54 protein-coding genes (1 of these 54 running past the window's edge) are annotated in these 57,671 nt (G+C 51.1%); 46 read left to right on the top strand and 8 right to left on the bottom strand.

Annotated features, from left to right (window positions below; all coding sequences use genetic code 11):
* Window positions 1-156: 156 nt before the first annotated feature.
* A complete protein-coding gene (locus DW757_RS10835) occupies window positions 157-1,083 on the bottom strand; it encodes a DNA glycosylase (protein WP_118751711.1) in 927 nt (308 codons plus the stop codon).
* Window positions 1,084-1,399: 316 nt separating this feature from the next.
* Between DW757_RS10835 and DW757_RS10845 the strand changes: the two genes are divergently transcribed.
* The 9 genes from DW757_RS10845 (at window position 1,400) to DW757_RS10885 (ending at window position 8,555) form a co-directional block, all read left to right on the top strand.
* Complete coding sequence (locus DW757_RS10845) at window positions 1,400-1,888, top strand: zinc ribbon domain-containing protein (protein ID WP_118751713.1); 489 nt, start codon at window positions 1,400-1,402, stop codon at window positions 1,886-1,888.
* 180 nt (window positions 1,889-2,068) lie between these two features.
* Complete coding sequence (locus DW757_RS10850; RefSeq protein ID WP_008399202.1) at window positions 2,069-2,470, top strand: thioesterase family protein; 402 nt, start codon at window positions 2,069-2,071, stop codon at window positions 2,468-2,470.
* 84 nt (window positions 2,471-2,554) lie between these two features.
* On the top strand, window positions 2,555-3,346 hold the full coding sequence (locus DW757_RS10855) for an MBL fold metallo-hydrolase (RefSeq protein WP_118751714.1): 792 nt from the start codon (window positions 2,555-2,557) through the stop codon (window positions 3,344-3,346).
* Window positions 3,343-3,720, top strand: coding sequence for a VOC family protein (locus DW757_RS10860; RefSeq protein ID WP_118751715.1), 378 nt, complete (start codon window positions 3,343-3,345; stop codon window positions 3,718-3,720). The genes DW757_RS10855 and DW757_RS10860 overlap by 4 nt, the downstream gene beginning before the upstream one ends.
* 113 nt (window positions 3,721-3,833) lie before the next feature.
* Complete coding sequence (locus DW757_RS10865; protein WP_118751716.1) at window positions 3,834-5,108, top strand: dihydroorotase; 1,275 nt, start codon at window positions 3,834-3,836, stop codon at window positions 5,106-5,108.
* A complete protein-coding gene (locus DW757_RS10870) occupies window positions 5,105-5,923 on the top strand; it encodes an HAD family hydrolase (RefSeq protein WP_243033608.1) in 819 nt (272 codons plus the stop codon). Before DW757_RS10865 ends, DW757_RS10870 begins: the two co-directional genes overlap by 4 nt.
* A 117-nt stretch (window positions 5,924-6,040) precedes the next feature.
* A complete protein-coding gene (malQ, locus tag DW757_RS10875; RefSeq protein WP_118751717.1) occupies window positions 6,041-7,540 on the top strand; it encodes a 4-alpha-glucanotransferase in 1,500 nt (499 codons plus the stop codon).
* Window positions 7,541-7,661: 121 nt separating this feature from the next.
* Window positions 7,662-8,306, top strand: a complete 645-nt coding sequence (locus DW757_RS10880) for a hypothetical protein (RefSeq protein ID WP_118751718.1) — start codon at window positions 7,662-7,664, stop codon at window positions 8,304-8,306.
* Window positions 8,307-8,345: 39 nt separating this feature from the next.
* Window positions 8,346-8,555 (top strand): zinc ribbon domain-containing protein, encoded by a 210-nt coding sequence (locus DW757_RS10885; protein ID WP_008399215.1) that lies wholly within the window; start codon window positions 8,346-8,348, stop codon window positions 8,553-8,555.
* A 153-nt stretch (window positions 8,556-8,708) separates the two neighbouring features.
* Here DW757_RS10885 and DW757_RS10890 read toward each other — a convergent pair whose 3' ends face one another.
* The 3 genes from DW757_RS10890 to DW757_RS10900 form a co-directional block, all read right to left on the bottom strand.
* The gene (locus DW757_RS10890; protein ID WP_118751719.1) at window positions 8,709-9,383 is read right to left on the bottom strand and encodes a peroxiredoxin; all 675 of its coding nucleotides are present in this window, start codon (window positions 9,381-9,383) and stop codon (window positions 8,709-8,711) included.
* 257 nt (window positions 9,384-9,640) lie between these two features.
* On the bottom strand, window positions 9,641-9,841 hold the full coding sequence (locus tag DW757_RS10895; RefSeq protein ID WP_015573407.1) for a DUF378 domain-containing protein: 201 nt from the start codon (window positions 9,839-9,841) through the stop codon (window positions 9,641-9,643).
* A 162-nt stretch (window positions 9,842-10,003) separates the two neighbouring features.
* Window positions 10,004-11,290: an L-serine ammonia-lyase, iron-sulfur-dependent, subunit alpha gene (locus DW757_RS10900; RefSeq protein ID WP_118751720.1), complete on the bottom strand. Its 1,287-nt coding sequence runs from the start codon at window positions 11,288-11,290 to the stop codon at window positions 10,004-10,006.
* 128 nt (window positions 11,291-11,418) lie between these two features.
* Here DW757_RS10900 and DW757_RS10905 point away from each other — a divergent pair, with 128 nt between their 5' ends.
* Complete coding sequence (locus DW757_RS10905) at window positions 11,419-12,363, top strand: LysR family transcriptional regulator (protein ID WP_008399221.1); 945 nt, start codon at window positions 11,419-11,421, stop codon at window positions 12,361-12,363.
* Between the two features lie 169 nt (window positions 12,364-12,532).
* On the opposite strand, the gene DW757_RS10910 is transcribed toward DW757_RS10905, so the two are convergent.
* Complete coding sequence (locus tag DW757_RS10910) at window positions 12,533-13,540, bottom strand: uroporphyrinogen decarboxylase family protein (RefSeq protein WP_118751721.1); 1,008 nt, start codon at window positions 13,538-13,540, stop codon at window positions 12,533-12,535.
* A gap of 568 nt (window positions 13,541-14,108) precedes the next feature.
* On the opposite strand from DW757_RS10910, the gene DW757_RS10915 reads away from it, so the two are divergent.
* The 6 genes from DW757_RS10915 (at window position 14,109) to DW757_RS10940 (ending at window position 21,318) form a co-directional block, all read left to right on the top strand.
* Entirely contained in the window at window positions 14,109-15,065 is a 957-nt protein-coding gene (locus DW757_RS10915; protein ID WP_021965576.1) for an ABC transporter permease, read from the top strand.
* A 3-nt stretch (window positions 15,066-15,068) separates the two neighbouring features.
* Window positions 15,069-15,980 (top strand): ABC transporter permease, encoded by a 912-nt coding sequence (locus DW757_RS10920; RefSeq protein ID WP_008399226.1) that lies wholly within the window; start codon window positions 15,069-15,071, stop codon window positions 15,978-15,980.
* 13 nt (window positions 15,981-15,993) lie between these two features.
* Window positions 15,994-17,010: an ABC transporter ATP-binding protein gene (locus DW757_RS10925; RefSeq protein WP_008399227.1), complete on the top strand. Its 1,017-nt coding sequence runs from the start codon at window positions 15,994-15,996 to the stop codon at window positions 17,008-17,010.
* On the top strand, window positions 16,997-17,980 hold the full coding sequence (locus tag DW757_RS10930; RefSeq protein WP_118751722.1) for an oligopeptide/dipeptide ABC transporter ATP-binding protein: 984 nt from the start codon (window positions 16,997-16,999) through the stop codon (window positions 17,978-17,980). The genes DW757_RS10925 and DW757_RS10930 overlap by 14 nt, the downstream gene beginning before the upstream one ends.
* Window positions 17,981-18,095: 115 nt before the next feature.
* Window positions 18,096-19,724: an ABC transporter substrate-binding protein gene (locus DW757_RS10935; protein ID WP_008399230.1), complete on the top strand. Its 1,629-nt coding sequence runs from the start codon at window positions 18,096-18,098 to the stop codon at window positions 19,722-19,724.
* A gap of 124 nt (window positions 19,725-19,848) precedes the next feature.
* Complete coding sequence (locus tag DW757_RS10940) at window positions 19,849-21,318, top strand: amidohydrolase (RefSeq protein ID WP_015573411.1); 1,470 nt, start codon at window positions 19,849-19,851, stop codon at window positions 21,316-21,318.
* Between the two features lie 53 nt (window positions 21,319-21,371).
* On the opposite strand, the gene DW757_RS10945 is transcribed toward DW757_RS10940, so the two are convergent.
* Together DW757_RS10945 and DW757_RS10950 are read right to left on the bottom strand one after the other, a co-directional pair.
* A complete protein-coding gene (locus DW757_RS10945) occupies window positions 21,372-21,752 on the bottom strand; it encodes a MerR family transcriptional regulator (protein WP_008399232.1) in 381 nt (126 codons plus the stop codon).
* Window positions 21,753-21,920: 168 nt separating this feature from the next.
* Window positions 21,921-23,048, bottom strand: coding sequence for a sugar diacid recognition domain-containing protein (locus DW757_RS10950; protein WP_118751723.1), 1,128 nt, complete (start codon window positions 23,046-23,048; stop codon window positions 21,921-21,923).
* A gap of 165 nt (window positions 23,049-23,213) precedes the next feature.
* Between DW757_RS10950 and DW757_RS10955 the strand changes: the two genes are divergently transcribed.
* From DW757_RS10955 to DW757_RS11095, 27 genes are all read left to right on the top strand, one after another.
* Entirely contained in the window at window positions 23,214-24,350 is a 1,137-nt protein-coding gene (locus DW757_RS10955) for a glycerate kinase (protein WP_015573412.1), read from the top strand.
* Window positions 24,347-25,837 carry a sugar ABC transporter ATP-binding protein gene (locus tag DW757_RS10960; protein WP_118751724.1) on the top strand — a complete coding sequence of 497 codons (1,491 nt, stop codon included), beginning with the start codon at window positions 24,347-24,349 and terminating at the stop codon, window positions 25,835-25,837. The genes DW757_RS10955 and DW757_RS10960 overlap by 4 nt, the downstream gene beginning before the upstream one ends.
* A gap of 16 nt (window positions 25,838-25,853) precedes the next feature.
* Window positions 25,854-26,852, top strand: a complete 999-nt coding sequence (locus DW757_RS10965) for an ABC transporter permease (protein WP_015573414.1) — start codon at window positions 25,854-25,856, stop codon at window positions 26,850-26,852.
* 286 nt (window positions 26,853-27,138) lie between these two features.
* Window positions 27,139-27,993, top strand: a complete 855-nt coding sequence (locus DW757_RS10970) for a sugar ABC transporter substrate-binding protein (RefSeq protein WP_279221222.1) — start codon at window positions 27,139-27,141, stop codon at window positions 27,991-27,993.
* A gap of 33 nt (window positions 27,994-28,026) precedes the next feature.
* Window positions 28,027-29,238: a Tm-1-like ATP-binding domain-containing protein gene (locus DW757_RS10975; RefSeq protein ID WP_118751746.1), complete on the top strand. Its 1,212-nt coding sequence runs from the start codon at window positions 28,027-28,029 to the stop codon at window positions 29,236-29,238.
* A gap of 43 nt (window positions 29,239-29,281) precedes the next feature.
* Window positions 29,282-30,109 carry a phosphoenolpyruvate hydrolase family protein gene (locus DW757_RS10980; RefSeq protein ID WP_008399242.1) on the top strand — a complete coding sequence of 276 codons (828 nt, stop codon included), beginning with the start codon at window positions 29,282-29,284 and terminating at the stop codon, window positions 30,107-30,109.
* A 100-nt stretch (window positions 30,110-30,209) separates the two neighbouring features.
* The gene (locus tag DW757_RS10985; RefSeq protein ID WP_087382707.1) at window positions 30,210-30,572 is read left to right on the top strand and encodes a YccF domain-containing protein; all 363 of its coding nucleotides are present in this window, start codon (window positions 30,210-30,212) and stop codon (window positions 30,570-30,572) included.
* A 587-nt stretch (window positions 30,573-31,159) separates the two neighbouring features.
* Window positions 31,160-32,764, top strand: a complete 1,605-nt coding sequence (locus tag DW757_RS10990; protein ID WP_118751725.1) for an ATP-binding cassette domain-containing protein — start codon at window positions 31,160-31,162, stop codon at window positions 32,762-32,764.
* A gap of 143 nt (window positions 32,765-32,907) precedes the next feature.
* Window positions 32,908-33,357 (top strand): MarR family transcriptional regulator, encoded by a 450-nt coding sequence (locus DW757_RS10995; protein WP_021965567.1) that lies wholly within the window; start codon window positions 32,908-32,910, stop codon window positions 33,355-33,357.
* Window positions 33,354-34,721, top strand: coding sequence for an MATE family efflux transporter (locus tag DW757_RS11000; RefSeq protein ID WP_008399249.1), 1,368 nt, complete (start codon window positions 33,354-33,356; stop codon window positions 34,719-34,721). The genes DW757_RS10995 and DW757_RS11000 overlap by 4 nt, the downstream gene beginning before the upstream one ends.
* Window positions 34,722-34,784: 63 nt before the next feature.
* A complete protein-coding gene (locus DW757_RS11005; RefSeq protein WP_118751747.1) occupies window positions 34,785-35,489 on the top strand; it encodes a GTP pyrophosphokinase family protein in 705 nt (234 codons plus the stop codon).
* A gap of 322 nt (window positions 35,490-35,811) precedes the next feature.
* Window positions 35,812-38,403 (top strand): ATP-dependent chaperone ClpB, encoded by a 2,592-nt coding sequence (gene clpB / locus DW757_RS11010; RefSeq protein WP_118751726.1) that lies wholly within the window; start codon window positions 35,812-35,814, stop codon window positions 38,401-38,403.
* Between the two features lie 96 nt (window positions 38,404-38,499).
* Window positions 38,500-38,739, top strand: a complete 240-nt coding sequence (locus DW757_RS11015; RefSeq protein WP_087382661.1) for a hypothetical protein — start codon at window positions 38,500-38,502, stop codon at window positions 38,737-38,739.
* Between the two features lie 313 nt (window positions 38,740-39,052).
* Window positions 39,053-39,865, top strand: a complete 813-nt coding sequence (locus tag DW757_RS11025; protein ID WP_021965564.1) for an ABC transporter ATP-binding protein — start codon at window positions 39,053-39,055, stop codon at window positions 39,863-39,865.
* A gap of 4 nt (window positions 39,866-39,869) precedes the next feature.
* On the top strand, window positions 39,870-41,513 hold the full coding sequence (locus tag DW757_RS11030) for an ABC transporter permease subunit (protein WP_021965563.1): 1,644 nt from the start codon (window positions 39,870-39,872) through the stop codon (window positions 41,511-41,513).
* 139 nt (window positions 41,514-41,652) lie between these two features.
* Complete coding sequence (locus tag DW757_RS11035; protein ID WP_015573419.1) at window positions 41,653-42,642, top strand: extracellular solute-binding protein; 990 nt, start codon at window positions 41,653-41,655, stop codon at window positions 42,640-42,642.
* A gap of 451 nt (window positions 42,643-43,093) precedes the next feature.
* Entirely contained in the window at window positions 43,094-44,761 is a 1,668-nt protein-coding gene (gene leuA, locus DW757_RS11040) for a 2-isopropylmalate synthase (RefSeq protein WP_118751727.1), read from the top strand.
* A gap of 281 nt (window positions 44,762-45,042) precedes the next feature.
* A complete protein-coding gene (gene glf / locus DW757_RS11045) occupies window positions 45,043-46,152 on the top strand; it encodes a UDP-galactopyranose mutase (protein WP_118751728.1) in 1,110 nt (369 codons plus the stop codon).
* Window positions 46,153-46,185: 33 nt separating this feature from the next.
* The gene (locus DW757_RS11050; protein ID WP_118751729.1) at window positions 46,186-47,079 is read left to right on the top strand and encodes a LicD family protein; all 894 of its coding nucleotides are present in this window, start codon (window positions 46,186-46,188) and stop codon (window positions 47,077-47,079) included.
* On the top strand, window positions 47,076-48,374 hold the full coding sequence (locus DW757_RS11055; protein ID WP_118751730.1) for a lipopolysaccharide biosynthesis protein: 1,299 nt from the start codon (window positions 47,076-47,078) through the stop codon (window positions 48,372-48,374). The genes DW757_RS11050 and DW757_RS11055 overlap by 4 nt, the downstream gene beginning before the upstream one ends.
* Entirely contained in the window at window positions 48,367-49,458 is a 1,092-nt protein-coding gene (locus DW757_RS11060; protein WP_008399272.1) for an aminotransferase class V-fold PLP-dependent enzyme, read from the top strand. Before DW757_RS11055 ends, DW757_RS11060 begins: the two co-directional genes overlap by 8 nt.
* Window positions 49,455-50,210, top strand: a complete 756-nt coding sequence (locus tag DW757_RS11065; protein ID WP_008399274.1) for a phosphocholine cytidylyltransferase family protein — start codon at window positions 49,455-49,457, stop codon at window positions 50,208-50,210. The genes DW757_RS11060 and DW757_RS11065 overlap by 4 nt, the downstream gene beginning before the upstream one ends.
* A complete protein-coding gene (locus DW757_RS11075) occupies window positions 50,186-52,363 on the top strand; it encodes a DUF2142 domain-containing protein (RefSeq protein WP_243033617.1) in 2,178 nt (725 codons plus the stop codon). The genes DW757_RS11065 and DW757_RS11075 overlap by 25 nt, the downstream gene beginning before the upstream one ends.
* A 37-nt stretch (window positions 52,364-52,400) precedes the next feature.
* Window positions 52,401-53,240, top strand: a complete 840-nt coding sequence (locus tag DW757_RS11080; RefSeq protein WP_118751731.1) for a glycosyltransferase family A protein — start codon at window positions 52,401-52,403, stop codon at window positions 53,238-53,240.
* Window positions 53,241-53,249: 9 nt separating this feature from the next.
* Window positions 53,250-54,344 (top strand): glycosyltransferase family 2 protein, encoded by a 1,095-nt coding sequence (locus DW757_RS11085; protein ID WP_021965557.1) that lies wholly within the window; start codon window positions 53,250-53,252, stop codon window positions 54,342-54,344.
* Between the two features lie 78 nt (window positions 54,345-54,422).
* The gene (locus DW757_RS11090) at window positions 54,423-55,142 is read left to right on the top strand and encodes a glycosyltransferase family 2 protein (RefSeq protein ID WP_015573428.1); all 720 of its coding nucleotides are present in this window, start codon (window positions 54,423-54,425) and stop codon (window positions 55,140-55,142) included.
* On the top strand, window positions 55,139-55,525 hold the full coding sequence (locus DW757_RS11095; protein WP_118751732.1) for a DUF2304 domain-containing protein: 387 nt from the start codon (window positions 55,139-55,141) through the stop codon (window positions 55,523-55,525). The genes DW757_RS11090 and DW757_RS11095 overlap by 4 nt, the downstream gene beginning before the upstream one ends.
* A gap of 81 nt (window positions 55,526-55,606) precedes the next feature.
* Here DW757_RS11095 and DW757_RS17935 read toward each other — a convergent pair whose 3' ends face one another.
* On the bottom strand, window positions 55,607-55,738 hold the full coding sequence (locus DW757_RS17935) for a hypothetical protein (protein ID WP_279221221.1): 132 nt from the start codon (window positions 55,736-55,738) through the stop codon (window positions 55,607-55,609).
* 100 nt (window positions 55,739-55,838) lie between these two features.
* On the opposite strand from DW757_RS17935, the gene DW757_RS11100 reads away from it, so the two are divergent.
* The 3 genes from DW757_RS11100 to DW757_RS11110 form a co-directional block, all read left to right on the top strand.
* Complete coding sequence (locus DW757_RS11100) at window positions 55,839-56,087, top strand: helix-turn-helix domain-containing protein (protein WP_279221223.1); 249 nt, start codon at window positions 55,839-55,841, stop codon at window positions 56,085-56,087.
* A 168-nt stretch (window positions 56,088-56,255) separates the two neighbouring features.
* Window positions 56,256-56,810 (top strand): dTDP-4-dehydrorhamnose 3,5-epimerase, encoded by a 555-nt coding sequence (gene rfbC / locus DW757_RS11105; RefSeq protein WP_008399284.1) that lies wholly within the window; start codon window positions 56,256-56,258, stop codon window positions 56,808-56,810.
* 52 nt (window positions 56,811-56,862) lie between these two features.
* Window positions 56,863-57,671, top strand: partial view of an ABC transporter permease gene (locus DW757_RS11110; RefSeq protein ID WP_008399286.1) — the 5' portion only. It continues 7 nt past the right edge of the window; the window shows 809 of its 816 coding nt (coding positions 1-809); the start codon lies at window positions 56,863-56,865; the stop codon falls past the right edge of the window.

A 57,671-nucleotide genomic window follows, 5' to 3' on the forward strand; every position in this document is an offset into this window, starting at 1 on the left:
AATTCTTACCAAAAAGGAGTCATTTTCTTCCAAAGACACAAACTTTTTTACACTACCCTTTAGCTAATTCACTCATCTTCTTGCATAGAAAAGCACCCCGGCCTGCTCCCCTAGATTACAGGAGGCAGGCGGGGCGTTTTTCTGCCCTCGTATTTTCTACCTCACCTTCCCTCTCCTCACCCTCTCATAATAGAATATATACTGCTGCATAACCCCCGCATACCCCTTGTACATGCCAAAGTGATCGGCAATCATTTCCTGATACAGCTTGGACTTTGGAAGGGAGTCATATTTTTTCTTCCGTTTCCTGTAATATTCCGCCATCAGGATCTGCTCGATCCAGGTGTCCACGGGAAAGGCCTCGATATGGTGAAGGCCGAACAGGCAGATACAGTTGGCAACCTTTGTTCCGATTCCGTAAAAGCTGCCAAGATAGGTCATGGCCTCGCCGTAGCTCAGCCTCTGGAGCAGTTCCAAATCCAGTTGCCCCTCCACAGCATCCTGGCAGAGGCGAAAAATATACTTGGCCCGGTACCCCAGCTTCAGCTCCCGCAGTTCTGTCTCCGATGCCGCTGAGAGCTGCGCCGGGGTCGGGAAGCTGTACCAGACGACGGTATGCTCCCCTTCGTCATCGTTTACCACTGTTTCATGCCGCGTCCCATAATTTCTGCTTAAAGATTCCACTGCCTCCCTGATCTTTGGTATGGTTTTCTGCTGTGAGATGACAAAGGTGATAATCATCTCCCAGGGATCCTGATTCAGAATTCTTATGCCGCTTCCGGCCCGGGCTGCCTGCGACAGATAGGAGTCTCTCTTTCTGACGGAATTTATGTAAACCCCATAATCGTGTTCCAGATCAAAGTAGTGTTCCCAGAAGTGCAGCTCTTCCTCATCACAGCAAAAGGTGAAAGACCGTTCTGCTGCATGGTCCTCGCCCGGTCCCTGAACAATCTCCAGGTAATGCTCCCCGCTTATAACAGAAAAACGCCTGTCCTGCAGCTTCGCCATGCGGAAGGACTGGCCGGAATCGGCGATCTGTCTCAAATCCATATAAGAAATTTTCTTTTGTATTCTATGTACCATTGTCTGCTTCCTTTCACGTATCGGCTGTCGCTGTCAGCTCTTATCTAGTTATAACAGCGCCTCTGGCGAAATACAAGAGGTTTTGAGAGTTTAGCCACCAGCTGACCTGGAATGGCATGGAAACAGAGATGGGACAGCCTGGCAGAGAGGAAAAGAAAAAAGGCAGAGAAAGAGGGGGAGAGAAAAAAGGAGTGAGAAAAAAGGGAAGAAAAAAGGGAGAGAAAGGGGACAGAGAAAAGACCGGGGGAAAGGCAGAAGAAAGAAAAGCGCAGGCTTCTGATAAAATTATAGAGGAAAATCGGTTGCGAAACCCGGTATGATTTTGTATACTTGTATCAGATTTTTTCGGACAGGCATTCAGACGTCAGAAGGGCTGGGAATGCGGCAAAGAGGAAGGAGAAACATGATTTTTATAGGCGGGATCAGCTCGGCTGTAAAGCAGCTTAATTACCTGAAAACGGTTATCTGCAGCAGATGCGGCGGATACGGGAGATACCAGGTTTTCATGACATACACCTATTTCAGCTTCTTTTTTATTCCTGTTTTTAAATGGAACCGCCAGTTCTATGTAAAAATGTCCTGCTGCGGTTCTGTCTTTGAGCTGGATCGGGAAGTGGGAATGAAAATCCTGAGAGGGGAGAGCGTGGATATACGGGAGGAAGATCTGACGCTTATAAAAGCGGGCGGAAGGAGCTTTGAGCTCTCCGATTTTGAGGAGGAGCGCACCTGCCCCGGATGCGGAGCCTCTGTCTCTGAAGATTATTCCTACTGCCCCTACTGCGGAGAGCCCCTTGACAGAAGGTAAAAACGGAAATTCTCCAGAGAATACTCTGTTTTGCAGGCATCCAGCCGGCAGGATGAGAGCAGGGGTCAGGCCTTTTGAGCGCCACAGCGCCAACCGGAAGATTGACAGCAAGAGCTGAACCTGCTGAACATTTGGGACAGCAGGACAGATAAATAGAATCAGAAAAGCAAAGAGAGGTAAATGAACATGTTAGAAGTGGGAATTAAGGGCAGAGAAGAAGTTATGGTGACAGAGGAGAATTCAGCGGCAGCAGTTGGCAGCGGCCTTTTACCGGTCTTTGCGACGCCGGCTATGGTGGCGCTGATGGAGCAGACCTCCTGGAAGTCTGTGGCACCGTACCTCAATGAGGGAGAGGGAACCGTGGGAACCAGCTTAACGATCTCCCACAGCTCTGCGACACCTCTGGGAATGAAGGTGTGGTGTGAAAGCGAGCTTACAGAGGTAGACAGAAGACGCCTTGTGTTCCATGTAACCTGCTACGATGCTGCAGGCGTAATCGGTGAGGGAACCCATGAGAGATTTATTGTAGGCAATGAAAAATTCCTGGCAAAAGCACAGGCGAAAAAGGATGCAGAAAAATAAATGCAGAGATAACGGCGGCGGGCGAAGAGATGTCCGGCCGCCGTTTTTCGAGAATCGTTGTATTTTTTACAGGTGTCCGTTATAATGAAAACAGATGCAGGGTACAGGCTTTGGCGCAGGTTTGTGCAGGCAGATCTATCAGGAGGAGAGAAGATGAAAATTACCTATATCCACCACAGCGGCGTTTCCGTGGAGACAGAACATGCAGTGCTGCTGTTTGACTATTTTAAGGGACAGCTTCCTGCATGGGATGAAAAAAAGCCGCTGTTTGTGTTTGCCAGCCATTTCCATGAGGATCACTACAGCCCGGTTATTTTTGAGCTTTTTGAGGACAGGGAGGACGTGCATTATATTCTCTCAAAAGACATCAGGGGACGGAGGATTCCCCCCAGGGCAGAGGAAAAAATCCGGTTTGTGAAGCCAGGGGAGGTGTTTGCGTCTGCGGCAGACAGAGAAGGAATCACTCTGCGGGTTCAGACCTACAAATCCACAGATGAGGGAGTGGCCTTCTGGGTGACTGCAGACGGACAGGAGATTTACCATGCAGGAGATCTGAATAACTGGTGGTGGGAGGGGGAGGATAAAGCCTGGAACCATAATATGGCCGCCAATTACAGGCGGGAGGTGGAAAAAATCGCTGCCGATCACCCGGAAGGGGCAGATGCGGCATTTATCCCTCTGGATCCCCGGCAGGAGCAGTGGTTCTACCTGGGAATGGACGATTTCCTGCGCCGGGTAAAGGCAGAGACTGTATTTCCGATTCACTTCTGGAAAGACTATACAGTTGTAAAAAAGCTCAGAGAGCTTCCCTGTAGCGAGCCGTACCGCAGCAGGATTAAGGAGATTGAGAGAGAAGGAGAGGAGTTTGAGATATGAAATTCACATTTGCACACAACAATTTCAACGTCATGAATCTGGAGAAATCCCTGAAATTTTATGAGGAGGCCCTGGGACTTAAGGAGGTGCGCAGGAAGGAGGCAGCCGACGGCAGCTTCATTCTCGTGTATCTGGGGGACGGTGTTACCTCGCACCAGCTTGAACTGACCTGGCTCAGAGACTGGGAAAAGGACAGCTACAACCTGGGAGACAATGAATTTCATCTGGCTTTTGAGGTGGATGATATGGAGGAGGCCCATAAAAAGCATGAGGAGATGGGCTGCATCTGCTTTGAGAATCCTTCCATGGGGATCTATTTTATCGCAGATCCGGACAACTACTGGCTGGAAATTGTGCCGAGGAAGATGAAATAGCAGAGGAACCGTCTGGTCAGCAGAGAGAAAGACGAGATTAAATCACGACACAAAAATTAAAAAATAAAAATTAAAATAAAAGCAGAAAACGAAAATCAGCAGAGGAATATGGGATGATAATTAAACATGGCCGGATGATTGATCCGGGAAGCGGTTTTGACGGAATCGCAGATATTGTTATAAAAGACGGGAAAATAGAAAAAATTTACAGAGACGGCGAGAGCTGTCCGGAGCCGGAGGAGGGGGAAGAGATCGTTGACGCCTCAGGCCTGGTGGTGGCTCCGGGACTTGTGGACGTGCATGTGCATTTCAGGGACCCGGGACTCACCTATAAGGAGGACATTGAGACGGGAGCTGCAAGCGCCAAGGCAGGGGGCTTCACAACCGTCGTCATGATGGCAAACACGAAGCCTGTGATTGACAATGAGGAGACGCTCAGGTATGTGCTGGAAAAGGGCAGCCATACGGGCATCCATGTGCTCTCAGCTGCCAATATTACCCGGGGAATGAAGGGGAAGGAGCTCACGGATATGGAAGCCCTGAGGGAAGCGGGGGCAGCCGGGTTTACGGACGACGGAGTCCCGATTATGGATGTGAAGCTCCTGATGGAAGCCATGGAGAGGGCAAAAAAGCTGAATGTGCCCCTGAGCTTTCACGAGGAGGATCCGGCGTTTATTACCAATAACGGAATCAACAGAGGAGAGGTCTCCGAAAAGCTGGGGATCGGCGGTTCTCCCAGAGTGGCGGAGGACTCCCTGGTGGCAAGGGACTGCATGATTGCCCTGTATACGGGGGCCTGCGTCAATGTCCAGCATATCAGCTCCAGGAACGCAGTGGCTGCAGTGGCCATGGCGAAGACCCTCGGGGCAGATGTGTGGGCGGAGGTGACGCCTCACCACCTGACTCTGAACGAGACGGCAGTGCTGGAGCACGGGACACTGGCCAAGATGAATCCCCCTCTCAGAACTGAGGAGGACAGGCTCGCACTGATCGAGGCTCTGAAGGCCGGAACCATCGATATGATTGCCACGGATCACGCGCCCCACAGCAGAGAGGAGAAGGATAAGCCCCTTGTGGAGGCTCCCAGCGGCATTATCGGCCTGGAGACCTCCCTTCCTCTCTGTGTGACAGAGCTGGTGAAAAAAGGCCATCTCAGCTATGTTCAGCTTTTTGAAAAAATGTGCCTGAACCCGGCAAGGCTGTACCGCCTGGATGCGGGGTATCTGGCAGAGGGAGGACCGGCAGATCTGGTAATCTTTGACGACTCCCGTCTGTTTAAGGCAGGGCCTTTTGTATCTCGCTCATACAACTCCCCGTTTACGGGAAGGGAACTGTTCGGAAAGGTGAAGATGACGATCTGCAGCGGAAAGGCGGTATACAGGGATTGACAGAGAGAAACATGGGAGAAGAAAGCCAGGGGAGCGGAAAGCTCGGAAAAGCAGACAGGAGAAAAAAGCGCTACCGGGCCCTGTTCTTAGATCTTGACAATACTCTGCTGGACTTCGACGCCTCGGAGTCAGAGGCCTTTAAAAAGGTTCTTGTCCGGTTCGGAATGAAGCCGGAGGATGAATTTGTGCGGGAGTACCACCAGATTAACCGCCAGTGCTGGGAGCTCTTTGAGGAGGGAAAGCTGGAAAAGAGTACGGTTCTGATAAGAAGGTTTGAAATTTTCTTTTCCGGACACGGCAGAGGGGAGGTCAGTTCAGAGGCGGAGGCTCTCTACCGCGCCTTCCTGGGAGAAAGCGCGATTCTGATACCGGGGGCCCTGGAACTGTGCCAGGATCTGAGCCGGGAGTACCGGCTTTACGCAGCCACAAACGGGGTGGCGCAAACCCAGTATAAAAGACTTAAAAAAAGCGGACTGACGCCCTTTTTCTCCGGTGTATTTGTCTCCGAGGAGGCGGGCAGCCAGAAGCCTCAGAAGGAATTTTTCGATTACTGTTTTCGAAAAATCGAGGAGGCCTCCCTGGGAGCAGGGGAGGGCGGCGGCTGCAGCCTGGCAGGGGAGAAGGACAGACATCCGGTCAGGCCTGAGGAGGTACTTTTGATCGGTGATTCCCTCACCTCCGATATGAGAGGCGGGGAAAATGCGGGAATTGACACCTGCTGGTACAACCCGGGACGCATTGCAAACGACCGCGGAGCGGCGGTGACCATGCAGGCGGCCTCCTATGAGGAGATACGAAGCATACTCCTTCCGTGAGAGGGGTGAGGTAAAAAAATATGTTTCTTACCCGGATCGTAAGTCTGCGGGAGCCGATAGGCAAAAGTAAGCCGCGGCTGAAATGAAAACTGAATTATAACTACAGGAGAGTTACATATGACAACAATGCTGAAGCGGGGCGCGGGCATCCTTATGCCCATTTCCAGCCTTCCGGCTCCATATGGAATCGGCACCTTTGGAAAGAGCGCCTATGAATTTGCAGACAGTCTGAAACGGGCAAGACAGAGCTACTGGCAGGTGCTGCCCCTGGGACCCACCAGCTATGGGGACAGTCCGTATCAGTCTTTTTCTGCCTTTGCAGGAAATCCGTACTTCATTGATCTGGACGCGCTTCTTGAGGAAGAGCTTCTGACGAAGGAGGAGATTGACGCCTGCTACTGGTTGGACAGCGAGGAGGAGGTCAAATATGACGCGGTCTATTATTACCGCTTTCCGCTGCTGAAAAAAGCCTATGAGAGAAGCCGTCACGGGGAGACAGAGGAGTACCGGGCATTCTGTGCTAAAAACAGCCACTGGCTGGACGATTATGCCCTCTACATGGCTCTGAAAGGCCATTTCGGCAATAAAGAGTGGATGAAATGGGAGGAGCCCATCCGGCTCAGAAAACCGGAGGCTGTAAAAAGGTATGAGGAACTTCTGAGGGAGGAGATTGGCCACTGGAAGTTTCTGCAGTTTAAGTTTTATGAGCAGTGGGATCAGCTGAAGAATTATGTCAACGGGCTGGGCATCAGCATAATCGGCGACATCCCGATCTATGTGGCTCTGGACAGCGCGGATGTGTGGACCCATCCGGAGCTGTTCCAGCTGGATCCGGATACGCTGACACCCCTCAGAGTGGCGGGCGTTCCGCCGGATGCCTTTTCTGATGACGGCCAGCTCTGGGGAAACCCGCTCTACGACTGGGATAAAATCGAGGAAACCGGCTTTGCCTGGTGGAAGGACAGGATGAGGGCTTCTGCCAGACTCTACGATGTGGTGCGGATCGATCATTTCATCGGTGTGGTGCAGTATTATTCGATTCCCTACGGGGCAGAGGACGGAAAGACGGGAGAGTGGAAGCAGGGACCAGGAAAGAAGCTGACGGATGCCATCAATGAGGCGGCCGGGGACGCAAAGATCATTGCTGAAGATCTGGGAATCTTCTGCCCGGCGGTCAAGGAGCTTCTGCGGGAGACTGGATACCCAGGAATGAAAATCATCGAGTTTGCCTTCAGCGGCGACCGGTTTAACGAGCATCTGCCCCACTGTTATGAACCAAACTCCGTGGTTTACGGAGGAACTCATGACAATGAGACACTGGTGGGCTACTTTAAGCCGGAGGCAAGGCAGTGGTGGGAGCTGCAGTATATTGCGGATTATCTGGGAGCAGCACACCACGAGGAGGTGCCTGACAAGGTGTTCCGGGCAGCCTATGGCTCGGTTGCCAGTGTGGCAGTTTTCCAGATGCAGGATGTCCTCGGGCTGGGAAATGAGGCCAGAATGAATACGCCGGGAACGGTTGGAGGAAACTGGAAGTGGAGGATGAAGCCGGGAGCCTTCGGAGAGAGGGAGACAGGGTATCTGGCCTTCCTGGTAGACACATTCGGAAGGTTTTAAGGCCTGTGCCGGCGCGCGGCAGAAAGGAAAATGTCGCTTTTGCGGCCCGCCGCTGGCGGAGAATCCTGCGAAGCAGGATTCTTTCTTGGACGGGCGCTGACGGGAAAGGAGATGGACAGCCATGAAAAAGAGAGACAGATGGCTCATGACAGCGGCTCTGACAGTGGGAGTGCTGACCTTTGCAGCCGGCTGCGGAAGACAGGAGGAGACAAAGCCGGCGAGCGCCTCCCAGAGCGCTGTGGAGGAGGCAGAGGATGATACTTCGGAGACCTCCGGGACTTTGAGCCAAGAGGAAGAAGGAAAAACACAGGGAACAGAGACGGTTTCCGTGATGACGGGAATCGTTCTGGACGCTGCCATGAATTCCATTGTCATTCAGAATCAGGAGTATCCGGACGGAATTATTTTTTCCAAGGAGGATTCGGCGGCCAGCTTCACAGACGGCCTGACACTGGGGCTCGATGCCACCCTGTTCTACACAGGGAGGATTCAGGGAGACGATACCACAGAGACGGAGGTAGTCCTGGTGCGCGATGGCAGGGACGGCGATGACGGACTGGCGGCATTCCTTGTTTCCGGAACGGTGAGCGCAGTGAGCGGGGAGGAGCTTACAGTAGAAGCGGATGATAAGACAGAGGTTACCGTAAAAAGAGGCTCGGAGCTTATGGAGTTAGAGGGCGAGCCTCAGGAAGGCGACTTAGTGACCGTGCTTTATTCCTGCCCTGAAAGCGGCACAGAGCAGAAACAAGCAGAGCTGATCCGCTGATGAAACAGTCAGGCAGGCGGATTGGAAGGGAGGGTGAATATGGAGAAAATGCAGTACAGATGTCCCAAGTGCGGGGGCGGTGAGTATGTGAGCGATCAGTTTCAGGCCACAGGCGGAAATTTCGCAAAGATTTTTGATGTTCAGAATAAGAAATTTATTACGATCAGCTGCCGCAGCTGCGGATACACAGAGCTGTACCGGGCTGAGACGGACGGCGCTATGAATATTTTGGATTTCCTGATGGGATAGGCTGAGAAGAGAGACCTGGTGAAAAAGACCTGGTGAAAAAGGCTGCTGTAAAACGGAAGTTTGTGAAACCTTCCTTTTGCAGCAGCCTTTCTCCATATGTAGAATCGAGATATAACGGTTTTTCATTTCCGAAAGCGGAAAGTGGATAAAAAGCTAGCTCTCTTTTCTGAAATTCAGGAACCAGTCAAGAGAGTATTCACCCTCCGGTGTGTGTTCCATCCGCTCCTTGGCCTCATCGCAGGTAGTCGGAGAAGGGATCAGCACGTCATCTCCCGGACGCCAGTTTGCCGGCGTGGAGCAATGCTCGGCATCCGCCTTCTGAAGAGCCTGGACAGCCCTCTTGATCTCGTCAAAGTTCCTTCCCAGATTCAGCGGGTAATAGATGATTGCCCGGATCACAGACTGGGGATCGATGATAAATACGGCCCGTACAGCCTGGGTGCTGGACACATTTGGCTGAAGCATTCCATATTTGTGAGAAACCTTCATATTCAGGTCTGCGATAACCGGAAAATCCACATGCACGTGGTCAATTCCGTTCCAGGAAAGCTCCTCGATCCGGCGCACCCATGCGATATGGGAATAGAGGGAATCGACAGAGAGCCCGAGAAGCTCTGTGTTCAGGGCCCTGAATTCTTCTGCCATGGAGGCAAGGGTCATAAATTCTGTGGTGCATACCGGGGTAAAATCAGAGGGATGCGAGAAAAACAGCACCCATTTCTCCTTGTAATCTTCAGGAAAATTGACAGTTCCCTTTGTGGTAAGAGCTTTAAAGCTGGGAGCAGTGTCGCCGATCAGAGGCAGACGGTTCATTTCCATATCTTCCATGATATTCTCCCTTCTGGTAATTAATTTTTGATAGGTGTTATCCTGCGGAACTTAGCCCGAAAGCCGGCACAGCCTGTGATCGCCATTCGCTGCTCGCCTCGCGTGAGCAAGCTTTCGCAGGCTCGCTTGTGCTCATTATATCATTGTTGCATGGAAAAGACAATTACCTGGCTGGTGTTTAACAGCTGTGGAGCGGACAGAGAGAACAGGCAGGTGAAAACACCTGCCTGCCAGAGTGTACATTATAGGTTTTTTGCCTATTCTCTGCTGCCTAGTTTTCCGTAAAAGCTGATCAGGTAAAGTCCGCAAAGTCCTACAAGCGCGTAGATGATTTTGGAGACGGTCGAGGTACCGAACAGCCAGGCAACCAGATTGAAGCCGAAGAAGCCGATCAGCCCCCAGTTGACAGCGCCGATGATGGCGATGGTGAGAGCTGCTCCGCCTAAAGTTTTCTGCATACCCTATCATTCCTTTCCGTATGGAAGCCTGCCTGGCAGCATCAAAAATCCGGCGCAGACAAGAAACAGAGAGGACAGAAACTGTCTGCCGCAAACTCGGATCAGGAAGCCGCCAGGCTGTCCTTACAGCATAAGTTTACCCGGAATGGAGGAAGGCTATTCTTATTTGCCGAGCATAATATTTAAAATTTCCACATCTGTGGACCGCATGCCCTCGCGTCCCATCCGGCCGACACTCTCAATGGTTTTTTCTACATTTTCCATCACCAGCCCTTCGCCCGGCTGAAAGGAAAGGCCCTGGCGGGCAAGCTCCATGGCAGTGATGGCACAGTCTACGGCAGAAGCGATCTTCGCCGCGCAGGAGGGCTTGGCCCCGTCACAGACCATGCCGCCGATGGTGGCGATGGTGTTTGTGATAAGCCGGGAGATCTCCTCATATCCAGCGCCGAACATCCAGGCAATCCCTGCCCCTGCCCCGCAGGCTGCGCTGACGGCTCCGCAGTAGGCGGAGAGGCTTCCGATGTATTTTTTCTGGTGGAGGGCAATCAGGTTGCTGACGGCCAGAGCCCGCAGAAGCTGCTCATCGCTGATATGATATTCCCTGGCATATGCAATCACGGGAAGAGAAACGGTCATACCCTGATTCCCGCTGCCGGAGTTGATGACAACCGGAAGAGGACAGCCGCTCATTCTGGCATCAGAGCCGGCAGCCGCTGCAGCCCTGGCGCGGACAGCTATGCTGCCGGAGCCGTAAGCGTTCAGGAGAGTCCTGCCCACCTGGACTCCCCAGGGATTTTTAAGCCCTTCCTCGGAGATTGCCGTGTTGCAGGCGATCTGGCGGGAGAGGACAGGGCGGATGGCTTCAAGCTCCACCGATGCGGCATAGTCCAGGATATCTCTGACGTTCAGAAGCGATTTGTCCGGAAACAGGGACTGTCCCGGGGAGGAAGTGCCGTCCTGCTTTGGAGATGCAAAGAGGGTGCGGCCGTTTTTTGTGATTTTTGTAATATTGCTGTGAAAATTTCGGATTTCTACCTGGGCCCAGTCACTGCCTTTGCAGGCGGTGATGACAATGTACAGGTTTTCCACCCCCTCGACCAGCTCGCACCGGCAGAAACCCGAGGCGGTCAGGCGTTTCGTCTGTTCAATCTGTTCGGCCGTCACATCCTCCAGAACAGCCAGAACCTTTTCAGGATTTCCTCCCACAATGCCAAGAACAGCGGCAGTATCGATGCCCTTCATTCCGCCGGAATTGGGAACCGTGACGCCCTTCACATTTTTAATAATATTTCCGCTGCATGCTGTCACGCAGCGATCCGGCATGGTTCCCAGGACTTTCCGAACCGTTGCGCCCGCATAGGCGATGGCAATAGGCTCTGTACAGCCCAGAGCCGTAATAAGCTCTGTATTTAAAATTGCAGTATAGTGATCACAGATTGACTGGTTCATATCAATATCCTTTCTTAACAGAAATTATCGTTTGTCGGGGCAAGGGCTATGGTAAACATAATATACCTTGCTTTTTGCCTCTCCCAGCCGTATAATCGTTAGATAAAGATGGCGGGGAGGTGTGTTATATGAATTTTCTGAATCTGAAATATTTTATCGTGGCAGCCGAGGAGATGAATTTTACAAAGGCGGCAAAGCGCCTGTACATTTCCCAGCAGTCACTGAGCAACCACATTGCAAAGCTGGAAGAGTACTTCGGAGTTCAGCTTTTTGACAGAAATACGCCTCTGACGCTTACCGTGGCAGGGCAGAGGCTTCTCAAAAATGCCCAGCTGATTATGGACGTAAAAAAGCAGACAGAGCTGGAGCTTCAGGATATACGGGATTTCAGGAGCGCTGAGCTGACCGTGGGCATTCCAAACGCCAGAGGCTCTGTTATGCTTCCTCCTCTTATCACGAGGTTCCACCGGGAATTTCCTCAGGTTCAGCTCCATCTGATGGAAAAGACCTCCCTCGAGATCACCGAAGCCCTGTACAAGGGAAAGGTGGATCTGACCATAGGCTTTGAGCTGGACGATCCGGCCAATATCCAGACGGAAACGCTGCAGGAGGAGCATACCATGATTCTGGTGCCTGCCTGCATCCTGGAACAGTTTTTCACAAAAGAGGAAAGGCTTCAGATAGAAAGGCGGGAATCTCTGCCCATCGATGTGTTTAAAAACTGTCCGTTTATCAAGATGAAGCATCAGAACTGGATCGGCGCAGTATTTGAAAGGAGCTGCCGTGACAGCGGATTTTCCCCGGATATTGTCCTGGAGACGGCCAATATTATGACCATGATCTCCCTGTGTATTTCAGGCCTTGGAATTATCATAGTGCCCAAGGTATTCCTGGGGGAGAGCAGTCCCATGTATGCGAGGATCCGGCAGGAGAAGGCAAAGATGTTTGTCCTTGATTATCCATCGGCTCACAAGCGGATTACCGTCAACTATCTGAAAAATAAATACCAGACAAAGGCTGCCAGAGAATTTATCGCCATAGCAAAGCAGGTCATCGGCAGCGGCCTGCTGTGAGAAGAGGACAGAGAAACCGTTTCTCTGCCTCTTTTTTGATCTATGGGAAGGAACTTGTCTTGAAGCCGCGCCCCCGCAGTCCTTTTTATCATGAAAACAGGAAAATCCGCCTCATGCTCTGCAGGAGTATTCCCCGGCGGAACAGGAATGCACTGAACCGGGAACGCCATTAAATGTGATTCTGCATTTTCGACTCTACAAAATCCTTAGTGCGCTTTACATACTCTAGCATCTCATCATCCAGCGGGTAGCGGATGACGCAGCCGGGTGTGAGAATCTGATGGAGCCCCTTTAACTGCTTGAAGCTCTCGAAAATCTGGTGCTGAATGGCATTCTTGTTCCGGTTGGTTATGTCCATTCTCTGAAGGCCGCCCATCAGGCATTTTCCAGTCAGGCAGAAAGCCTCGTCCAGATCCGGCAGGGTTTCCCAGGCGTGCCAGTTAAAGACGGAAACGGGATAGTCCTTCAGAACCTCAAACATAATATTATTGCCGTGGGCGTGGAGGGTGTTAAGCCATCCGTCCCCGGCGGCTTCCAGAACTTTCAGGTCATAGGGACGCCCGTATTCCATATACTCCTCTGCCGTCATGGTATCATAGGAGCTCATCTGAGAGGCAAAGAAAATCCCGTCAGCCCCCAGACGGATAGCTTCTGCCGCCACCTCCATGGTAGTCTCCGTAATAATTTCAAGAGCTTTTTTGACCATCTCCCCGTGGCCGCTTCTGATGTGGGAGAGCATTTTCTTGCCGGACAGCTTATCGGCTGTGGTGGCAGGGCTGAATACTGTAAACACCACAGGCACATCCTCTCCTTTTACCTTTTGAAGGAGGAGCTCTAAGGAGGCAAGCTCTCTGTGCAGACTGCCCTCATGGCAGGAACACTTTTTCAGAGTGAGCCAGTCCTCAGGCTCATGGACGGGAGTCTTTGTGACTCTGGCCACACCGCCTCTCTCAATATCTGAATAGTCCACCTCACAGCCGAAATCTTCAATAGCATACATACCGTTATTCATGGTCTTGATGAAATCCACGTCATAGGTTTTATAAAATTCATAAGTCTTTTCAGCCAGAAGAACCGGATCCAGGTCAATACCGGGCATATGTGTCCAGAGCGAGTAGGGAAGACAGTCAGGCTTTTGGCCGGATACGGCGGCTTTGATGCGTTCTTTTTTTGTCATTTAGTTGTTACCCCCTGTATTTTTCGGATTTTATTTAATAGATTACTCTTGTGGTTAAGTATAGAAATAAAATAGTGAAAATGTCCAACAGATTTTCGGATAAATCCAACAACTTAAAGGTTGTGGGCGTCAGAAAGAATTGAAGATACATAATAACCAGACAAATAATTATGTATTGAAAATACAGCAGATATTTCTGCGAAAAATAAAGTAAAAAGACAATACTTACGAAAAACATCCTGAATAGTTATGAATATAGGAGAATAAAAAAGAGTAAACCGTGAAAACAGGAAATTTCTGTAAAATAACAGCTAACAGATTGTGAAGATAAAATAAAATAGTTGTTAGACAATAGTTTGATATTTTTTTATAATCATACTAATAATTTGAATATTTACTTAGAAACGGACTATATGGAGGGTATACGAAGGGGGAGTGATGAATTAATAGCGAAAAACGAGGATGTAACGCCGTGTTTTTCAGATATTCAGTGGTATTATAAACTGACCAAGAAATTGTAGAAGGCAGACTGCAGATAATGCCTAAAAATGTAAAAGGGTGGTGTTTTATGGCAAAAATGATTTTGAAGCGCCTGATCCAGATTATTCCGATTCTTCTGATCGTTCTCACGATTACGTTTATTTTTACGAGGATGATACCAGGAGATCCGGTGCTTACAGTTCTGGGAGATCAGGCAACGCCGGAGATGGTTGAAAAGCTCCGGGCAGAGATGGGGATGGATAAAAGTATACCGGAGCAGTATGTGATGTATATTCTGGATATTCTCCACGGGGATTTCGGTACATCCTTCGCTTATGGAAGACCTGTTCTTGAGCTGATCGCTGAGAGGCTTCCCAACACACTTCAGATTTCTCTGACGAGTATGGCCATTGCTGTTGTCATCGGGCTGAGCGTGGGGATTCTCTCGGCAGTGAAACAGTATTCTGTCTGGGATTACCTGGCAACCGTGATAGCGCTGGTGGGAGTTTCCATGCCCAGGTTCTGGCTGGCTCTGATGCTGGTGCTTCTGTTCAGCGTAAACTTGGGAATTCTTCCCGCATTCGGCATGGGAACGTCAGGCTTTGGGGATACGGTGCTGCACATGATTATGCCCTGTATCTGCCTTACGGTAGCCCCGGCGGCTACATTCACCAGAATCACCCGTTCCAGTATGCTGGAAGTCATAAACAATGATTCCATCAAGGCGCTCAGGGCGAGAGGCATGAGCGAGAAGGCGATCCTCTGGAAGCATGCTCTGAAAAATGCTCTTCCTCCCATTGTGACCGTATTCGGCCTTCAGCTTGCGACTGCGTTTACGGGCGCCATTCTGACCGAAACGATTTTTTCATGGCCTGGAATGGGTTCCCTGATTGTGGGGGCGATCGACAACCGTGACTACTCTCTGATTCAGGGTGCGGTGGTGCTCGTGGCCTTTGCCTTTGTGTTCATCAACCTGATCACAGACATTATTTACATGATTATCAACCCGAAGTTTGCGGCAGAAAGCACAAAAGGAGGTCAGTAGAGCATGGAGAACAGCAAAGTAACGAAAGCGGGAGCCTTAAGCCAGGAATCCCATGCTGCGATGATCAGGAAGGAACGGCGCTCCAATGACGCGCTCCACAAATTTTTGAGGAACAAGACCGCCGTTTTCGGCTTTATCGTCATTTTTATCATGACAGTGTTTGCGGTCTGTTCCCCGCTGATCGCGACCCACGATCCCAACGCCCTGAGCCTGGCAAACGCATATCTGCCGCCGGGCACAGACGGTCACCTGTTTGGCACGGACGAGCTGGGAAGGGATCTGTTCAGCCGTATTGTCTACGGCGCCAGGATCTCCATGGCAGTGGCCTGGGGCGGTACACTGATGGGCGGAGTGCTGGGAAGCATTCTGGGCATGATCGCCGGATACAATGGAAAATGGGCAGACAGCATTATCATGAGAATTATGGACGGTATGTTTGCCTTCCCGTTTATTCTTCTGGCCATCTTCCTGATGACGATTTTTGGCTCCGGCCTTTTCAACGTGATTATGGCAATCGGAATTGCGGATGTTCCCAAATTTGCCCGTATTGTCCGGGGCCAGGTGGTGATTCTGAAAAATGAGGAATACTGCAATGCAGAGAAGGTGCTGGGCGCATCGGGATTCCGTATTCTTGTCCACCACATTCTGCCGAACGCCATTTCTCCAATCATCGTCTACGCCACCTTAAATATAGCGACTGCGATCCTGGCAGAGTCATCCCTGAGCTTTTTGGGACTGGGAATTCTGCCGCCGACGGCTTCCTGGGGAAATATCCTCCGGGCCGGCAAGGACTGCCTGAACACAGCTCCGCATATTGCCACGCTTTCCGGCGGGTTTATCATGCTGACTGTGCTGGCATTTAACCTGTTCGGCGACGGTGTGAGAGATGTGCTGGATCCGAAGATGAAGAAATAGGCAGGAGGGACGTATGGGAGAACGCTTATTGACAGTAAAAAATCTGAAAACATATTTTTCCCTGGCCAGCGGAACTGTGAAGGCGGTAGACGGAGTCAGCTTTACCCTGGACAAGGGAGAAATACTCGGCATTGTGGGTGAGTCCGGCTGCGGAAAAAGTGTGACGGCCTCCTCTATTATCAGGCTCCTTCCGCCGAAAATCGGAAACATTGTGGACGGGGAAATCAATTTTGAGGGCAGGGATGTGAGAGCGCTCTCAGGGAAAGAGCTGCTGAAGTTCCGGGGACGGGACATCAGCATGATTTTCCAGAACCCCATGACATCATTGGATCCGGTGTTTAAGATAGGAAGCCAGATGGTGGAGATGATCCGGACCCATCACAGCGAGATCAGCAGGGAGGAAGCCCTGAAGATCAGCATTGAGGCCCTGAGAAAGGTGGGAATTCCCAATCCGGAAAGCCGGATCAATTCCTACCCCTATGAGCTCTCCGGCGGAATGTGCCAGAGGGTGATCATCGCCATGGCTATCTGCTGCGAGCCGAAAATGATGATAGCGGACGAGCCGACGACAGCTCTCGATGTGACCGTCCAGTCCCAGGTGCTGAAGCTCCTTCGGGGACTTCAGAAGGAGAAGGGAGTGGCCATCCTGATGATCACTCACAACCTGGGAATTGTGTGGGAGATGTGTGACAGTGTAATGGTCATGTATGCGGGAAAGACGGTGGAATATACGAGCGCTAAGGAGCTCTACAGAAATCCCCTTCATCCCTATACATGGGGGCTTCTTGACTCCATGCCGAAGCTGTCGGATGATACAAATAAACGGCTGGTGGCCATAGACGGGATGCCGCCGGATCTGCGGCTGACGGGAACCTGCTGCAATTTTTACAACCGGTGTCCATATGCTTCCCCGATCTGTATGGAAAAGGTACCTGAGCTGACAGAGACAGAGCCGGGACACTTTGTTGCCTGCCATAGGCAGAATGGAAAAACTGCACTGAAAAGGGGGGAGAGGAATGGGGGAAACTAAGAAGGTTATTCTGAAAGTCAGAAATCTGTCCAAGGATTTCAGACTGCGTTCCGCTTCCTTCGGCGGAGAGAAAAAAATACTTCATGCGCTGAGCAACGTATCCATCGATATTTATGAGGGAGAAACCCTTGGAATCATCGGCGAGTCAGTCTGCGGAAAATCTACCTTCGGCAAGTGTCTGGTGCGGCTCCATGAGCCTACAGGCGGTGAGATTGAATATGAGGGAAAATCGCTCCTGAAACTTCGGGGAAAGGAGCTTAAGCATGCCAGAAAGGATCTGCAGATGGTGTTTCAGGACCCCTTTGCATCTCTGGACCCCAGGCAGGAGGCGGGGAAGATTATCGCTGAGCCCATGGTGATCCACCGGACGGAGATGGATGCGGCAAAGAGAGAGAAAACAGTCCTGGAGCTGATGCAGGAGGTGGGGCTTGACGCCCAGCATGTGCACCGCTTTCCCCATGAATTTTCCGGAGGGCAGCGCCAGAGAATCAATGTGGCGAGGGCCCTGGCTCTAAATCCCAGGATCATTGTCTGCGACGAGCCTGTGTCGGCTCTGGATGTTTCCGTTCAGGCCCAGGTGCTGAATCTGCTAGAGGATATACAGAAAAAATATAATCTCACCTACATCTTTATCTCTCACGATCTGGGTGTGATCAAGCACATCTCTGACAGGGTGGCGATTATGTATCTTGGAAGGATTGTGGAGCTGTGTGAGGCAGATGAAATCTATAAAAACCCGCTCCACCCCTATACAAAGGCTTTGCTCTCCGCCATACCGCCGGAAAGCCCCTTTGAGAAAAAGGAGGAGATCGAGCTGAAGGGAGAGATACCAAGCCCCATCGGAGACATGAAGGGATGCCCTCTGGCCGGCAGATGTCCAAACTGTATGGCTGCCTGCCGGGAAAAGACGCCGGAGCTTATGGAAGCAAAACCGGGACACAGCGTGGCCTGTCTGCTCTACCAGAAGTGATGCTGAAAGCCCTTTAAATGGACGGGGCAGAAGGGGACAGGGAAAGAAAGAGGAATTTCTGCACAGGGCAGTCAGACTCTTAAGAAGATTTAAAAAAAAAGGAAGGAGAAGATGTATGAAAAAGAGGATAGCAAAGATGATGCTTCTGGCAGCGGCAGCCTTTTCGCTGACAGCCTGCGGGGGAAGCGGAGGAAACCAGGAGGCAGAGGAAACAGAAGAAACCAGCCTTGCATTGGTGGAAAAGGAAACGGTGGCAGAGGAGGATCTGGTACCCCAGAAGGGCGGAATGCTGAAAATAGGTCTGGAAGGCTCCCCGAAGAACCTGGATCCCAAGAACAGAACCAGCGTCTACGAGTCGAGGATTATTTCCCAGGTGTGCGACACCCTTATTATCTATAATAACGATCAGACAGAATACCTGCCGTCTCTGGCAGAAAGCTGGGAGATCAGCGACGACGGACTGGAATATACATTCCATCTGAGAGATGACGTACACTTCCACAAGGGTGAATTTCAGGACGGAAGGCTGATGACTGCCGAGGATGTGAAGTATTCTCTGGAGAGAGCCAAGGAGGCGAAGAATGTAACCCTTGTTATGCTGGACCATGTGGAGGTCATTGACGAGCACACCGCCAAGTGCGTTCTGACAGAGCCAAACGCCGTATTCCTCGACGTGCTGACCGGACCTACCAATGTGATTGTGCCCAAGGAAGAGGTAGAGGGCTGGGGAGATCAGTTTGGAGAGCACCTGATTGGAACAGGCCCCTTCAAGCTGCAGGAGTTTAAGCTGGATCAGGAGGCCACGATTGTCAGAAATGAGGATTACTGGGGGCCGGAACCATACCTGGACGGTGCTGTGTTTAAGGTGATTACCGATATCAACCAGCATGTGAACGGGTTAAAGACAGGGGAGATTGATTTTTCCTGCAAAATTTCAGGAGAGGCGGTTAAGCTGGTAAATGAGGACCCCAACTTAAGGCTTTTAGTTGCCCCGAATACCAGCATCAACTTCGTGGGATTCAACACGGAAAAGGGAATCACAGCCGATCCAAAGGTAAGACAGGCCCTTGCGGAAGCCGTGGATCTGGAGGATCTGTGCGCCGGCCTCTACCAGTATGAGGAGGCCGTCTATGCCGGACAGCCGATGCCTCCGGCATCCTGGGGCTATGACCCGTCCATGGATGAGTATAAGCAGAAATACGATCCGGAACATGCGAAACAGCTTCTCACAGAGGCCGGTTACCCGGATGGGTTTGAGATTACCATTACATTGTCAAACTCTTCCACCAACACAAGCCTTGCCACCATCCTTCAGCAGTACTGGAAGCAGAACTTAAATGTAGACCTCAAGATCAATATGTCGGAATGGGCAGTGTACAGCCAGACTGTCACATCAGGCAACCATGAGATCTATGCGGTAGGAATCGATTCCACAGTAGATCCTCACAACTTCACCGGCAAATGCCTCGGTTCTGATTACATCGGCACTCTTCCGGCCGGCTGCCGCTTAAACGATCCGGAGATGGACGAGCTGATCCGCCAGTCCCTGGAAGTGACCGATCAGACAGCGAGAAAGGAAATTTACAAGGAAATTGTGAAAAAGACCATGGAGCTGACGCCTGCCCTCTACTATTCCAACAACAACCTGCTCTGGGGAACCACAGATAAGGTGCATGGGCTGTGCCAGAAAACCTACTGGAACCTCTGCAACAGCGAGGTAAATGTGTGGATGGAGCAGGAGTAGCAAAATCTGCGAAGATGAAAAAGGAATCTTGATGAAAGTCTGGGGATGGGCAGCTGCCCGTCCCCTTCCTGTAAACGGACTTTGTGCTTATTCGCTTTGGACAGGGAAGAGGAGGAAATACAGAATGGAAATGGGCAAGAGCAGAGAGAAAACGGCGACAACCGGATATGGAAACTATGGCGGAACCATGAAGGAAGGACAGACCGGAAAAACTGCTGTGGAGGAGATAGACAGAAACCGGGATGTGTTCATCGGTCTTGCAAAAAAGATATGGGAGAATCCGGAGGTCGCCTATCAGGAATATCAGGCCTCCAGGTGGACGGCCGAAACTCTGAAATCCTTCGGCTTTGATGTGACTCTGGGTGCATACGGGATACCGACGGCTGTCCGCGCATCATGGGGAAGCGGACACCCGGTCATCGGGCTTCTGGGAGAATACGATGCGCTGGCGGGGCTCAGCCAGAAGGCAAAGCCGGAGAAGGAACCGGTGGAGGGGCAGAAATACGGTCATGCCTGCGGCCACAATCTGCTGGGAACAGGCCACCTGGCAGCGGCAGTTGCCATGAAGAAGGAGATGGAAGAAAAGAAGCTGCCCGGAACCGTTATCTTTTATGGATGCCCTGCAGAGGAGGTGGGGACAGGAAAGGGCTTTATGGCAAAAAACGGAGCATTCAGGGAGTGCGACGCGGCCATGGCCTACCATCCGTCCTGGTTCAGCTATGTTTTCACAGGGGGGAAAGCAGGAGTTCATTCAATGAGGGCAGAATTTTTCGGAAGGAGTTCCCATTCGGGAAGCTCCCCCCACAACGGAAGGAGTGCTCTGCTGGCGGCAGAGATGGCAAAGCTGGCCGCCAGTATGATCCACGAGCAGCTGCCCCCGGGAAGCAGCATCCATGGGGCCGTGGCCGACGGCGGATTCCTGCCTGGGCAGATACCGGCCTATGCGAAAATTAATTTTTCCATCAAAGCCCAAAATCTGGAAGATATGGAGCTTGTCTGCGGCAGGCTGGAAAAAATCCTGAAGGCCACGGCGCTGGAAACCGAGACAGAGGTAAAGTACGAGCGAAGAGGCGGATGCTGTCCGCTGTTAAACAACCGCGTGCTGGCTGAGGTAGCCTATGAAGCCATGGAGGAGGCGCCTCAGGAGCCATGGACAGAGGAGGAGATCGCGTTTGCAGGCCGGTTAAACGAAACCACGCCCCTTCCCTACCAGAATAAGCTGAAGGAGGCAGGGATGACCGGCACGGATATGCAGCTTTTAAGAGGCATACTGCCCATGCGGGAGTTTGATACAAACGGCTGCACAGACGTGGGGGATGTGAGCCACATCGTGCCTGCGATCTTTTTCAAGGTATGCTGCTACGCTATGGGAACAAACGGCCACACCTGGCAGGCAGCCGCCTGTGCGGGAAGCTCCATCGGAATGAAGGGAATGCTGTTTGCTGCAAAGATCCTGGCCATAGCGGGACTGAAGCTGATGGAAAATCCAAAGATTCTGGAAAAGGCGAAGGAGGAATTTGACCGGGAAACAGAAGGACAGCCTTATGTGACAGCGCTGCCGGATGACTTTTCGGTGGAAAATGCCCTGGAATAGGCTTACTGCAGGAGAGCAGAGGGAGGAAGCAGTAAACGGCTTCCTCCCTGTTCTTAAAAGCGTTTCAGCTCTTTCTCAGCCGGAATGATAACCTGCTCATACCGCTCGATTTTCTGGTTCAGGCGTTCAAGGGACGCCTGCATGTCGGCCATTCGCTCCATCAGCCGTTCACGCTGCTCCACCAGGATTGCCTTCCTGGCCTCTGCGGTGCCATCTCCCTGCTGAAACAGGGCTACATACTCGATTAACGCCTCGATCTGCACACCGGCCTTTCTCATACATTTCATCAGCTCAATCCATCGGCAGGAATCCTCGCCGTAATCGCGGATCCCGCTCTTGTTTCTGGGAACAGGAGGGATCAGCCCGATTCTTTCATAGTACCGGAGTGTGTCTGCGCTTATATCGTATTTTTTGCTCACTTCTGCGATTGTCATAGTAATAACCGTCTCCTCTCATACGATTTTTTGAATGAATGATAAACTAAGTGTACCACTTTGAGCCGGCTCCATGTCAAGCCGTCAGCGCGGATTATCCTGCAGACGGCTCTCTTTCTGCCGCGCCGTCTCTCCCTGGGACTGGAAAATCAGCTTCAGGGTTTCCGGCTATAAGTTTAAAAGCTTGTACGCTAAAAACAAAACAGCCGCATCTTTTGGAAGCCGTGGATCGTAGCCGGTCAGATCGATGATTTTTTTGATTTTATACTGTACCGTATTTTTGTGTATGTATAGTTTCTGGGCGATCTGATCCAGCGAGCCGTTGGAGTCAAAGTAGACGGCCAGGAAATCTGCGGCCTGATTCCTCTGACCTGGCTCTGCATCTTTCCACACGTTATCTAAAAATGCGTGAATACTGTCGGGAGAAAGCTGGCTGATGATAATTTCCAGGGCCAGGTTTTCATAGATCAGACACTGGCTGATCCCGGCATGGGAAGCGATCTCCATGGCTTTTTCTGCATACAGGTAGGCAGTGTGGATCTGAGAGGGATCTTTTACACAGCAGCTTAAACCGCAGAATATGTGGATCTGTTTCTGCATGGAAAGCTCTCTGATTATGGCGTTAATATGGGCTACAGCGGAGCTTTTGGCCCTGAAGTGAAAGAACACGGCGAGATTTTGCCCGATATGGTGATGATGGATGTAGACGGAATCTCCCAGGAAGGTCCTCAGCAGGGAGGTTAATTTATCATCAATGGCGAGACGCTCTGTTTCTGAGATAAATTCCGGTATATGAAATACCCCTATGGACTGCACACGCTGAATCGGAAGGGAGAGCTCTTCGGCTCTTTTCAGGGTTTCTGAATTGATGACCAGCCTGGAGTTCAGAAGAAGCTCCTCGCAGAAAAGTCTTCTGCGCCGGGCGAGGCTTGCGTCCTTCATGCTCTGCTGGGTGTTCATAAACATAATGTTGGCCATCTCCCCGATCACCATGGCAATATCCTGCAGTTCCTGGGGATTTCCGGTCACGCCTATCACACCGATGGTGCGCCCTTCGATGTGAATAGGCACATTGACTCCGTTTTTTGCACCGCTTAAATTGTCGTCCGGATAGATATCCATCTCCACCTCATTCTTTTCTATGAGTTTTTTTGCGCCTTCGTGGAGCGTCCCGATTCTGGAGGGATCGGTAGAAGCTACGATGATCCCCTTTTCATTCATAATATTTACATGTTTATTCAGGATTGCGCCGATCCGTTCTGAGATTTCCTGAGAGTTTGTGCCAGTGATTTTCACAGTTTTCTCCTCCTTTTTCTGTTGTTCTCCATAACAAATATTTACCGATAAAGTATATCATCCGTAATATGGCAACATGGGGTGATTTAGTATACTATATATAAAAAATAGATAAAAAAACAAAGAAAATAGTACATATATCACAAAAACGGAGGTATCTGGACTATGAGAAATATTATTATAGCTCCTGACTCCTTTAAAGGGACCCTGGAAGCACAGGAAATATGCAATATTATTTCAAAGGTTGTTTACCAGTATATTCCTCAGGCGGAGATTACCTGTATCCCCATGGCAGACGGGGGAGAGGGACTGGTCAGCTCCTATCTTCAGCAGTTCGGAGGAGAGCGGATGAGAGAAAAGGTTACAGGTCCCAGCGGAAAGGAAGTGTTCAGCGAGTATGGAATCCTGGATGGCTATACAGCGGTGGTTGAGATGGCCTCCTGTGCCGGACTGCCGCTGATGGAAAATCATCTGGATCCCATGCATGCCACAACCTACGGAGTGGGCGAACTGATACGAAAGATTGCTGATTCGGGAATTCGAAAAATCCTCATAGGGATCGGGGGAAGCGCCACGAATGACATGGGAATTGGCATGGCTGCCGCGCTGGGATACCGCTTTTACGACGGCAACTGGGAGGAAGTAGAACCTATGGCCTATAACCTGGGAAAGATCGAGCATATCCGAAGACCGGAAAAGGAACTGGATATCAGCATCACCGTTGCCTGTGACGTGGACAATCCGCTGTGCGGTCCAAACGGCGCCACCTATACCTTTGGAAGACAAAAGGGAGTTTTAGAGGATCAGATGGAGGAGCTGGACCGATGCGTAGAGCATATGGCCTCAGTTCTTCAAAAAGAATTTGGAATCGATGTCCGACAGATACCGGGTGCAGGTGCGGCGGGAGGGCTTGGAGCAGCCCTGCTTGTCTTTCTGAAAGCGGAGCTGAAGTCGGGGATTGAATTATTTCTCGATACCATTCACTTTGATGAGCTGTTAAAAAAAGCAGATCTGGTATTTACGGGAGAAGGGAGAATTGACTGGCAGAGTGTGGCCGGCAAGGTTCCCGTGGGGATTTCAAAACGGGCCCGGAGGGCCGGAGTCCCCTGTGTAGCGCTCTGCGGCTCTGTGGGAAACAGGGCGGAGCTGGCATATGAAAACGGGATGAGCGCTATTTTTTCATCCATAAAGGATTTTACCGACAAGGGGAACGGAAAAGAAGGGTATGCGGAAAATCTGCGTTTCCTTACTGACTCTGTGATGAGAATTCTGACGCTGAAAATGGAGGAGGGGAGGACATGAGTGGAGCACTGCTGGAGGTAAGGGCACTGAAAAAGTCATTTAATGGGATCGAGGTTCTTCATTCCGTAGATTTTGAAGCCCAGGCAGGCAAGGTGACAGCCCTGGTTGGAGAGAATGGGGCTGGAAAATCCACCTTAATGAAAATTCTGATGGGAGAATATACAGCTGATTCAGGGGAGATCAGGCTGGAGGGAAAACAGGTTCAGTTTACCAGTCCCCACCAGGCGCTCACGAGCGGGATCTCCATGATTTTTCAGGAAATGTCGCCGTTTCCGGAGCTGACAGTGGCAGAGAATATTTATATGGGCAGAGAGCCCTGCCGCTTCGGGTTTTTAAAGAAAAAGGAACAGCGGCGCATGGCTGAGCAGAAGCTGAAGGAGCTGGGGGTGAATCTGGATGCAGACAGAAAAGTAAAGACACTGACCGTGTCGGAGCTGCAGCTTTTGGAGATAACGAAGGCCGTATCCTACGATTCCAAGGTAGTCATTATGGACGAGCCGACCTCATCCTTAACAGATTCGGAGGTCTCCCTTCTGTTTCAGATGATTGAGACCCTGAAGAAAAAACAGGTGGCTGTGATTTACATCAGCCATAAGCTGGACGAGCTGTTCCGGATTGCGGATCAGATCTGTGTTCTGCGGGATGGGAAAATGATAAGCTCCAGACCTGTAAGCGAGGTAAACCGCGAGGTAATGATAAGCGAGATGGTCGGCAGGACCATGGATCAGATTTACCCTACTGTGGAAAAGACCATTGGGGAGACCATTTTCCGGGTGGAAAATCTGACACGCCGCGGAGTGTTTGAGGATATCAGCTTTGAGATTAAAAAGGGAGAAATCCTGGGAATTGCAGGTATGGTCGGCTCCGGGAGAACAGAGGTGGCTGAAGCTTTATTCGGCGTAGAAAAGTATCAGAGCGGCAGAATCTATCTGAACGGGAAAGAGATAAAAATAGGGAATACCCGGGATGCGATACACTGCGGCATGGCTCTGATTCCGGAGGATCGGGCGAGATGCGGTTTGAACCTGAGAGGCACGATCAAGGCAAATATGTGCACCACGATCCTGGACCAGATAGGGAAAGGAAAGGGGCTGATTACGAATAAGCGGGCAGAAAAACAAAAGACAGAAGAAATGTCCCAGAAGATGAGAATCAAGATGAACAGCATAGAACAGCTGGCGATGTATCTGTCGGGAGGAAATCAGCAGAAAATCGTTGTGGGGAAATGGCTTCTGACAGAGCCGGAAATCGTCATGATGGATGAGCCCACAAGGGGAATTGACGTGGGTGCCAAATATGAGATTTATCAGCTGATTAAGCAGCTAGCGAAGGAAGGAAAAGCAGTTCTGATTATTTCCTCGGAAATGACGGAGCTTCTCGGAATCTGCGACCGGATTCTGATCCTGCGGGAGGGAAGACTGGTGGGAGAGATGGATGCGAAGGAGGCAACTCAGGAAAAAATCATGGCAGCCATCGTAAATTATTAAGAAAGAAGGGGAAAAAATGGAGCGAACAAAATTTCAGAGACATAAAGAGGTTATATCCAGGCTGGGAATTGTATTTGTGCTGCTCGGACTGATTCTCCTGTGGTCCTGTCTGTCGGATGCTTTTTTTACTACCAACAATTTGCTGCTCATTATTAAGCAGGCTACCCTTTATGGAATTCTGGCAATCGGGATGACCTTTGTCCTTATCACAGGGGGAATCGATCTTTCGGTGGGATCCATCGTGGCTCTCTCGGCTGTTTTTGCAGCCCGCTACTGTTCCGGAGACAATATCGATCTTCCCATAGCCGTCCCGATTCTGATATCCGTTGCAATCGGTATTTTATGCGGTGCAGTCAATGGCTTTGGAATCGCATTTTGCCGGATCCCGCCGTTTATCATGACCATGTGCATGATGCTTGCGGCGAGAGGCGCAGCCTATGTATACACCAATGCAAAGGCAATTTTCAACCTGAATCAGGAGTTTGTCAACATTTCAAACGGCTTTCTGGGGAGAACCTTCGATGAGAGCGGAAAGGTTGTGAATTACGGGATTCCCTACATGGTGTTTTACTTTATAGCAGCCATGATCATCGGAGTCATTCTTCTCCATTTTACTACATATGGGAGGAAGGTTTATGCACTGGGAGGAAATAAGGAGGCAGCCAGGTATTCAGGTATCAATACAAAGCTGATTGAGTTTTCGGTCTATGTGCTCAGCGGGCTCTGCGCCGGCATCTGCGGGTTTTTGATGGCGTCCAGAATCTCATCCGGAAATGCCAACTCGGCAGACGGATATGAGATGACGGTAATATCGGCAGCCGTCATAGGCGGAGTCTCCCTCTCAGGAGGAGTGGGAACCATGTACGGGACCATGATAGGCGTCCTGATTGTGGGAGTTATCAGCAACGGAATGGATATACTGGGAATCAATACATACTTCCAGCAGATTTTGCAGGCAGCCATTATTTTTACGGCAGTCTATATTGATGTTCACGTAAATCGAAAGAAGAAATAAGAGAGCGCAGAGATAAATTCTGCAAATCGGAAAATACCAAAAATGCAAAAACAAATATAAAAATAAAAAAGAAGAAAGGAAGGCAGAGATTATGAAAAAAATGAAGAGGATGATGTCGATTCTTTTAGCGGGAGGTCTTGTACTTGGAATGGCGGGATGCAGTCCGTCTGATTCCTCCTCAGGAGCCACTGAAGCGGCAGCAGAATAAACAGAGACCACAGGAGCGGCCGCAGGCACAGAGGAGACGGCGGCCCAGCAGGCAGAAAGCGAAAATCTCGGAAAGCTGCTGTTTCTTCAGACTCACAACAACAATTCCTTTATGTCCTATATGGGAGAGGTGTTTGTGGACACGGCCAAGGACTACGGATTTGAGGTGGATCATCTGACTGCAGATTCAGATGAGGCCACACAGCTGTCCCAGATCGAGCAGGGAATCGCAAGCGGACAGTATGTGGGAATTGTGTGCGACTGTACAGGAGAGGGCGTGACACAGGGCTTCAAGGAGGCAAAGGAAGCAGGTATGTTTGTCATCACGCTGCACGAGGGAGTCAAGGATAACTCAAATGTGGACTATGTAGTGGCCTGCAGCCTTGCAGAGACAGGCTATGAGGCAATCCGACTTGAGGTGGAGGAACTGGGAGAGGCATTTAATCTTGCGATTGTCAATGGTTCAGAGGGCCATGGAGCCACTGTGGCAATCCGCGAGGGCTACGATAAGGCTCTTGAAGAGTTCCCGGAGATCAATGTAGTGTTCGACGGCGCCGGCAACTGGAATGCAGAGGAGGCAATGGCACTGACAGAAACCTGGTTCTCATCCGGCGAGGAGATTGACGGTATCGTATGTATGAATGACGGAATGGCAACCGGCGTGCGCCAGGTAATGAGAGACAACGGTGTGTTAGGCACGATCCCGATCTATTCAAACGACTGCGAGGAGAATACGCTGGATGCAATCGCGGCAGGCGAGCAGAGCGGTTCCTTTGACATGAATGCCCAGGCACAGTGTGATGCTGCCCTTGAGGCAATGCAGAAGCTGGTTGCAGGTGAGACTCTGGAGGAAAAGGAAATCTACGTTGAGCCGCTGCTTGTAACAGCAGAGAATCTGGAAGAGTACAGAGCCAGCCACGAAGGAAATTACTAAAAGATTCTGACAGGCGGCAGAAAGGCGTTGCAGATGAAATGTATTTTGATGATGGGAACCTTTGACTCAAAGGGAAAAGAATTTGAATATCTTTACCGGGAGCTTTTGAGGAGAGAGGTCAAAATCTTGACGATGGATACAGGGATTTTTGAGCCGGAGGTCCAGTTTGAGATTTCAGTCACATCCGACGAGGTGGCCGGGGCGGCCGGAGAGCGGATCTGCCATTTAAGGGAAAAGCAGGACAGAGGCTATGCCATGAGAATTATGTGCCAGGGAGCAAAAAGCATCTGCCGGCAGCTGTACAGAGAAAACAAGATTAACGGTGTGATCAGTATGGGAGGAGGCGGCGGAACTTCCATTGCCGCCTCAGCCATGCAGGCCCTTCCCATCGGATTTCCCAAGGTATGCGTTACCACCCTGGCGTCCGGGGATACCAGGGAATATGTGGGGACAAAGGATATTGTGCTGTACCCTTCTATCGTGGATCTGTGCGGCATTAACCGGTTCTCAAGACAGATTATTTCAAGGGCGGCGGGGGCTGTCTGCGGGATGGCCCAGATGGATCCGCAGGAAGAAAGAGAAGAAAAGCCGGTGGTGTTTCTGTCCATGTTCGGAAATTCAACGCCCTGTGTGGAGCAGTGTGTGAAGCTGCTGGAAAAGGATTATTCGCCCCTTGTGTTTCACGCCACCGGAGGCGGAGGAAGGACCATGGAGGAGCTGATCCGGGAGGGCTACTGCAACGCCTGCCTGGATATTACTACCACAGAATGGGCAGATGAGCTCTGCGGAGGGATTTTGTCAGCAGGCCCGGGGCGCCTTGACGGCCCGGCAGCAGCCGGGATTCCCCATGTGATTGTGCCGGGATGCCTTGACATGGTCAATTTCGGAAGCAGCCAGACAGTGCCGGAAAAATACAGGAAGGCAGGAAGGCTGTTCTATGAGTGGAATCCCATGGTGACTCTGATGAGGACAAACAGGCAGGAGAATGAAAAGCTGGGGGAGATTCTGGCTCAGAAGGCGAATGCCTCGAAGGCCCCGACAGCCTTCCTGTTCCCCCTTAAGGGGCTGTCCATCCTGGACGGCAGGGGAGAGGTATTCTGTGACTGGGAGACAGACGAAGTCCTGTTTCAGGCGATTGAGAGAAATCTAAAAAAAGAAATACCCGTTTATCGGGTGGATGCCAATATCAATGATCCGGAATTTTCCAAACGGTGCGTAGAGGTGCTGAAAAGCATCATGGAATAGAAAAAACAGACACTGGCTGAGCCAGTGGGAAAGGAAGCAGAAAATGGCTGTAGAGAGAAAAGAAATTTTAAGAAGGCTTAGAAAAAATATTGAGGAGGGACGCCCGATTATCGGAACGGGAGCAGGCACAGGCATCAGCGCTAAATTTGAGGAGGCCGGCGGAACGGATCTGATTATTGTCTACAACTCAGGAAGATACAGGATGGCGGGCAGAGGCTCCAGTGCCGGTCTGCTGGCCTATGGAGATGCCAACCAGATAGTTATGGACATGGCCGGAGAGATCCTGCCGGTGGTGAAGCATACGCCGGTTCTGGCGGGAGTAAACGGAACAGATCCTTTTAAGGATATGAACCTGTTTTTGAAGAAGGTAAAGGAGATCGGCTATTCAGGCGTTCAGAATTTCCCCACCGTCGGTCTGTTTGAGGGAAGGATGAGGCAGACCTTTGAAGAGACGGGAATGAGCTATAACCTGGAAGTAGAGATGGTACATATCGCCCATGAGATGGACCTGTTCTCCTCCCCGTATGCGTTTAACCCGGAAGAGGCTGTGAAAATGACAAAGGCAGGGGCGGATGTGGTTGTGGCCCACTGCGGCTGCACCGTGGGAGGCTCTATCGGAGCAGAGACCATCATGGAGCTGGATGCGGCAGTAAAGGTGGTTCAGGAAATCCACGATGCCGCTGTGGCAGAGCGCAGCGATGTGATCGTACTCTGCCATGGAGGCCCTATTTCCAGCCCGGAGGATGCAGCCTACGTACTGCAGCATACGAAGGGAGTGCACGGCTTCTACGGAGCATCCAGCGCAGAGAGGATGCCGGTGGAGACAGCCATCAAGCAGCATATCGAGAAATTTAAGGACATAAGGTTTTAAATTTTGAAGTGTTTTGCCTGACAGACTCGTTATAATAGATGGAGAGCAAAAGGATGAGCTATTTATAGCTATTTATATAGAAAGGAGCTGTCATCAGATAATGAGTCTTTTAGGCAACATCCTCTGGTTCCTTATGGGCGGGCTTATCAGCGGCCTTGGCTGGGTTCTGTCCGGCTGCCTCTGGTGCATTACCATCATAGGGATTCCGGTAGGACTTCAGTGCTTCAAGTTTGCGTCTCTCAGCTTTTTCCCCTTCGGAAAGGAAGTGCAGTACGGCGGCGGGGCCGGTTCCCTTCTGCTGAATATCATCTGGCTTATTGCAACGGGGCTCCCCATGGCGGCAGGGTCGGCCGTGATGGGGATTCTCTGCTGTGTCACAATCATCGGCATACCCTTCGGGCTCCAGCATTTTAAAATTGCAAAGCTGGCTCTGATGCCCTTCGGGGCAGAGATCGTGTCATAGTCTCTGTCTGCCGGGATAGGGTGAACGGCAGAAAACCCCTATTGACAATTTCCCCCAATGCTGATATAGTGATCCGGTACGGATGCAGACAGAAGACTCTGCACCGTTCATGAAGGACAGATTGGAGATGAAAGGATGAAGCTGTATTTCTGCAGATAATTCAACTGAATGAAGTGCATGGAGAGCAGGGCAGACAGCCCGCTGTTCGTGTGATGCAGGAATACGTGATTCTTTTCATTGAGATAAACTTGGAAACCGCCGCCTTCGGTGTCTGTTTTGAGATTGCAGACGGGGCTAGAGCCGGAGAGATGGGGGAAAGCTGAGGGCCTGAGCGTGCAGATGCAAAGCCGGGCAGCCTGAGAATATACCCTGACGGCGGACACAGACCTCTATATCACTGGTGAATGGGATGCAGGATTTTCCTGCATCCCATTTTTTCATGTAACAGGAAACCTCGTTCCCTGTTATATGAAAACGCTCCGCGGGGATCGCACTGCGGCAGAAAGGAAAATCCGGCCAGACTGTGCTGACAGCTGTCCGGCAGCGGGACCGGCCTCCTGCACGGGAGACAGAAGGAGGGAATGGATATGTCACAGATTCAGGTAAAGAACCTTACATTTTATTACGACGGAAGCGGGGAGGATATTTTTGCGAATGTATCCTTTACCATAGACACAGACTGGAAGCTGGGATTCATAGGAAGGAACGGAAGGGGAAAGACTACCTTTCTGAAGCTTCTGATGGGCCAGTATGAGTACCGGGGAACGATAGCGTCCCCGGAAGCCTTTGAATACTTTCCGTATCCAGTCAAGGACATGGAAAAAAATACCATAGACGTGGTGGAGGAGGTGAAGCCGGACTATGAGTTCTGGAAGCTGTGCCGGGAGATGAACCTTCTTTCCGTAAAGGAGGAGGTGCTTTTCAGGCCCTTTCGGACTCTCAGCAAGGGAGAGCAGACGAAGGTGCTTCTGGCGCTCCTGTTCAGCAGCGAAAACCGCTTTCTGCTGATTGACGAGCCCACAAACCATCTGGATTCAGAGGGGAGAAAGCAGGTGAGCCAGTATCTGAGCCGGAAAAAGGGCTTTATTCTGGTGTCCCACGACAGACGTTTTCTGGACGGCTGTATTGATCATGTGCTGGCGCTGAACCGGAAAAATATTGAGGTGGTTCAGGGAAATTTTTCTTCCTGGTGGGAAAACAGGGAGAAAAGAGAGGCCTTCGAGCTGCAGAAAAATGAAAAGCTGAAAAAGGAAATCGGAAGACTGAAAGAGTCGGCGGCCAGGGCATCTTCCTGGGCCGATCATTCAGAAAATCTGAAAATCGGAACCGGATCTTATGTAAATGGAAAATTTATCGGAAGCAGAAGCTATCTGGGAGAAAAATCCAGAAAAATGCAGCAGAGAAGAAAAAGTATGGAGCAGAGAAGAGAGAAGGCCATTCAGGAGAAGGAGGGGCTTTTGGAGGACAGGGAGGAGGCAGAGCTCTTAAAGCTGATGCCCCTTTCCCACTTCCGGGAGGAGCTTGTCTCCTTTGAACACGTGAAGCTGGGATATGATCCGCAGAATACGAAAGAAGCTATCTTTGGAGAGCTGAATTTCTCTGTCCGGCAGGGAGAGCGGGTCATCCTGACGGGAAAAAACGGCAGCGGGAAGTCAACTGTCTTAAAAGCGATTCTTCAGGCCTGCGGGTACGATGGCAGAGGAGGTGAAGCCGGCGGGGAGAAGCCCGCGGCAGATGACGGGGAACCGATGAAGGGGGCGAAGCAGAGGCAGCAGCCGGCTCAGCCCTGTCTGCTGGCCGGAACTGTCAGAACGGCGCCTGGTCTTGTGCTCTCTTATGTCCCCCAGGACGCCTCCGGCCTTTGGGGCCTTCTGTCAGATTTTCAGGAGCAGAGGGGGCTTGACAGAACGCTGTTTCTGGCGGTCCTTCGAAAGCTGGGATTTTCCAGGGAACTGTTTTCAAAGCCTATGGAAACCTACAGCGAGGGGCAGAAAAAGAAGGTGCTTCTGGCTGCGGGCCTTTGTACCAGTGCCCATCTCTATGTGTGGGATGAACCTTTGAATTTCATCGATGTGTTTACGAGGATGCAGCTGGAACAGCTGCTCTCTGAGAGCAAAGCTGCCATGGTGCTGGTGGAGCATGATGAGGCTTTTGCGGAAAAGATTGCCGCGAAAAAGGTAGAGCTGTCCTGACAGAGAGGCTGCGGTAAGACTTGGCTGTGCCGCCTGAATCTGCAGATGGTGATATTCCGTGCTTGACAGATTGGAAATCAGCAGTATAATAGTTCCTGTTGAAACGGTTATTTTTAATAACTATACAGACGGGAGGCGCAGAATTGAGTCACAGCACGGAATTTCTGATAAATATCAGGAGGATTATCAGGCTCCATGAGAGTATGCTTAAGGAGATTTGCGGAAAGTATCAGATGAATCTGATGGAGGCAACGGTAATCAGCTTTCTGAATAATAATCCGGGGAAGGATACGGCGGCTGATATTGTGGAGCTGAGGATGCTCCAGAAGAGCAATGTCTCTCAGGCAGTGGAATCCCTGGCCCAGAGAGGATTTATCTCCAGAACCCAGGACAGGAAGGACAGAAGACGAATCCACCTGTCTCTGACAGAAAAGGCAGGGGATATCGTCAGGGAGCTGGACGAGATCAGGGAAGCATTTCACAGAGAGATTTTCAGGGGACTGTCAGAGGAGGATATTGAAACCTTCCACAGAGTCAACGAGCAGATTGGCAGCAATATCAGCAAAGCGGAGAAGAGGAGGGAACAGCAATGAAGGACGACAGAGATTTTCTTGGGAAAGAGCCTATTGGCAGGCTTCTTTTAAAGCTGGCGCTGCCCACTGTGGCTGCACAGATTATTAATATGCTCTATAATATTGTAGACAGGATTTACATCGGCCATATTCCGGGAGAGGGGGCCATGGCGCTTACGGGTGTAGGCGTGTGCATGCCTCTGATTATGATCGTGTCGGCCTTTGCGGCCTTTGTAGGATTTGGAGGAGCTCCCAGGACTTCCATTTTTATGGGAAAGGGAGACAAGGTGTCAGCAGAGAAGACCCTTGGGAACTGCTTCTGCACACAGATTATTATTTCCGTAGTTCTGACGGCAGCGCTGCTTCTCTGGAACCGGGATTTCCTGCTGGCATTCGGAGCCAGTGAAAATACGGTGGAGTATGGCGTCAGCTACATGAACATCTATGCGCTTGGAACGATTTTCGTCCAGATGACCCTGGGAATGAACTCCTTTATCACGGCCCAGGGCTTTGCAAGGACGGGTATGCTCTCAGTGCTGATAGGCGCGGTTACCAATATTATCCTGGATCCGATCTTTATTTTTACGTTTGGAATGGGAGTGCGGGGTGCGGCTCTGGCGACGGTTCTCTCCCAGGCTCTGTCCTGCATATGGGTGCTGGCCTTCCTGATGGGAAAGAAGACCCATCTCAAAATCAGAAGGAAGTATATGCGCCTGGAGAAGAAAATCATCCTTCCCAGCCTGGCTCTGGGACTGTCCAGTTTCATTATGCAGTCCAGCGAGAGCATTATCTCCATCTGCTTTAACTCCTCCCTCTTAAAATACGGCGGAGATATTGCAGTTGGAGCTATGACCATTCTTACGAGCGTTATGCAGTTTGCCATGCTGCCGCTTCAGGGGCTGGGTCAGGGCGCACAGCCTATTATCAGCTATAACTACGGAGCCGGCAATGGAAAACGGGTGAAGGATGCCTTTAAGCTCCTTTTAAAGAGCAGTCTCGTCTATTCCACCGCGCTGTGGATTCTCGTAATGCTGTTTCCGAGGGCCTTTGCGGCTATGTTCACAACGGACGCAGAGCTTCTGGAATTTACAGGCACAGCGCTTCGGATTTATATGACCTGTCTGTTCCTGTTTGGAATTCAGGTAGCCTGCCAGATGACCTTCACCTCTCTGGGAAAGGCCAAGGATTCCATTATTGTGGCTGTCATGAGAAAGTTTATACTCCTGATTCCCCTGATCTACATTATGCCGATGATTTTCCAGGCAGATCAGAGCCGCGCCGTTTACATGGCCGAGCCGGTGGCAGATTTTCTGGCAGTAACCTTTACGGCTGTGCTGTTCAGCTTTGAGTTTAAGAAGGCTCTCAGGCAGATTGAGGGAGAATAAGCTCCGCCAGTTATGAATTCTTTAAGAAGAACTGACGCAACAAAAAGGATGGTACAGAAAAATATGGAAATATCATATGAGGCAAAGCTGGCAGACAGGGCAGAGGCCCTGAAGGATTTCTTCGGCGGAGACGACAAAGAGGCTACATCCGTGGAAAAGCTGGAACTGCTGGATCAGTTTGAAAGTCTTATGATTAAATACAGGGCGGCCGTCAGGGAGGTGACGACCAAGCTGGAGGTATTAAACGACGAACTGTCGTCTTTCGCGGAGAGAAATCCCATCGAGGGCATTCAGTCCCGGATAAAAAGGCCTTACAGCATTGCCAAAAAGCTAAAGGCCAGAGGACTGCCTGTAGCGGTGGAATCCATTCAGAAGAATCTGAACGACGTGGCAGGAATCAGGGTTATCTGTCCCTTTATCAGCGACATTTACGATGTGGCGGATATGCTGCTGAGCCAGGAGGACGTACTTCTTATCGAGAAAAAGGACTATATAGAGAAGCCGAAGGACAATGGCTACAGAAGCCTTCATCTGATTGTTGAAATACCCATTTTCCTCTCAAAGGGAAAAGAAAATATGAGGGTGGAAATCCAGATCCGGACGGTTGCCATGGATTTCTGGGCAAGTCTGGAGCATCAGATCCGCTACAAGAAGGGGCTTGAGGAAGGTCAGAAAATCTCTGAGGGACTGAAAGAGTGCGCGGATACCATAGCCCGCACGGATCTGAGAATGCAGGAGCTGAGGGAGATGATAAAAAGCTCCGTGTAAGGAATGAACAGTGAGCATAAAGCCAGCAGAATACAGGTGTGCGTCCCTTTTTCTTTGTCCTTCTGAAGACTTCGCTTAGAAGCTGCAGGTATCTTATCTATCTTGTCTATTTGTCATTTATTTTCATCAGGTCAAAAATTCTGCACACGCTTATTTTTTAAATTCCCAATGATTATTTGATTCCGGAACGTGAAAGATCAGTGGAGGGCAAAAAATAAAAAAATTAGCACTCGACCCTTGACAGTGCTAACAATACGTGTTATATTACGACTAGAACAAAAAGGCATCACTTAATCATTGTTCGGAAGGAGGACAACGATTTATGAACATTAATAAATTTACGCAGAAATCGCTGGAAGCGGTTCAGAGAACGGAGAAGCTGGCCTATGAGTACGGGAACCAGCAGATTGATCAGGAGCATCTTTTATACAGCCTGCTCACCATTGACGACAGTCTGATTTTAAAGCTGATCACCAAGATGGGGATCCAGGAGAACCAGTTTTTAAACGAGGTGCAGCTTGCCATCGAGAAGCTGCCGAAGGTGTCCGGCGGACAGGTGTATTTCAGCCAGGATGCCAACAAGGTGCTGGTAAATGCAGAGGATGAGGCCAAGGCCATGGGAGATGAGTACGTTTCTGTAGAGCACCTGTTTCTCTCCATGCTGAAGCAGCCAAACAGAGCTGTGAAGGAACTCTTCCGGCTTTACAATATTACCAGGGAGAGCTTCCTCCAGGCACTTTCCACTGTCAGGGGAAACCAGAGGGTGGTGAGCGACAACCCGGAGGCTACCTACGATACGCTGACAAAATACGGGTATGATCTGGTAGAGCGTGCAAGGGATCAGAAGTTAGACCCGGTTATCGGCCGGGACAGTGAGATCCGGAATGTGGTTCGCATCCTGTCGAGAAAGACGAAGAACAACCCGGTGCTGATCGGTGAGCCCGGCGTCGGAAAGACGGCCGTGGTGGAGGGACTGGCCCAGAGGATCGTCCGCGGCGACGTGCCGGAGGGACTGAAGGACAAGAAGCTGTTTGCCCTGGATATGGGCGCCCTTGTGGCCGGAGCCAAGTACAGAGGCGAGTTTGAGGAGAGGCTGAAGGCTGTCCTCGAGGAGGTCAAAAAGAGCGAGGGACAGATTATCCTCTTCATCGACGAGCTTCACACCATTGTGGGAGCCGGAAAGACAGAGGGCTCCATGGATGCGGGAAATATGTTAAAGCCTATGCTTGCAAGAGGAGAGCTCCACTGTATCGGAGCCACCACCCTTGACGAGTACAGGAAGTACATTGAGAAGGACCCGGCTCTTGAGAGACGGTTCCAGCCGGTCCATGTGGATGAGCCCACAGTGGAGGACACGATCTCCATTCTGAGAGGACTGAAGGATCGCTACGAGGTTTACCACGGAGTCAAGATTACGGACTCGGCTCTGGTATCTGCGGCTGTGCTGTCTGATCGCTATATCTCGGATCGGTTCCTGCCGGATAAGGCCATTGACCTGGTTGACGAGGCCTGCGCCATGATCAAGACAGAGCTTGACTCCCTGCCCACGGAGCTGGACGAAAAATCCAGGCGTATCATGCAGCTCGAGATCGAGGAGGCAGCTCTGAAAAAGGAGACAGACCGGCTGAGCCAGGATCGTCTGGAGGATCTGCAGAAGGAGCTGGCTGAGCTTCGGGATGAGTTTGCAGCCCAGAAGGCCCAGTGGGAGAATGAAAAGGCTTCCGTAGACCGGCTCTCCAAGCTGAGGGAGGAGATTGAACATCTGAACAGTGAAATCCAGACTGCCCAGCAGAAATATGATTTAAACAGAGCGGCAGAGCTTCAGTACGGAAAACTGCCGGAGCTTAAAAAGCAGCTTGCCGAGGAGGAGGAAAAGGTTAAAAATGCGGATCTGAGCCTTGTCCATGAGAGTGTGACAGAGGAGGAGATTGCGAGGATTATCTCCAAGTGGACAGGAATCCCTGTGGCAAAGCTGACAGAGAGCGAGAGGAGCAAGACCCTTCATATGGACGATATCCTCCACAAGAGGGTAATCGGCCAGGACGAGGCTGTCACCAAGGTGACAGAGGCCATCATCCGCTCCAAGGCAGGAATCAAGGATCCCACAAAGCCCATTGGCTCCTTCCTGTTCTTAGGCCCTACCGGAGTCGGAAAGACGGAGCTTGCAAAGGCCCTTGCAGAGAGCCTGTTCGACGATGAGAACAATATGGTGCGTATCGATATGAGTGAATACATGGAGAAGCACTCTGTATCAAGGCTCATCGGAGCACCGCCAGGATATGTGGGCTACGACGAGGGCGGACAGCTGACAGAGGCAGTCAGAAGAAAGCCCTACTCGGTAGTGCTGTTTGACGAGGTGGAGAAGGCCCATCCGGATGTATTCAATGTACTTTTACAGGTTCTGGATGACGGCAGGATCACGGATTCCACGGGAAAGACCGTCGACTTTAAGAACACGATCCTGATTATGACATCCAATATCGGCTCTCAGTACCTGCTGGAGGGAATTGACGAGAATGGAAATATCACAGAGGCCGCCGACAATATGGCCATGAATGACCTGCGGGCCCACTTCAGGCCGGAGTTCTTAAACAGGCTGGATGAGATTATCATGTTTAAGCCTCTGACAAAGGACAATATCGGAGGCATCATCGAGCTTCTGGTGGAGGATGTGAACAAGAGGCTTGCAGACCGGGAGCTTTCCATCTCCCTGACAGACAGTGCAAGGCAGTTTATCGTGGAGAACGGCTACGATCCGGTGTACGGCGCAAGGCCTCTTAAGAGGTATCTGCAGAAGCATGTGGAGACTCTTGCGGCAAGGCTGATCCTCGCTGACGGCGTGAGGGCCGGGGACGTGATTCAGATTGATCTGCAGGACGGGAAGCTTACGGCTTCGGCGCTCCATGTGGAGTAAAAGAGGGGTTTTGCCCTCAGGAAAATCAAAGACAGGAGAAAGCAGATGAAAAAAGTAATCTTATTCGGAACCTCCTCCTGAAGCGGCTGCCCGCCGGTGAAAGAGGTTCTTTCCGAAAACAATATCAAGTATCTCTATGTGGATGTCTGCGAGAGCGTGGGGAAGCTCAAGACCTTTTTAAAGGTGAGAGATACCTCAGAGGCCCATCGGGAGGCCAGAGAAACGTCACACAGAGCCGGAATCCCCTGCCTGATGATAGACGGTGAGGTCATTCTGGTGGACGATGCAGACCATATGAGAGAGATTATTGACCAATATAAACTTTCAGAAGAATAAATATGCCAGCCGGCATAAAAAATCAGATGCCGGATCTTAGAGCTGCCGGGAAAGCTCTCCTTAAGCTTTCCCGGCAGCTTTTTCTGTTTTTTTCCATGCTCTTAAAAACTTTACAGATTCTCCCTTTTCTTTGTTTTTATTTTACAAAACTTTTCATAACCTTGATAGAAGCTGCCCTGCCATGAAGCTATAATAAAAAAGCATCTGAAAAGTTCACAGGCTGTCCGGGCGGAAGGAGAAACCTGCGGCCGGGCAGGGAGAGAACAAAAGTAAAGCAGCGGCATTTGCTGTCAAGAGGAAAAGGGGAATCACAATGCTTATACTGAAAAACATAAAAAAATCTTATGACGGAGTCACGATTCTTCACGATATTAACCTAGAAATCGAGGATGGAGAGATCGTTTCTATTCTGGGGCCGTCCGGCTGCGGCAAGACAACACTTTTAAACCTGATTCTGGGGCTTACGGATCCGGATGAGGGACAGATTTTATTCAACGGACAGGAGATGGCAGGGGTGCCTATGGAAAAAAGAGGGTTCAACATTGTATTCCAGGATTACGCCCTGTTTCCAAACTTAAATGTATATAAAAATATTACATACGGCCTGAAAAACAGGCCCGGTATCTCCACCAGGCAGGAGGTGGAGGAGCTGATTGACCTCTTAGGCCTGAGAGAGCATCTCACAAAGAAGATTGAACAGCTTTCCGGCGGACAGAAGCAGAGGGCGGCTCTTGCCAGAACCATGGTTATGAAGCCGAAGATCCTGCTTCTCGATGAGCCTCTCAGCGCCCTGGACGGAGTGATCAAGGAGTCTATCAAAGAGAAAATCCGCCAGATCGCCAGAGATTACCATTTAACGACGATTATCGTCACCCATGACCCGGAGGAGGCCCTCACCCTTTCAGACAAGGTGCTGATTGTCAATCAGGGAGAGATTTCGCAGTATGGAACGCCGGAGGAGATTGTGTTCCATCCGGGCAACCGCTTCGTAGAGGAATTTATTTTAAATCAGCTGGAGATCAAGAGGAAAAATATCTTCCGCCTTTTTAACAAGACGGTTGATACACAGAACCGCGAGGCAGTAAGCCTTTCAGCGGATGTAAAGCTCAGGGAACAGGCGGTGTAGCATCATGACTGGAAGAAAAGAATACGAGATAAAAGGAATTTACGCGGCAGTAGTGGCAATTTTTGCAGTATTTCTCGCAGTTCCCGTCATCCGCCTTCTGATGGAATCCTTTATGGCGGAGGCCGGCCTGAGTGTCAGAAATTACGCGCAGGTGCTGACAGAGAGGGGCTTTGCCACGGCTCTGGCAAACAGCGTCAAGGTTTCTGTATCCAGCGCCCTGATCGCCACAGCCCTCGCCTTTTTCCTTGCATACACAATTCAGTATACAAGAGTGCCGGGAAAATTTAAGAGTCTGATTCGGCTGGTGGCTGTTCTGCCCATGCTGCTCCCGACGCTGACCTACGGCTTTGCCATCATCTATTCTTTCGGAAAGCAGGGACTTCTGACAAAGCTGTTCGGAAGACAGTTTTTTGAGATTTACGGCTTTGGAGGACTTCTGTTCGGATACGTGATTTATACGCTTCCGGTGTCCTTCCTGCTCATTCTCAATACCATGGGGTACATTGACAAAAAATTCTCTGTCGTGTCCAGGATCATGGGGGACAGCCCTTTTAAAAATTTCCTTCAGACCGTGGTGAGACCGCTTTTGGGAACCCTGGCAGCTTCCATGGTACAGTGCTTTTTCCTCTGCTTTACGGATTACGGAATTCCGGCATCTGTGGGCGGTGAGTACGATGTGGTGGCAACAGTTCTCTACAATGAAATGCTGGGAAGCGTGCCCAATTTTAACAGGGGCGCTGTGGTAGCCATGATGATGCTGATACCGTCTGTCATCAGCATTGCGCTGCTCCACTATCTGGAGCGCTACAACATCCGCTACACAAAGATTTCAGCAGTAGATTTGAGGAAAAACAGAGTCAGGGACGGAATTTTCATGGCGGGCTCTGCAATGATTCTGCTGATGCTGATCTCGGTGTTCGCCGTGATCTTTGTGGTTCCTCTGGTGAGAGAGTGGCCTTATCAGACAAGCTTTACCATGGAGCATGTCATAGATACACTGACTGACAGCAGTCTGTTCGGCGTCTATCAGAACTCTCTGTTTGTGGCAGTCTGCACAGCCGCTGCAGGACTGCTTATCACCTACGGGGCAGCCCTGGCCACAGCCAGAAGCGGGCTTAAGGGAAGGCTCAAGGCAGTGATTGACAGCATTGCTCTGGTGACAAACACGATTCCAGGAATGGTCATCGGTATTGCGTTCATGTTCATCTTCTCAGGAACGCCTCTCCAGAATACCTTCCTCTTAATCATCATCTGCAATGTGGTACATTTTTTCTCCACTCCCTACCTGATGATGAAAAATTCCCTCTCAAAGCTCAACAGCTCCTGGGAGGCCACAGCAGCCCTGATGGGGGACAGCTGGATCAAAACGATTGTAAGAATTATCACACCCAATATGGTTTCCACCCTTCTTGAGGTGTTCGGCTACTACTTTGTAAACGCCATGGTGACAGTCAGCGCCGTAATTTTCATTGCAGGAGCCCGCACTATGGTTATCACGACCAAGATGAAGGAACTTCAGTATTATACCAAGTTCAACGAGGTATTTGTGCTGTCACTGCTGATTCTGGCAACCAACCTGGCGGTAAAAGGGATTCTGGCAGTTCTGATGCGCAGCGGAAAAATTGGCAGACAGCAGGCCCGGGCCTGAAGCAGGACAAGAAAAAAGGGAATAATGAAAAATAACGAAACTATTATAATAACTTAAATAATTTTTAATTTAAAAATTTATAAATCAACAGCTCGATTGAAAGACAATCGAAATTTAATAACAAGAGGAGAAACGAAGCATGAAAAAGAAAACACTCGCACTGATGTTTGCAGCAGCAGCCCTCGCCTGTACAGCTCTTACAGGCTGTTCCGGTTCCGGCAAGGAAGAGGAGGTTGTCATCTACTCCAACGCTGACGATGAGGCCGTGGAGGCCATGAAAAAGACGCTGGACGCCAATGGATATGAGGGAAAATATCTGTTCCAGACCTTCGGAACCTCCGAGCTTGGCGGCAAGGTTATGGCAGAGGGGACAGATATTGAAGCGGATCTGCTCACACTCAGCACCTTCTATCTTGACAGCGCTCAGGAGCAGCAGAATATGTTCCAGAAGCTGAACTTTGACTATGAGCTGTTAAATGCAGATGAGAAGAGAGATTACTGTGCTCCGATCACCTCTCAGGAGGGAACGATTATTGTAAATACAGAGCTGATGGCAGAAAAGAATCTGGATATGCCGGAGAGCCTGAAGGATCTGACAAAGCCGGAGTACAAGGATCTGATTTCTGTGACAGACATCAAGAGCTCCTCCACTGCCTGGCTGCTGATCCAGGGCCTGGTGGATGCTTATGGCGAGGATGGCGCCAAGGAGGTTCTCACAGGAATTTATGAGAATGCAGGCCCGCACATCGAGACCTCCGGCTCTGCTCCCCTTAAAAAGGTCAGGGCAGGAGAGGTGGCAGTCGGCTTTGGACTTCGCCAGCAGGCTGTGGCAGATAAGGCAGAGGGCCTTCCCATCGACTATGTGGATCCCACAGAGGGCAATTTCTCTCTGACAGAGTCAGTGGCTGTGGTGGACAAGGGAGACAAGACAAATCCCTTAGCCCAGGAGATGGCAGAGTGCATTATCACAAAGGGACGCTCAGAGCTTCAGAAATACTATCCGAACGCCGTCTATGAAGGTGAGACAACCAGCTCTGAGAACAGCTCCAAATATCCAAAGACCTTCCCGGAGCCTCTGACGATCGAGCTTCTCGAGAAGCACCAGGAGCTTTCCGAGAGCTGCAAGTAGGGAAAACGGGTGAGCAATATCCGGACATGGACCAGGCAAAAAAATGAAGCACAAATGAAGCATTTAAGAGAGGAGAAGCCGCAGGGGCCTGTGAACCTGCGGCTTCTCTGCAGTTAAAACACCCACAGGCATACTTTCTGGGGTTTTCATAACTTCAGATTATGAAAGCTATGTGAAATTGGTATTCCAGAGATAGGGCTTAAGCCTTGCAGCCCGGTGGAGAAGCATGATATAATCTATACTTAACTGAACGAAAAATGAGATGTGTGCCCCGGCGCACACCGCGCCGCCAAAAGAGGCCGGACAGTGAAAGGAAATGATGTATATGGGGTTAGACCTGAGAGAGTAACGATTTTCATAGTCAAGAAATACGGCGTGATTTACCGACTCCAGGGCTTGAGTTAGGCAGAGGGACCGTCAGAAAAAAGCTTGAGAATTGGAGGAAAAGAAGATGCTGAACTATAAAAAATATAAGAGAGTTCCTGTTGTTGATTACCCGGAGCGCCAGTGGCCGAATAAGGAGATTGAGAAAGCGCCTGTCTGGTGCAGCGTGGATCTGAGGGACGGAAACCAGGCGCTGGTGGAGCCCATGGTGGTGGAGGAGAAGATAGAGATGTTTAACCTCCTCCTTCGTCTCGGATTTAAGGAGATTGAGATCGGCTTCCCGGCCGCATCCCAGATTGAGTATGACTTTTTAAGGCAGCTTGTGGAGAGAAAGCTGATCCCGGACGATGTGACCATTCAGGTGCTTACTCAGTGCAGAGAGCATCTGATCCGGAGAACCTTTGAGTCCATCCGTGGCGTAAAGAAGGCCATTGTCCACATTTATAATTCTACCTCCACTCTTCAGAGAGAGGTGGTATTCCACAAGGACAGGGAGGAGATTAAGGAGATCGCCGTCGAGGGGACAAAGCTGGTAAAGAAGTATATGGCTGATCACGACGGGGAGGTTATCCTGGAGTACTCGCCGGAGAGCTTTACGGGCACGGAGCTTGATTTTGCTCTGGACATCTGCACAGCTGTCCAGGAGGAGTGGAAGCCCACACCGGAGCACAAGATGATTATTAATCTTCCGGCTACTGTGGAGATGACCACACCGAACGTGTATGCGGATCAGATCGAGTGGATGAACAGGCATTTCAAGAACCGGGACACCATTATCCTGAGCGTTCACCCTCACAATGACAGGGGAACGGGAATTGCAGCCACAGAGCTTGCACTGCTTGCCGGCGCTGAGCGGGTGGAGGGAACCCTTCTTGGAAACGGCGAGCGCACCGGAAATGTGGATATTTTAAATATCGCCTACAATATGTTCTCCCAGGGAATCAATCCCGGGCTGGAGATTGAGAACATCAAGGAGATTGTGGAAGTCTGTGAGCGCTGTACGAAGATGCCCGTGGATCCCCGCCATCCATACGCGGGAAAGCTGGTATTCACCGCATTTTCCGGCTCTCACCAGGATGCGATCAGCAAGGGAATGCAGGCGCTCTCCAAGCGGACGGACGGTATCTGGGAGGTTCCCTACCTTCCCATCGATCCCAGCGACATCGGCCGTGAGTACGAGCCGGTTGTCCGCATCAACAGCCAGTCCGGCAAGGGCGGCGTAGCCTTTGTGATGGATACTTTCTATGGCTTCAAGCTGCCTAAGGGAATGCACAAGGAGTTCGCGGACATTATCCAGGAGATTGCGGAGAGGCAGGGAGAGGTCGCCCCGGAGGAAATCTTCGACGAGTTCAAGAAAAATTATATGGACCGCAAGGAGCCGATCCATTTCAGAAAATGCCAGATCACAGACAGGGAGCTGGACGAGGGCGAGTTTGCTACAGTGGCAAATGTGATCTATACCGATCACGGCCAGGAGAAGCAGTTTGAGGGAGTCGGAAACGGTCCTATCGACGCGATCCAGAGAGGACTGGAGGACGCGCTGGGCATCGAGATCCGCGTTCTCGACTACTCGGAGCACGCACTGCGCTCCGGTTCCGGCGCACAGGCAGCTTCCTACATCCACCTGCTGAATGTAAAGACAGGGGAGACCACCTACGGCGTCGGCATCAGCTCCAACATTACACGATCCTCCATCCGCGGCATTTTCAGCGCGGTGAACAGGCTGTTCTATTGATGAACAGGACTGCTTATAAAGATGATAGATGTTTAACAGGCAGAAAAAGACCAGGCCGCCCTTTTTGGGGCGGCCTGGTCTTTTTCTGCCTGGAACCTGTATTTTTGGAGATGAGAAACCAAAAGGCCGTGAAACAGGAATCACTGCCGCCTTTACTTTCCCCCTCAACTATAGTAAAATAAAGAAATCGTGTAATAGAATGGATGTTGGCTGGCCCTGCCAAAGCCCCGGAGGATGGGGGCAAAAGATACGGGCAGAACTGAGAAAAGGAGTCACAGACAATGACAGGGAAGAAATACGATTATCTGCTGGTAGGAAGCGGACTTTTCAGCGCAGTGTTCGCCTGTATGGCAAGACGGCACAACAAGAGCTGCCTGGTGCTTGAAAAGAGGAATCATATCGGCGGAAATATTTACTGTGAAGAGATGGAGGGAATCCGGGTTCACAAATACGGCGCCCATATTTTCCACACCTCAGACCGGGAGGTATGGGAGTTTGTCAACCAGTTTACAGAATTCAACCGCTATACCAACAGCCCGGTGGCAAACTACAAGGGTGAGATGTACAACATGCCCTTTAATATGAACACCTTCAGCAAAATGTGGAATATCTCCACTCCGGCCCAGGCCAGGGCAATCATAGAGGAACAGAGAGCTGTGATCGCGGGAGAGCCGAAAAACCTGGAGGAGCAGGCCATCAGCCTGGTGGGAACGGATATTTACGAGAAGCTGGTCAAGGGCTATACGGAAAAACAGTGGGGCCGGGACTGCAGAGAGCTTCCCGGCTTTATCATCCGCCGCCTGCCGGTGCGCTATACCTACGACAACAATTATTTCAACGATACCTTCCAGGGGATCCCGGTGGAGGGCTACAATGCCCTGATTGAAAAGCTGTTTGAGGGCTGCGAGATCCGCACAGGGGTGGACTACCTGCAGTGCAGAGACGAGTACAGGGGTGCGGCAGAACGTGTGGTATACACGGGGACCATTGACGGCTATTTCGGCTTCCGGTACGGAAACCTGGAATACAGAAGCCTGAAATTTGAGACAGAGACACTGGACACAGACAATTTTCAGGGCGTGGCGGTGGTGAACTACACAGATCGGGAAACTCCGTTTACCAGGATCATTGAACATAAGCACTTTGAATTCGGGACACAGGAAAAGACAGTGATTACCAGGGAATATCCGGCAGACTGGAAACCGGGAATGGAACCCTACTATCCGGTCAACGATGAGAAAAACCAGGCCCTCTATGAAAGGTACAGAACGCTTGCCGAAAAGGAGGAGAACGTGATCTTCGGCGGCCGTCTGGCAGAGTACAAATATTACGACATGGACAAGGTGATCCGCTCTGCCCTTGACCGGGCGAAGGAAGAATTCGGGGAATAGAAGAGAAAAGCGCCGCAGAAAGCGGCCGCCTGAATGACAGGAACAAAAAATCAGGAGGAATACGAAATGGGACACCCGGAATTTTACGAGCCGGAAACCTTAAAGCGGCTTCAGGGGGAGATTCTCTCCATCCTGGACGATTTTACGGCAATCTGCGACAGATACCACCTGGAATATTTCGGCATTGCCGGCACAGGGATCGGCGCCATCCGCCACAGGGGCTTCATTCCCTGGGACGATGACATTGACATTGCCATGCCGAGGAAGGATTTTGAGCGGCTGATAAAAATTGTGGAGAGGACCATGGGGGACAAGTACCTGGTTTTAAACGGGAAAAATTACCCAAACTATCCTCTCATGACAACCCGCCTGGTAAAGAGGGGGACAGTCTTTGTGGAAAAGGTGATGAAGGATGTGGACTGCCCCTTCGGGATCTTTCTGGATCTCTATGTGCTTGACAATGTGTCGGACAATCCTCTCCTCTACCAGATTCAGTCCTGGGAGGCCTGGTTTTACAGCAAGCTCCTGATCCTGAGAAGCATTCCACGGCCGACCCTCACCCAGAAGGGCGTGAAGGCGGAGCTTATCTGGGCTGTGTGCAGGCTGGCGTACCAGGGGATGAAGCTCCTTCGGATCTCGCCGGACGGCATCCGCTGGCGCTGTGAGAAGGCCTGCCGCCGCTACAGGAAGCAGGATACCAGAAGGATGGCCTTTCTGCCGGATACCAGTCCCTACTGGAATGTGGTGGACAGAACGAAGTGCTACCCTTTAAAGAAGCTGGAATTTGAGGGCAGGATGTTAAACTTCCCCGCCAATATCGACGAGATGCTCCGGAACATGTACGGAGATTATATGGAGCTTCCGCCGGTGGAAAAGAGAAAGACCCATTACCCCTACCGGATTGAATTTTCTGAGGAGAACAGATGAAACTGCTGAGAACCCTTCTCATCGGCTCTGATGAGAATATTGAACAGAGAAATATGATCTGGAACATGCTGGGGAGCTTCCTGTACGCCTTTGCGTCCATGGTGCTCACCATCGCGGTCATTCAGGTGGTGGGGGAGGATCAGGGAGGAGATTTCACCTTCGCCTTTACCACCTTCGGACAGCATATGTTTATGGTGGCCTACTTTGGAATCCGTCCGTTCCATATCACTGACACGAGACAGAAGTATACCTTCGGAGAATATCTGCGCCTTCGCTTCATTACCTGCGGCGCTGCGCTGCTCTTCGGACTTCTCTATGTGGCCGCCCACGGGGGAACCTACACCCGTGAGAAGGCAATGACCGTATTTCTGATGGTCTGCTACAAGGTGATCGACGGATTTGCAGACGCCTACGAGGCAGAGTTTCAGAGGGACGGGCGGCTGTACCTGACAGGAAAATCAAATACCTTCCGCACCCTTCTCTCTGTTTTCTGCTTCATGGGAAGCCTGGTGACGACGAAGGATCTGGTATTCTCCTGCGTCGTGGCGGTGGCCGCCCAGACGGCCGGCGTGCTGCTGTTTGACTTTTCGGTCATCGGCCATATTTCCGGCGTGGACTGGAAGGTGAGAAAACATAAGACCTGGTGGCTTTTCAGGGACAATATCCTTCTGTTTTTGTCGGTTATCATCGATTTCTATGTATTTTCCGCCTCCAAGTACGCAGTGGACGCCAATATGGCCAGCCGTGACATGTCTGTGTTCGGAGCGATTTTCATGCCCACCAGCTTTATCAATCTGGTGGCAGGCTTTGTCATCAGGCCCTATCTGACAAAGCTCTCCGGCTCCTGGGAGGGGCGGGATTTCAGGAGCTTTATGGGAGTGATCAGGCAGCTTGCGGCCATTATCGCGGGACTTACAGTGTTTGCCATCGGCTGTGCATGGTTTCTGGGAATCCCTGTACTCAGCATGCTGTACCCGAAAATCAGCTATGCCTTAAAGGACTGCCGCACGGCACTGATCCTGATTATTCTGGGAGGCGCCGGAAATGCTTATGTAAACCTGTTTTATTATTCCCTGATCATCATGCAGAAGCAGCCCTTTATTTTCATCGGCTATGCGGTTGTGGGGGTAATGGCTGTCAGCATTTCCACCCCGTTTGTGCGCGCAGCGGGAATCCTGGGAGGGGCAATGTCCTATCTGATTCTCATGGTGACACTGGCGGGCTGCTTTGCCGTCACCTCGGCAGTATTTTACCTGGGAGAAAAGAAAAAGGAAAGGAGGGGCCAGAATGATTAATTTTGCAGTGGGCCCGGTTCAGATGGAGGAGGACATAAGAGCTCTGGGCGCAGAGGAAATCCCCTATTTCAGGACGCCGGAATTTTCCGGTATTATGAAGGAAAACGAGGCCCTGATGAAAAAGTTTATGAAGGCAGGGGAGGATTCCAGGGCTGTCTTTCTGACAGGCTCCGGAACGGCTGCCATGGAGGCTGCGGTCTTAAATGTGTTTACGGGGGAGGACCGGGTTCTCATCGTAAACGGAGGCAGCTTTGGGGCGAGGTTTGTAAAAATCTGCCAGGTTCTGGGAATCCCTCACGAGGTGATCTGCCTTGAGGCGGGGAAGGCCCTGAAACGTGAGCACCTCCTGCCCTTTGAGGACAGGGGCTTTACCGGTTTTCTGGTCAATGTCCATGAAACCTCCACGGGCGTTCACTATGACATGGAACTGATCGGGGAGTTCTGCAGAAGAAACAGGCTGTTTCTTGTGGTGGATGCCATCAGCTCCTTCCTGGCCGACGACTTTGAGATGGAAAAATGGGGAGTCGATCTGGTTCTCACCGGCTCTCAGAAGGCGCTCGCTCTCCCTCCGGGGCTCTCTGTCCTGGTGCTGAATGGAAAGGCTGCAGAGCGCATCAGAAACAATCAGGTGAAATCCATCTATTTTGACTTAAAAGAGTACCTGAAGGACGGGGAGAGGGGACAGACACCCTACACGCCGGCAGTCAGCATCCTTCTGCAGCTGAATCTGAGGCTTCGAAAGATTGACAGGGCGGGGCTCTCGAAAGAGCAGGAACGGATACGGGCTCAGGCAGAGGATTTCAGGGAGAAGATAAAAGAGCTGCCCTTTGAGATTGTCTCAGAATCCCTCTCCAGCGGGGAAACGCCTCTGCATCCCACAGGAAGGGCTGCAGACGGAACTGCCGTCTCGGCCCACAGGATATTCGAGATTCTGAAGGATGAGTACGAGATCTTTGTGTGCCCCAACGGCGGTGAGCTGGCTGACCGGATCTTCCGTGTGGGGCATATGGGAAATCTGACCTTTGAGGACAACGACAGACTGATTGCGGCATTGAAAGATATGCAGAACAGGGGGCTTCTGTGAGAGTTCTGATACTTGCGGCAGGGCGGGGGACCAGGATCTCCCGCTACCTGTCAGGGAAACCGAAGTGTACGGTGGACATTGGAAACGGGCTGTGCCTGATACAGTATACGGTAGAGCTTTTAAAAAGCCGCGGCATTGACCGGATCGGCATCGTGCTGGGCTATCAGTCCCAGGTGATACGAGAGGTGCTTGAAGGCAGCGGCGCGGAGTTTTTTGTCAATCCCTTCTACGATGTGACAAACAGCATTGCCTCTGCCTGGTTTGCCAGGGCCTTTCTCGAGGAGGCCGCGTCTGACGGGGAGGATCTGATGATTATGAACGGGGATGTCTATATGGAGGATGGCCTCCTTGACCAGATCCTATCGGAAAAGCTGAGCCCTGTCATGTTTGCGGATGAGAGCCGGAAGGAAACGGCGGACTATAAATTTTACTACGAAAACGGTGTCCTGAAAAAATACGGAAAAGAGCTGACAGGCGGGGACATAACCGGAGAATACATCGGGATCGGCCGCTTCGACAGCCGCTTCATCCCCATTTTCCTTAAGAGGATGGATGAGATGATCGCAGTCCAGGAACACTCGGTCTGGTGGGAAAATGTCCTCTACGGCATGGCAAACGAGCGGGAGATCTATGTAAAGGACATCCAGGGAAAGTTCTGGGCCGAGGTGGACTATATCGAGGACTATGAGAGGATACTGGAACACAGAGGAATTGAGAGGTTAGAGCCATGCAGTTTTGGAGGAAACCGCTAGAGGGGCAGGAGCCGGATAAGCAGGAGCCAGAAAGGCCGAAGCCGGAAGGACAGAAGCCAGATAAGCAGGAGAAAGGAAGCCAGAAGCCAGAAGGGCAAAAGCCGGATAAGCAGCAGCCGGAGAAAAAGCGGCTGGGAAAAAATCAGGCAGAAAAAAAACGGCCGGAAAAAAAGAAAGCCGGGACAGGGAGCTGGAAGGCAGACAGAAGGCTGCTCATAAAGGCGGCTGCCTGTGTGGCTGTCGTGTTTGCTCTCGGCATTCTGTTTGAGCTTTTCTGCAACCTTCCTCTCATTCAGAACAAAGGGGAGGGGAATTTTGAGATTCCCCTCTCGCAGACAGAGTATGAGGGATTTGAGCTGAGAACGGCTGAAAACGGCAGCCAGGCTCTTGTCCTGACTGAAGAAGTCGGGAGGCTCCACATACCGGTGGGGGAATTTATCGGAAAGCTGGCCTGCAGCTATGAGTATGAAGGCCTCCTGAATCTGACGGCTGAGGCCCATGTGGAAAATGAGTACGGGGAAGTGAGAGAGAGGGATTCCATTAAAATCCAGGACAGGAACCCGAAGACAAATAAGACCACCTGGCTGAATATCAGGAGGGAGACAGAGTCGGTGGATTTGACCGTGAGCCGGGAGGGGCTCTTCGAGCCGGGACTCTCCTACATCGACTTTTCCTCCATGCCCCTGGCTGTCACAGGATTTTCTGCAGTGACGAAGCCTGCTGTAAATCCCTACAGGCTGTGTTTCTTCTGGGCTGCCTGCGGAACGGCTCTGTTTCTTATCATGGCCAGAAGACAGATTGGGCGCCATATAGAGATGGGCTTTCTTATTGTGGCCCTTGTGGGGGGAACCCTGTTCTCCCTGTCTCTTCCCGCTGACAAGGTGGGGTTCGACGAGGAGATCCACTTTGAGCAGAGCTTCTGGATTGCCAACTACAGGAGTCCGGTCCATCTGTCGCCCACGATTTTCCAGGAATTTTCAGCGGGGATTGACACCTGGCCTCTGAACCAGCCGGGAGGGCTTGAGGAACAGAGGGAGTTAAACCATTATCTGAATGAAACAGGAGATTACAGAAACGGGAGCATGCTCTGGAGCGCGGATCTGAATAAGACCACCTTCACCGGCTATCTGGGACAGGCGGCTGTCTTAAAGGCCTGCCAGATCCTGAATCTGCCCTTTTCCCTCTTATTTAAGCTGGGGCGCCTGGGCAATCTCTTTGTCTACTGCCTGGTTATGGCCCTGGCCATCCGGAAAACTCCCGTGGGAAAGGGGATTATGGCTTTTATCGGCTTAATGCCGGCGCCGCTTATGCTGGCCGGTGTGTACTCCTACGATCCTGCGGTGACAGCCTTCCTTTATCTCTCCTGCGCCTGCATCCTGAAGGCTGTGCTGGAGCCGGAGGGAAGGCTCTCGGTGAAGGAATACGTGCTTATTCTGGCTGCCTTCTTCTGGGGCTGCAGGATCAAGGCAGTTTACGCGCCGCTGATCCTGACAGGTCTTCTGATCCCGGCGTCCAGATACGGCAGCAGAAAACAGATGCGGTGGATGCGGGCCGGCTTTGTGGCGCTGTTTGTCATCCTGATGGCCTCCTTTGTGCTTCCTGTTTTAATTTCGCCCAGCGAAACCGGCGATCTGAGAGGCGGAGCCACCAGCGAGGCAGGCCAGATGGCCTATGTCCTGGGACAGCCCTTCGCCTACGCAAGGATTCTGTTTGAAAATATTTTCCTGAATTTCCCCTCCTATGTGCTGGGAGAGGGGGCCTTCGGCGTGCTGGGGCATCTGGGGACGATTTCCTTCCCCTGGCTTTTGTATGCGGGGAGTACGGCAGTTATCCTCACGGACACCAGGTCGTCCTGTGGAAAACGTCTGACCGGATGGCAGAGACTGTGGATATTTGTGCTGGCAGGCGCCTGCGCGGTGCTTGTCTGGACTTCCATGTATATTGCGTTTACGCCGCCGGGGAATACCTATATAGAGGGCGTGCAGGGAAGATATTATCTGCCGTTTTTATTCCTGCTGTGGCTGGTGCCAAGCCCGTCCGCCGTGACGGTTCACCTGAAAAATGAGGTGTACTATCCGGCGTTTCTGGGCCTGGCGGGAGTGATTCTGTATGCCGTGTACGCAGCGGATGTTCTGATCCCCCACTGTCTGTAGCATGGGGGAAGAGTGATGGAAGGAGAGGAAGGAAGCCATGGAAGAAAAAAAGGAACAGCTGGGGTTTCATACCTTTGCCATCTGCGCCTATAAGGATTCGCCCTATCTGGAGGAGTGCATGGCCTCAGTAAAACGCCAGAGCTGCAGCTCAGAGGTCATCTGCTGTACCTCAACGCCCAGCCCCTATATCAGCCGTCTGGCTGAAAAATACGGCATTCCCCTGTATGTGCGGGAGGGGAAAAGCGGCATTCGGGAGGACTGGCTGTTCGCCTATGAGAAGGCAGGCGGAAAGTTCGTGACAATCGCCCACCAGGACGACAGGTACAGGAAAAATTACACGGAAACCCTTCTGGCTATGTACAGAAAATACCCGGATATGACAGTATTCTGCAGCGACTACGCCGCTGTTATGATGGAGCCTAAGCCGGATGGAAGCCTTCGGGCAAGGCCTCAGACGGTGAATCGGGTGTGGCTGGTGAAAAAGTTTCTCAGGCTCCCTCTGCGCCTGCGTTTCCTGGCAGACAGGACCGGCGTGAAGCGGGCTGCCCTTTTGTTTGGAAATTCCATCTGCTGTCCGTCCTGCGCCTACAATAAGGAGGAGCTTGGAAACCGCCTCTTTGAATCCTCCTTTGAGTTTGCCCTGGACTGGGACAATCTCTATGAGCTGGCGGGGCGAAAAGGCAGGTTTGTCTGCTCAGAACGGCCGCTCATCTACTACAGGGTGCATCCGGGGGCAACCACGAAGCAGTGCATCGAGGACAACCGGAGAAAAGAGGACGAGACGGCCATGTTCAGGAAGATGTGGCCGGAGCCGGCAGTGAGGCTTCTGATGCATTTCTACAGAAAGGCGTATGACGCTTACGGAAAACAGGATTAGAACGAAGATATGGAAAATATTGCCTGGAGGAAAGCAGAGACAGATATGGAACTGAAAAAAGCAGAAGAAAGAGCAGAAGCGGGAGAAAGAACAGAAGCAGAAGGAAGAGCAGGGGCAGCAGATAGGGCAGGCAGCGGGCAGCCGGTCTGCGAACCGGCAGAGGGCCGGAAAAAGTCAGTGGATTTAATCATTCCTGTTTACCGGCCGGGTAAGAGTTTTAAGGAGCTTCTGAAACGGATACGGGAGCAGGATTATCCCATCCGCCGGCTCATCATCATGAATACAGAGGAACAGTTCTGGAAGCCGGAATATGAGGAGATCTTTGAGAAAAAAGGGACTCAGGAAACAGAGATGGAGGTGCATCACCTGTCCAGGGAGGAGTTTGATCACGGCGGGACGAGGGACCGGGGCATCCGCCTGTCTGACGCGGATGTGTGTATTCTGATGACCCACGACGCAGTTCCGGCAGACAGGAAGCTGGTGGGAAATCTCATAAAAGCTCTCGAGAGCGGGCCGGACATTGCGGCAGCCTACGCCAGGCAGCTGCCCTTTGAGGACTGCTCCCTGATGGAAAAATATACGAGAGCCTTCAACTATCCGGCAGAGAGCCGGATCAAGTCGGCAGCGGATCTAAAGGAGCTTGGCATCAAAACCTTCTTCTGCTCCAACGTCTGCGCGGCCTACGATACAGCCATATACAGGAGTCTCGGAGGCTTTATTAAAAAGACGATCTTCAATGAGGACATGATCTATGCGGCAAAGGCTGTCGAAAACGGCTATCGGATTGCCTATGCGGCGGACGCAAGAGTGTTTCACTCTCACAACTACACGGCAGTGGAGCAGTTCCACCGGAATTTCGATCTGGCAGTCTCCCAGGCCGACCATCCGGAGGTCTTTTCCGGGATCCGGTCAGAGGGAGAGGGAATCCGGCTGGTCAGGCGCACCGCGGCCTTTCTCGTCAGACAGGGAAAGTGGATGCTCCTACCGAAGCTGGCTGTTCACAGCGGCTTCAAGTATGCCGGATACCTGCTTGGGAAACAGTATAAAAGGCTGCCCAGAAGCCTGGTGCTCTGGCTGACCATGAATAAAAATTACTGGAACTGAAGACGGTTTAAAATGTCGGAATGAAGAGGACAAGAAAAAGATGCCGCTGCCGGCAGTCAAAATACAGGAAGAGCAGCAATGGAGGACATGATGTCAGATTTACTGATCGTAATACCAGCCTACAATGAAGAAAAAAATATTGAGCGTGTGGTGGACCGCCTGATACGTGATTTTCCCCAGTACGATTACCTTGTAATCAACGACGGCTCCAAAGACAGGACGGGGGAGATATGCAGGGAGCGGGGCTATGAATTTCTGGATCTGCCGGTAAACCTGGGACTTGCCGGGGGATTTCAGGCGGGGCTAAAATATGCGGCGAAAAAGGGGTACCGATACGCGGTGCAGCTGGACGGGGACGGCCAGCACCGGCCGGAATATCTGGAGGCCATGATAGAAAAGATGGAGGAGGGGTATGACATTGTCATCGGCTCCCGGTTTGTGGGAGCCAAAAAGCCTCTGTCCATGCGGATGATAGGAAGCCGCCTGATTGAGTGGGCGATTCGCCTGACCACAGGGGTGACAATCAAGGATCCTACCTCCGGCCTGCGTATGTTCAACCACAGAATGATAAAAGAATTTGCAGGCGGCCTGAATTACGGACCTGAGCCGGATACGGTATCCTATCTGATCAAGGGGGGAGCGAAGGTGGCGGAGATCCCGGTTATCATGGATGAGCGGCTTTCAGGAGTCAGCTATCTGACACCCGTAAAATCCATATTTTATATGGCGAAAATTCTGTCGTCTATTCTGCTGATTCAGAGCTTCAGAAAACGTGAAAGGAAGGGGGAAGAGGTATGACCATGCTTCTTAGGGCCGTTCTCATTGTGGTGTCCATTCTCACAACGGTTCTGATTTTGAGGAAAATACGCCAGTCAAAGCTGCAGATAGAGGATTCCCTCTTCTGGATCGGTTTTTCCTTTATGCTGATCCTGTTCAGCGTATTCCCTGTGGTGCCGACTGTCCTGTCGGAGCTTGCGGGGACGTACTCCACATCGAATTTTATCTTCCTGTTTGTGATCTTTCTTTTGATCGTCAAGCTGTTTCACATGTCCATCAAACAGTCTCAGATGGAGACAAGGCTCAAAGAGCTGGTTCAGAAAATAGCCATCGAGGACAAGGAACAGCGGGACAGACAGGCCCCAAAAACGGAATGTCCTGAAAAGACGGACGAAGAGGGCTGAGGAGCCCATAAAGAGAGCCGCCGGGGATGCGAAGCGTGCACGCTGTCCCTGACGGCTTTTCATGACGGAAACGGACAGTTTTTACTGGCTTACAAGACTGCCGAAAAAACGGACCGCATCAAGCAGCGTGACCTCGTATTCTCCGGAAATGGCTTCAAGCAGCTTCTTTGTGTTTTCGCGGTGTCTCGAATAGTAAATGACAGCAACCTTCATCTGCATTTTCCCTTGACTTGAATTAGTATGATCAATATACTAAAATACAATAATCGCATATAAGGACGCAGTTTGAACATACATAGTATGGCAGACACATATTATTTATGCTCTCTGTAAGCCCCCGGTCTGCCGGTTTGGGGAACTGAAAAAGGCGGTACTCCGTATCACGAACACAATGCTGACATCCACTCTGCGGGATTTGGAAAGACTGGAAATCATTTACAGAGAGCAGTTCAACGAGATACCTCCCCGCGTTGAGTATTCCATTACAGAAAAGGGGAGGGCGCTGCTTCCTGTTTTCTTTGAGCTGGCCAAATGGAGTGATAAGTATTTAGATAAAGAGTAACCGGTTATCAGCCTGCAGTTTTTGGAAAACCCATGGCGCACAGCCACTTTTTCTTGTCAGGTGCCGGTTCTGGTGGTATAGTAGGTAAGTCGGCAGGAGACAGGTCTGCCTGCCGGACGGCATAAAAAGAGTGTTAGAGAGAATTTCAATAGAAAAGGAGTGCAGAAAATGGGAAAAATTAAAGTAACGCCATGTGATATCAAAGGGCTTTACGTGATTGAGCCGACCGTGTTTAAGGATGAGAGAGGATACTTTGTGGAAACCTACAATCAGAACGACTTCAAAGAGGCCGGCCTTGACATGGTATTTGTCCAGGACAATCAGTCCATGTCTGTGAAGGGCGTGCTTCGGGGACTTCACTACCAGAAGCAGTATCCCCAGGGCAAGCTGGTGCGCGCTATCCGCGGAACCGTGTTCGACGTGGCTGTGGATCTGAGGGCAGACTCTGAAACCTATGGAAAATGGTTCGGAGTGGTTCTCTCTGCAGAGAATAAGAAGCAGTTTTACATTCCGGAGGGCTTCGCCCACGGTTTCCTGGTTCTGTCTGACGAGGCAGAGTTCGCCTATAAATGTACGGATTTCTACCACCCCGGAGACGAGGGCGGTCTGGCCTGGAATGACCCTGAAATCGGCGTAGAGTGGCCTATCGAGGAGGGAATGAAGCTGATTATTTCCGAGAAGGATCAGAAGTGGGGCGGTTTTAAGGATACCTTCCGCTTCTAAAGCCGGAACAAAAATCCCATTCCCCACAAAAAGCAAAGACCGGAGGAAATGAATGAATTACTATACTTCCCTGTTTAAAGGGATCATTGAGAAGAGAAAGCTGATCTGGGATCTGGCCAAGGCAGATTTCAAGAAGCGGTTTGTGGGCTCCTATTTTGGAGTTGTCTGGATGTTTGTCCAGCCCCTTGTAACCATTCTGATTTACGCCTTCCTGTTCGGCGAGTACGGCTTTAAGAGCCCGCCTCCTGTGCCTGGGGCTTCCTATGTCATCTGGATGGTTCCGGGAATTGTGCCCTGGTTCTACTTCAGCGAAGCCCTGAATTCCGGCACAAACTGCCTTCAGGAGTACCACTACCTGGTGAAAAAGGTAGTGTTTCAGGTGGAAATGCTTCCGATTATCAAGCTGATTTCCTGCTTTATGGTACACGCCTGCTTTCTGGCAATTATGGTGGGCTTTTACCTGGTGGGAGGCTATTTCCCCATCGCGACCTGGATTCAGGTACTGTACTACTCCTTTGCAGTGTCCATGCTGGCCCTGGCAGTTACCTATATTACGAGCTCTATCCAGGTATTTTTTAAAGATATGGCTCAGATTGTGGGAATCTGCCTGCAGTTTGGCATGTGGCTGACGCCGATTATGTACCATGAATCCATGTTTACCGATGCCCACCCGTGGCTTCTGCCGATTTTTAAGCTGAACCCGTTTTACTATATTTCCACAGGGTTCAGGGACAGTATGCTGCAGGGAAACTGGTTTTTTGAGAGGCCCACGCTTACGCTTTATTTCTGGGCAGTGACGCTTGTGCTGATGTTCCTGGGGCTTCGGATTTTCAGAAAGCTGAGGCCGCATTTCTCTGATGT

The sequence above is a fragment of the Clostridium sp. AM29-11AC genome, assembly GCF_003480545.1.
GTDB classification, from domain to species: Bacteria; Bacillota; Clostridia; order Lachnospirales; family Lachnospiraceae; genus Otoolea; species Otoolea saccharolyticum_A.

Excerpts from the sequence above, each read along its gene's own strand:
- DW757_RS10835 (WP_118751711.1), bottom strand. The coding sequence starts at position 1,083 with ATGGTACATAGAATACAAAAGAAAATTTCTTATATGGATTTGAGACAG.
- DW757_RS10845 (WP_118751713.1), top strand. The coding sequence starts at position 1,400 with ATGATTTTGTATACTTGTATCAGATTTTTTCGGACAGGCATTCAGACG.
- DW757_RS10850 (WP_008399202.1), top strand. The coding sequence starts at position 2,069 with ATGAACATGTTAGAAGTGGGAATTAAGGGCAGAGAAGAAGTTATGGTG.
- DW757_RS10855 (WP_118751714.1), top strand. The coding sequence starts at position 2,555 with ATGAAAACAGATGCAGGGTACAGGCTTTGGCGCAGGTTTGTGCAGGCA.
- DW757_RS10860 (WP_118751715.1), top strand. The coding sequence starts at position 3,343 with ATGAAATTCACATTTGCACACAACAATTTCAACGTCATGAATCTGGAG.
- DW757_RS10865 (WP_118751716.1), top strand. The coding sequence starts at position 3,834 with ATGATAATTAAACATGGCCGGATGATTGATCCGGGAAGCGGTTTTGAC.
- malQ (WP_118751717.1), top strand. The coding sequence starts at position 6,041 with ATGACAACAATGCTGAAGCGGGGCGCGGGCATCCTTATGCCCATTTCC.
- DW757_RS10880 (WP_118751718.1), top strand. The coding sequence starts at position 7,662 with ATGAAAAAGAGAGACAGATGGCTCATGACAGCGGCTCTGACAGTGGGA.
- DW757_RS10885 (WP_008399215.1), top strand. The coding sequence starts at position 8,346 with ATGGAGAAAATGCAGTACAGATGTCCCAAGTGCGGGGGCGGTGAGTAT.
- DW757_RS10890 (WP_118751719.1), bottom strand. The coding sequence starts at position 9,383 with ATGGAAGATATGGAAATGAACCGTCTGCCTCTGATCGGCGACACTGCT.
- DW757_RS10895 (WP_015573407.1), bottom strand. The coding sequence starts at position 9,841 with ATGCAGAAAACTTTAGGCGGAGCAGCTCTCACCATCGCCATCATCGGC.
- DW757_RS10900 (WP_118751720.1), bottom strand. The coding sequence starts at position 11,290 with ATGAACCAGTCAATCTGTGATCACTATACTGCAATTTTAAATACAGAG.
- DW757_RS10905 (WP_008399221.1), top strand. The coding sequence starts at position 11,419 with ATGAATTTTCTGAATCTGAAATATTTTATCGTGGCAGCCGAGGAGATG.
- DW757_RS10910 (WP_118751721.1), bottom strand. The coding sequence starts at position 13,540 with ATGACAAAAAAAGAACGCATCAAAGCCGCCGTATCCGGCCAAAAGCCT.
- DW757_RS10915 (WP_021965576.1), top strand. The coding sequence starts at position 14,109 with ATGGCAAAAATGATTTTGAAGCGCCTGATCCAGATTATTCCGATTCTT.
- DW757_RS10920 (WP_008399226.1), top strand. The coding sequence starts at position 15,069 with ATGGAGAACAGCAAAGTAACGAAAGCGGGAGCCTTAAGCCAGGAATCC.
- DW757_RS10925 (WP_008399227.1), top strand. The coding sequence starts at position 15,994 with ATGGGAGAACGCTTATTGACAGTAAAAAATCTGAAAACATATTTTTCC.
- DW757_RS10930 (WP_118751722.1), top strand. The coding sequence starts at position 16,997 with ATGGGGGAAACTAAGAAGGTTATTCTGAAAGTCAGAAATCTGTCCAAG.
- DW757_RS10935 (WP_008399230.1), top strand. The coding sequence starts at position 18,096 with ATGAAAAAGAGGATAGCAAAGATGATGCTTCTGGCAGCGGCAGCCTTT.
- DW757_RS10940 (WP_015573411.1), top strand. The coding sequence starts at position 19,849 with ATGGAAATGGGCAAGAGCAGAGAGAAAACGGCGACAACCGGATATGGA.
- DW757_RS10945 (WP_008399232.1), bottom strand. The coding sequence starts at position 21,752 with ATGACAATCGCAGAAGTGAGCAAAAAATACGATATAAGCGCAGACACA.
- DW757_RS10955 (WP_015573412.1), top strand. The coding sequence starts at position 23,214 with ATGAGAAATATTATTATAGCTCCTGACTCCTTTAAAGGGACCCTGGAA.
- DW757_RS10960 (WP_118751724.1), top strand. The coding sequence starts at position 24,347 with ATGAGTGGAGCACTGCTGGAGGTAAGGGCACTGAAAAAGTCATTTAAT.
- DW757_RS10965 (WP_015573414.1), top strand. The coding sequence starts at position 25,854 with ATGGAGCGAACAAAATTTCAGAGACATAAAGAGGTTATATCCAGGCTG.
- DW757_RS10975 (WP_118751746.1), top strand. The coding sequence starts at position 28,027 with ATGAAATGTATTTTGATGATGGGAACCTTTGACTCAAAGGGAAAAGAA.
- DW757_RS10980 (WP_008399242.1), top strand. The coding sequence starts at position 29,282 with ATGGCTGTAGAGAGAAAAGAAATTTTAAGAAGGCTTAGAAAAAATATT.
- DW757_RS10985 (WP_087382707.1), top strand. The coding sequence starts at position 30,210 with ATGAGTCTTTTAGGCAACATCCTCTGGTTCCTTATGGGCGGGCTTATC.
- DW757_RS10990 (WP_118751725.1), top strand. The coding sequence starts at position 31,160 with ATGTCACAGATTCAGGTAAAGAACCTTACATTTTATTACGACGGAAGC.
- DW757_RS11000 (WP_008399249.1), top strand. The coding sequence starts at position 33,354 with ATGAAGGACGACAGAGATTTTCTTGGGAAAGAGCCTATTGGCAGGCTT.
- DW757_RS11005 (WP_118751747.1), top strand. The coding sequence starts at position 34,785 with ATGGAAATATCATATGAGGCAAAGCTGGCAGACAGGGCAGAGGCCCTG.
- clpB (WP_118751726.1), top strand. The coding sequence starts at position 35,812 with ATGAACATTAATAAATTTACGCAGAAATCGCTGGAAGCGGTTCAGAGA.
- DW757_RS11025 (WP_021965564.1), top strand. The coding sequence starts at position 39,053 with ATGCTTATACTGAAAAACATAAAAAAATCTTATGACGGAGTCACGATT.
- DW757_RS11030 (WP_021965563.1), top strand. The coding sequence starts at position 39,870 with ATGACTGGAAGAAAAGAATACGAGATAAAAGGAATTTACGCGGCAGTA.
- DW757_RS11035 (WP_015573419.1), top strand. The coding sequence starts at position 41,653 with ATGAAAAAGAAAACACTCGCACTGATGTTTGCAGCAGCAGCCCTCGCC.
- leuA (WP_118751727.1), top strand. The coding sequence starts at position 43,094 with ATGCTGAACTATAAAAAATATAAGAGAGTTCCTGTTGTTGATTACCCG.
- glf (WP_118751728.1), top strand. The coding sequence starts at position 45,043 with ATGACAGGGAAGAAATACGATTATCTGCTGGTAGGAAGCGGACTTTTC.
- DW757_RS11050 (WP_118751729.1), top strand. The coding sequence starts at position 46,186 with ATGACAGGAACAAAAAATCAGGAGGAATACGAAATGGGACACCCGGAA.
- DW757_RS11055 (WP_118751730.1), top strand. The coding sequence starts at position 47,076 with ATGAAACTGCTGAGAACCCTTCTCATCGGCTCTGATGAGAATATTGAA.
- DW757_RS11060 (WP_008399272.1), top strand. The coding sequence starts at position 48,367 with ATGATTAATTTTGCAGTGGGCCCGGTTCAGATGGAGGAGGACATAAGA.
- DW757_RS11075 (WP_243033617.1), top strand. The coding sequence starts at position 50,186 with ATGCAGTTTTGGAGGAAACCGCTAGAGGGGCAGGAGCCGGATAAGCAG.
- DW757_RS11080 (WP_118751731.1), top strand. The coding sequence starts at position 52,401 with ATGGAAGAAAAAAAGGAACAGCTGGGGTTTCATACCTTTGCCATCTGC.
- DW757_RS11085 (WP_021965557.1), top strand. The coding sequence starts at position 53,250 with ATGGAAAATATTGCCTGGAGGAAAGCAGAGACAGATATGGAACTGAAA.
- DW757_RS11090 (WP_015573428.1), top strand. The coding sequence starts at position 54,423 with ATGGAGGACATGATGTCAGATTTACTGATCGTAATACCAGCCTACAAT.
- DW757_RS11095 (WP_118751732.1), top strand. The coding sequence starts at position 55,139 with ATGACCATGCTTCTTAGGGCCGTTCTCATTGTGGTGTCCATTCTCACA.
- DW757_RS17935 (WP_279221221.1), bottom strand. The coding sequence starts at position 55,738 with ATGAAGGTTGCTGTCATTTACTATTCGAGACACCGCGAAAACACAAAG.
- rfbC (WP_008399284.1), top strand. The coding sequence starts at position 56,256 with ATGGGAAAAATTAAAGTAACGCCATGTGATATCAAAGGGCTTTACGTG.